50 protein-coding genes and 1 pseudogene are annotated in these 57,671 nt (G+C 34.6%); 28 read left to right on the top strand and 23 right to left on the bottom strand.

Annotated features, from left to right (window positions below; genetic code table 11):
• The first annotated feature begins 976 nt into the window (after positions 1–976).
• From TY19_RS03250 to TY19_RS03240, 3 genes are read left to right on the top strand one after another with little or no spacing between them, the layout of a single operon-like run.
• On the top strand, positions 977–1,660 hold the full coding sequence (locus TY19_RS03250) for a hypothetical protein (protein WP_042280130.1): 684 nt from the start codon (positions 977–979) through the stop codon (positions 1,658–1,660).
• Complete coding sequence (tadA, locus tag TY19_RS03245; RefSeq protein ID WP_042280128.1) at positions 1,660–2,190, top strand: tRNA adenosine(34) deaminase TadA; 531 nt, start codon at positions 1,660–1,662, stop codon at positions 2,188–2,190. Before TY19_RS03250 ends, tadA begins: the two co-directional genes overlap by 1 nt.
• 8 nt (positions 2,191–2,198) lie before the next feature.
• Entirely contained in the window at positions 2,199–2,456 is a 258-nt protein-coding gene (locus TY19_RS03240) for a hypothetical protein (protein ID WP_042280126.1), read from the top strand.
• On the opposite strand, the gene TY19_RS03235 is transcribed toward TY19_RS03240, so the two are convergent.
• Complete coding sequence (locus TY19_RS03235) at positions 2,440–3,621, bottom strand: OTU domain-containing protein (RefSeq protein ID WP_042280123.1); 1,182 nt, start codon at positions 3,619–3,621, stop codon at positions 2,440–2,442. The two genes, TY19_RS03240 and TY19_RS03235, sit on opposite strands and share 17 nt — an antisense overlap.
• 243 nt (positions 3,622–3,864) lie before the next feature.
• On the opposite strand from TY19_RS03235, the gene TY19_RS03230 reads away from it, so the two are divergent.
• The 14 genes from TY19_RS03230 to metG all read left to right on the top strand — a co-directional run bounded on the left by TY19_RS03230 (position 3,865) and on the right by metG (position 16,480).
• Entirely contained in the window at positions 3,865–4,218 is a 354-nt protein-coding gene (locus TY19_RS03230; protein ID WP_042280120.1) for a type B 50S ribosomal protein L31, read from the top strand.
• Positions 4,219–4,447: 229 nt separating this feature from the next.
• Positions 4,448–5,524 carry a peptide chain release factor 1 gene (prfA, locus tag TY19_RS03225; protein WP_042280118.1) on the top strand — a complete coding sequence of 359 codons (1,077 nt, stop codon included), beginning with the start codon at positions 4,448–4,450 and terminating at the stop codon, positions 5,522–5,524.
• The gene (gene prmC / locus TY19_RS03220) at positions 5,521–6,372 is read left to right on the top strand and encodes a peptide chain release factor N(5)-glutamine methyltransferase (RefSeq protein WP_042280116.1); all 852 of its coding nucleotides are present in this window, start codon (positions 5,521–5,523) and stop codon (positions 6,370–6,372) included. Before prfA ends, prmC begins: the two co-directional genes overlap by 4 nt.
• Positions 6,373–6,607: 235 nt before the next feature.
• Positions 6,608–7,936: a signal recognition particle protein gene (gene ffh / locus TY19_RS03215; protein WP_042280114.1), complete on the top strand. Its 1,329-nt coding sequence runs from the start codon at positions 6,608–6,610 to the stop codon at positions 7,934–7,936.
• The gene (gene rpsP, locus TY19_RS03210; RefSeq protein ID WP_011175205.1) at positions 7,927–8,247 is read left to right on the top strand and encodes a 30S ribosomal protein S16; all 321 of its coding nucleotides are present in this window, start codon (positions 7,927–7,929) and stop codon (positions 8,245–8,247) included. The genes ffh and rpsP overlap by 10 nt, the downstream gene beginning before the upstream one ends.
• A gap of 6 nt (positions 8,248–8,253) precedes the next feature.
• Positions 8,254–8,922 carry a tRNA (guanosine(37)-N1)-methyltransferase TrmD gene (gene trmD, locus TY19_RS03205; protein WP_011175206.1) on the top strand — a complete coding sequence of 223 codons (669 nt, stop codon included), beginning with the start codon at positions 8,254–8,256 and terminating at the stop codon, positions 8,920–8,922.
• A gap of 96 nt (positions 8,923–9,018) precedes the next feature.
• Positions 9,019–9,420, top strand: coding sequence for a 50S ribosomal protein L19 (rplS, locus tag TY19_RS03200; RefSeq protein WP_039357365.1), 402 nt, complete (start codon positions 9,019–9,021; stop codon positions 9,418–9,420).
• 114 nt (positions 9,421–9,534) lie between these two features.
• Positions 9,535–10,203: a ribonuclease HII gene (locus tag TY19_RS03195; RefSeq protein ID WP_042280110.1), complete on the top strand. Its 669-nt coding sequence runs from the start codon at positions 9,535–9,537 to the stop codon at positions 10,201–10,203.
• Positions 10,204–10,354: 151 nt separating this feature from the next.
• Positions 10,355–10,879, top strand: coding sequence for a hypothetical protein (locus TY19_RS03190; protein ID WP_042280108.1), 525 nt, complete (start codon positions 10,355–10,357; stop codon positions 10,877–10,879).
• 211 nt (positions 10,880–11,090) lie between these two features.
• Entirely contained in the window at positions 11,091–11,975 is an 885-nt protein-coding gene (locus TY19_RS03185) for a YicC/YloC family endoribonuclease (RefSeq protein ID WP_042280106.1), read from the top strand.
• Positions 11,976–12,853: 878 nt separating this feature from the next.
• Entirely contained in the window at positions 12,854–13,447 is a 594-nt protein-coding gene (gene gmk / locus TY19_RS03180; RefSeq protein WP_042280104.1) for a guanylate kinase, read from the top strand.
• A gap of 24 nt (positions 13,448–13,471) precedes the next feature.
• Positions 13,472–13,795 (top strand): DNA-directed RNA polymerase subunit omega, encoded by a 324-nt coding sequence (locus TY19_RS03175; protein ID WP_042280102.1) that lies wholly within the window; start codon positions 13,472–13,474, stop codon positions 13,793–13,795.
• Positions 13,796–13,809: 14 nt separating this feature from the next.
• Entirely contained in the window at positions 13,810–14,403 is a 594-nt protein-coding gene (locus TY19_RS03170) for a hypothetical protein (RefSeq protein ID WP_042280100.1), read from the top strand.
• A gap of 4 nt (positions 14,404–14,407) precedes the next feature.
• On the top strand, positions 14,408–16,480 hold the full coding sequence (gene metG / locus TY19_RS03165; protein WP_042280098.1) for a methionine--tRNA ligase: 2,073 nt from the start codon (positions 14,408–14,410) through the stop codon (positions 16,478–16,480).
• 228 nt (positions 16,481–16,708) lie between these two features.
• On the opposite strand, the gene rpmB is transcribed toward metG, so the two are convergent.
• The 5 genes from rpmB to gatC all read right to left on the bottom strand — a co-directional run bounded on the left by rpmB (position 16,709) and on the right by gatC (position 21,115).
• Complete coding sequence (gene rpmB / locus TY19_RS03160) at positions 16,709–16,984, bottom strand: 50S ribosomal protein L28 (protein WP_039357406.1); 276 nt, start codon at positions 16,982–16,984, stop codon at positions 16,709–16,711.
• 192 nt (positions 16,985–17,176) lie between these two features.
• Positions 17,177–17,620, bottom strand: a complete 444-nt coding sequence (locus tag TY19_RS03155) for a hypothetical protein (RefSeq protein ID WP_042280096.1) — start codon at positions 17,618–17,620, stop codon at positions 17,177–17,179.
• A 228-nt stretch (positions 17,621–17,848) separates the two neighbouring features.
• Entirely contained in the window at positions 17,849–19,333 is a 1,485-nt protein-coding gene (gene gatB / locus TY19_RS03150; protein ID WP_042280094.1) for an Asp-tRNA(Asn)/Glu-tRNA(Gln) amidotransferase subunit GatB, read from the bottom strand.
• Positions 19,330–20,799, bottom strand: a complete 1,470-nt coding sequence (gene gatA / locus TY19_RS03145; protein WP_011175220.1) for an Asp-tRNA(Asn)/Glu-tRNA(Gln) amidotransferase subunit GatA — start codon at positions 20,797–20,799, stop codon at positions 19,330–19,332. The genes gatB and gatA overlap by 4 nt, the downstream gene beginning before the upstream one ends.
• A 16-nt stretch (positions 20,800–20,815) precedes the next feature.
• A complete protein-coding gene (gene gatC / locus TY19_RS03140; RefSeq protein ID WP_011175221.1) occupies positions 20,816–21,115 on the bottom strand; it encodes an Asp-tRNA(Asn)/Glu-tRNA(Gln) amidotransferase subunit GatC in 300 nt (99 codons plus the stop codon).
• 917 nt (positions 21,116–22,032) lie between these two features.
• Here gatC and TY19_RS03135 point away from each other — a divergent pair.
• The gene (locus TY19_RS03135) at positions 22,033–23,448 is read left to right on the top strand and encodes a cryptochrome/photolyase family protein (protein ID WP_042280092.1); all 1,416 of its coding nucleotides are present in this window, start codon (positions 22,033–22,035) and stop codon (positions 23,446–23,448) included.
• Between the two features lie 79 nt (positions 23,449–23,527).
• Positions 23,528–24,424 (top strand): TIGR01777 family oxidoreductase, encoded by an 897-nt coding sequence (locus TY19_RS03130; protein WP_042280091.1) that lies wholly within the window; start codon positions 23,528–23,530, stop codon positions 24,422–24,424.
• Between the two features lie 59 nt (positions 24,425–24,483).
• Here the strand turns inward: TY19_RS03130 and TY19_RS03125 are convergent, their stop codons facing one another.
• Both TY19_RS03125 and TY19_RS03120 read right to left on the bottom strand, forming a co-directional pair.
• Complete coding sequence (locus TY19_RS03125; protein ID WP_042280089.1) at positions 24,484–27,930, bottom strand: hypothetical protein; 3,447 nt, start codon at positions 27,928–27,930, stop codon at positions 24,484–24,486.
• Positions 27,931–28,248: 318 nt separating this feature from the next.
• On the bottom strand, positions 28,249–29,211 hold the full coding sequence (locus TY19_RS03120; protein WP_052354747.1) for a DUF6268 family outer membrane beta-barrel protein: 963 nt from the start codon (positions 29,209–29,211) through the stop codon (positions 28,249–28,251).
• Between the two features lie 375 nt (positions 29,212–29,586).
• On the opposite strand from TY19_RS03120, the gene TY19_RS03115 reads away from it, so the two are divergent.
• Positions 29,587–31,488, top strand: coding sequence for a hypothetical protein (locus TY19_RS03115; RefSeq protein WP_042280088.1), 1,902 nt, complete (start codon positions 29,587–29,589; stop codon positions 31,486–31,488).
• 12 nt (positions 31,489–31,500) lie between these two features.
• On the opposite strand, the gene recN is transcribed toward TY19_RS03115, so the two are convergent.
• The 3 genes from recN to rnhC all read right to left on the bottom strand — a co-directional run bounded on the left by recN (position 31,501) and on the right by rnhC (position 34,572).
• Complete coding sequence (gene recN / locus TY19_RS03110; protein ID WP_042280086.1) at positions 31,501–33,126, bottom strand: DNA repair protein RecN; 1,626 nt, start codon at positions 33,124–33,126, stop codon at positions 31,501–31,503.
• 5 nt (positions 33,127–33,131) lie between these two features.
• Positions 33,132–33,572, bottom strand: a complete 441-nt coding sequence (locus tag TY19_RS03105; RefSeq protein WP_039357436.1) for a hypothetical protein — start codon at positions 33,570–33,572, stop codon at positions 33,132–33,134.
• A 94-nt stretch (positions 33,573–33,666) separates the two neighbouring features.
• Entirely contained in the window at positions 33,667–34,572 is a 906-nt protein-coding gene (gene rnhC / locus TY19_RS03100) for a ribonuclease HIII (protein WP_042280213.1), read from the bottom strand.
• A gap of 235 nt (positions 34,573–34,807) precedes the next feature.
• Between rnhC and TY19_RS03095 the strand changes: the two genes are divergently transcribed.
• Positions 34,808–35,251 carry a helix-turn-helix domain-containing protein gene (locus TY19_RS03095; RefSeq protein WP_226988475.1) on the top strand — a complete coding sequence of 148 codons (444 nt, stop codon included), beginning with the start codon at positions 34,808–34,810 and terminating at the stop codon, positions 35,249–35,251.
• Positions 35,251–36,417: a DUF368 domain-containing protein gene (locus TY19_RS03090; protein WP_042280084.1), complete on the top strand. Its 1,167-nt coding sequence runs from the start codon at positions 35,251–35,253 to the stop codon at positions 36,415–36,417. Before TY19_RS03095 ends, TY19_RS03090 begins: the two co-directional genes overlap by 1 nt.
• Before the next feature lie 39 nt (positions 36,418–36,456).
• On the opposite strand, the gene truA is transcribed toward TY19_RS03090, so the two are convergent.
• From truA to recD2, 9 genes are all read right to left on the bottom strand, one after another.
• Positions 36,457–37,203, bottom strand: a complete 747-nt coding sequence (gene truA / locus TY19_RS03085) for a tRNA pseudouridine(38-40) synthase TruA (protein WP_042280210.1) — start codon at positions 37,201–37,203, stop codon at positions 36,457–36,459.
• A 14-nt stretch (positions 37,204–37,217) separates the two neighbouring features.
• Positions 37,218–37,817, bottom strand: coding sequence for a MarC family protein (locus TY19_RS03080; protein ID WP_052236322.1), 600 nt, complete (start codon positions 37,815–37,817; stop codon positions 37,218–37,220).
• 31 nt (positions 37,818–37,848) lie between these two features.
• Complete coding sequence (locus tag TY19_RS03075; protein ID WP_052354746.1) at positions 37,849–38,445, bottom strand: MarC family protein; 597 nt, start codon at positions 38,443–38,445, stop codon at positions 37,849–37,851.
• 160 nt (positions 38,446–38,605) lie between these two features.
• The gene (locus tag TY19_RS17795) at positions 38,606–38,764 is read right to left on the bottom strand and encodes a hypothetical protein (protein WP_162831833.1); all 159 of its coding nucleotides are present in this window, start codon (positions 38,762–38,764) and stop codon (positions 38,606–38,608) included.
• A gap of 684 nt (positions 38,765–39,448) precedes the next feature.
• Positions 39,449–40,684, bottom strand: a complete 1,236-nt coding sequence (locus TY19_RS03070; RefSeq protein WP_042280080.1) for an LL-diaminopimelate aminotransferase — start codon at positions 40,682–40,684, stop codon at positions 39,449–39,451.
• A complete protein-coding gene (gene dapA / locus TY19_RS03065; protein ID WP_042280078.1) occupies positions 40,677–41,579 on the bottom strand; it encodes a 4-hydroxy-tetrahydrodipicolinate synthase in 903 nt (300 codons plus the stop codon). The genes TY19_RS03070 and dapA overlap by 8 nt, the downstream gene beginning before the upstream one ends.
• Positions 41,580–41,600: 21 nt before the next feature.
• A complete protein-coding gene (locus TY19_RS03060) occupies positions 41,601–42,272 on the bottom strand; it encodes a 4-hydroxy-tetrahydrodipicolinate reductase (RefSeq protein WP_042280076.1) in 672 nt (223 codons plus the stop codon).
• Positions 42,269–43,393, bottom strand: a complete 1,125-nt coding sequence (locus tag TY19_RS03055) for a phospholipase D-like domain-containing protein (protein WP_052354745.1) — start codon at positions 43,391–43,393, stop codon at positions 42,269–42,271. The genes TY19_RS03060 and TY19_RS03055 overlap by 4 nt, the downstream gene beginning before the upstream one ends.
• Positions 43,393–45,558 carry an SF1B family DNA helicase RecD2 gene (gene recD2, locus TY19_RS03050; protein ID WP_042280073.1) on the bottom strand — a complete coding sequence of 722 codons (2,166 nt, stop codon included), beginning with the start codon at positions 45,556–45,558 and terminating at the stop codon, positions 43,393–43,395. Before recD2 ends, TY19_RS03055 begins: the two co-directional genes overlap by 1 nt.
• Before the next feature lie 315 nt (positions 45,559–45,873).
• Here recD2 and dnaG point away from each other — a divergent pair, with 315 nt between their 5' ends.
• The 3 genes from dnaG (at position 45,874) to TY19_RS03035 (ending at position 49,373) form a co-directional block, all read left to right on the top strand.
• Positions 45,874–47,652: a DNA primase gene (dnaG, locus tag TY19_RS03045; protein WP_042280072.1), complete on the top strand. Its 1,779-nt coding sequence runs from the start codon at positions 45,874–45,876 to the stop codon at positions 47,650–47,652.
• Complete coding sequence (locus TY19_RS03040) at positions 47,649–48,065, top strand: thiol-disulfide oxidoreductase DCC family protein (protein ID WP_042280070.1); 417 nt, start codon at positions 47,649–47,651, stop codon at positions 48,063–48,065. The genes dnaG and TY19_RS03040 overlap by 4 nt, the downstream gene beginning before the upstream one ends.
• 213 nt (positions 48,066–48,278) lie before the next feature.
• Positions 48,279–49,373 carry a hypothetical protein gene (locus TY19_RS03035; protein ID WP_042280068.1) on the top strand — a complete coding sequence of 365 codons (1,095 nt, stop codon included), beginning with the start codon at positions 48,279–48,281 and terminating at the stop codon, positions 49,371–49,373.
• 33 nt (positions 49,374–49,406) lie between these two features.
• On the opposite strand, the gene TY19_RS03030 is transcribed toward TY19_RS03035, so the two are convergent.
• Both TY19_RS03030 and TY19_RS03025 read right to left on the bottom strand, forming a co-directional pair.
• Positions 49,407–52,466: a glycine--tRNA ligase gene (locus TY19_RS03030; RefSeq protein WP_042280065.1), complete on the bottom strand. Its 3,060-nt coding sequence runs from the start codon at positions 52,464–52,466 to the stop codon at positions 49,407–49,409.
• 286 nt (positions 52,467–52,752) lie between these two features.
• Positions 52,753–52,980 carry a hypothetical protein gene (locus TY19_RS03025; RefSeq protein ID WP_042280062.1) on the bottom strand — a complete coding sequence of 76 codons (228 nt, stop codon included), beginning with the start codon at positions 52,978–52,980 and terminating at the stop codon, positions 52,753–52,755.
• A 243-nt stretch (positions 52,981–53,223) separates the two neighbouring features.
• Here TY19_RS03025 and rlmN point away from each other — a divergent pair, with 243 nt between their 5' ends.
• The 3 genes from rlmN to uvrC all read left to right on the top strand — a co-directional run bounded on the left by rlmN (position 53,224) and on the right by uvrC (position 56,748).
• Entirely contained in the window at positions 53,224–54,300 is a 1,077-nt protein-coding gene (gene rlmN / locus TY19_RS03020) for a 23S rRNA (adenine(2503)-C(2))-methyltransferase RlmN (protein WP_042280060.1), read from the top strand.
• Between the two features lie 220 nt (positions 54,301–54,520).
• Positions 54,521–54,904: a hypothetical protein gene (locus tag TY19_RS03015; RefSeq protein ID WP_042280056.1), complete on the top strand. Its 384-nt coding sequence runs from the start codon at positions 54,521–54,523 to the stop codon at positions 54,902–54,904.
• A gap of 11 nt (positions 54,905–54,915) precedes the next feature.
• The gene (gene uvrC / locus TY19_RS03010; protein WP_039357490.1) at positions 54,916–56,748 is read left to right on the top strand and encodes an excinuclease ABC subunit UvrC; all 1,833 of its coding nucleotides are present in this window, start codon (positions 54,916–54,918) and stop codon (positions 56,746–56,748) included.
• A 402-nt stretch (positions 56,749–57,150) separates the two neighbouring features.
• Here uvrC and TY19_RS03005 read toward each other — a convergent pair.
• Positions 57,151–57,671: pseudogene (locus tag TY19_RS03005) on the bottom strand (IS5 family transposase); the annotation flags it as partial.

Genomic DNA, 57,671 nt, shown 5'->3' with positions numbered 1-57,671 from the left:
TTATAAAAAGAATGTTTAGTTTCAGTATGTTGGTTCATAATTAATATTCGTAAATTTAAAACTTAACTTTACTTTATTCACTTAATAATTTTATTTCACACTCTCATTTAACTAAAATTTTTATTATGGATAATAAAAAATTTTTAATAATATGTATAACTAAATGCTAAGATTGGTTTGCTTTATTTATTATTATTTTAATAACTAAAACTGAATAAATTAATGTTTGTTAATTTTTTTTATTTAACAAAAATATTCTAAAATGGATTTTTAAAAGCAATGGTTTTCGTCTTTGTTAATCGGATATACAACTTTAGTAGCTTGTCTTTTAGAAGGTTTAAACCCTTAAATCGGAGATTTGTATTAAAGCTTTTTCAGTGTATTCGATTTTAATACTATCTATCCTCGATTTTGCATAAAAAAACTAATTTCAATAGCTATCCAAGTAAAATATAGCGTAATCTTAATGATCTACTAAACCTAATTTAAAAAGATGAGATAAACATTTCTAAATATTCCCCACAGATTAACAAGAACGATATTTTACGTTTTCCATTTCCCTAGCTCAAACTTCCCAATTTTTAATTATTGACCTAGAAATAGCGATGCTGATGAATTTCAATGTGATAAATAAGTGGTAATCATTTATTTACCACTTGTTTTTCCTTTTGCAAATATTCAATTAAATATCTCCTACGAAAAAAACGAAAGTCTCCCTCTAAAGTCTCCCTCTATTAATCCAATTGAATGATTTTGAAGCAATGATTTCTAAATCTGCACACTGTTTAAAACTCCGATTTTTATTATGCAATTTTGAATTTCAGATTTAAAAATATCACTTCATTATCTATGATCTGACTTGCATTTTACCAAATGGCCATGCTAGAGTTTTTTTTCTACATGCCAATCCAAATTTCCAATAACGAAAATCTAATTGTTATGAAGGGAATAAGAAAAACTTAACAATAGGTTAATTATGTACAAAAATACGACGTATAAAGAAAAATTTACCCTTCTAAAAGAGTTGCTGCCAAACGTGATTGACTCAGTAAAAAAAGATTTGAAAAATGAACATTTAAAAAAAGACTTTTATTTTGTCAAAAAGTTTTTAGGGACAAAAAACCTTAATAAGTTGACCACAGAAGAGTTAACAGAGGCTTATCAAAAAGCCATTGATGATGAGGAAAAAGGAGAAGAATTGGCAGAATTTGTGACTTCACGTTGGCTGCTTAAAAATAGTGAGCTGTATGAATTCTTTGAGAGTCATTTAACTGAAATTAGTCCAAATTTCACTGATTTGGAAGAATTATCTATTTCTCAAGCTCAGCCTTTAGTAGATAATGCTGTCAGTCAATTTGGAGCACTTAAAACGTACTTATTCGCTGTTTTAAACTCAGTTGTATTTCCGAAAGAAATTTTTCAAAAACTTGAGCAATTATCTCAAAAGCAAGATGTACAAGAAAAAGAACAAGCTCAATTAAATTTAGAGAAATTGAACGCAGATACAATGAGAAAAACTTTTACTGCTGAAATGGCTCGAGTCACAGATAAGTATGAAAAAAAATTAGCTGGAATGCAAAAAAAATATATTGTTGATATGGAAAGTTTAAAAAAACAAATTTCACAGCTTCAAAGGAAACTGCAAGGGAAAGAAGCTTAATGAGTTTTCCTTGGACAATTCTCACGCAAAACGATGACGAACGTTTTATGTTGGAAGCCTTAAAAGAAGCGTGGAAGGCATTTAAAGCAGATGAAGTTCCTGTGGGAGCAGTTCTTGTTAAAGATAAACACATTATTGCTCGTGGTTTTAATCAAGTTGAAATGTTGAAAGATGCGACTGCCCATGCAGAAATGCTTTGTTTGACTGCAGGAGAATCGGCGCTTGACAATTGGAGGCTTTCTGAAACCATCCTTTATTGTACAGTGGAGCCGTGTAGCATGTGTGCAGGAGCGATGTTTCTGACTCGAATAAAAACTTTAGTTTGGGGGGCTCCAGATTTAAGACATGGCGCAAATGGCAGTTGGGTCAATCTCTTTGATGAAATCCATCCTACCCATGCGATCGAGATACGAAAACATGTCTTACAAAACCCCTGTGCACAAATTCTGAAAGATTTTTTTCAATTACAAAGAGAGAAAAAAGTAGAGAAAAAAAGTAAGGATAAAACTTCTTTACATAAAATTAAGTGATATAAAAAATGAGTTTGTGGAAGGAAATAGAAAAAATTTTGCAGGAAATGGTGGAAGGACAGCGAAAAACTCTTTTGAATTGTGGTCAAAGGATCATTCCATTTTTGACAACGGACGATATTTTGCAGCCTAATGATTTTGCTGAATTAGAAAATAATCCCTGCTTTCGCTATGAAGAAGGGATTTTAGCTGGGATTCTTAGTGTTCAAATAGCATTGAGGGCTAAACAAGCAGAAATTTCAGAGAATATTAATGGAAAAATTTGAAATGGTTACCATTGACATAAGCGAGAGTAAGAATAGGGCGACTTGATTCGGAGGGGTTAAGAATTTGTCTCATTTCGTCAGCTGTATTAAAATTAAAAATAATTTCGATTGGAATTTTATAAATCATTGCTAAAGCATGCACATGTGCAGTTCCACAATAAAATTGATCTTTAGAGGATTTGTTAATATATTCTTCCGGATCATATCCTCCTATTTTTTGATCATTCAATTCTTGTATCGAGCTGTACAAACTTTTTAAATGTTCTCTTTTCTCTTTTAACTCCTGAGTTCGATCTCCAGCGGATTTTTCTAATTTAGCGATATCCTCTTTAATAATTGCAATAACACTTTGAGTATCAATAATTTTCTTTTCAATAATTTCATTGTGATCAGTCATGCTTCCCAGCAGAGGTAACATGGCTTCTTCAGTGTTCTCATGCAAATAAATAGCAGCTTGAGCTCTTAAATGAGCGCTTGGTTCTTTTAGTAAAGCTTCTTCTTTTCCTAAATCTTTGGTTAATTGACGAGGGTCAACACTCCAATTTAATTGATTTAAAATTTCAGGTTCTTCGTATGTGAGCTTTATTCCTATGGCGATAGCACTGAATAGACAATTACCATTATCTGGAACGTCAATTGTTGAGGAATGGGCAAAAGGCCCTTCTGTCTTCGGACTATATGATGGGTTTACTTCCTGAGATGCACCTAATCCGATTAGCCTATTTTCGCCACTAATTGGCGATTTTGTGTCTATCAGTTTTTTTGAAGGTGGTGTGCCATCCAATGAAGTATCCTTTAGTCGATTAATTCCATTTTCTAAAGTATTAAAATCGTCTAGTTTTGCAAAATCTTCTTTTACTAAAGGAGGAGGCATTAAAGTTTGCTTAGGAATAGCGGGTTGTTCTAAATGAGTACGTTGTAAGATTTCAGCTACTTTTTCAGTTGGATTGTTTAGCGGAATGGAAGTTAAAGCAAAGGTTTGAGAAGTACTTTCTGGTTTAGTATTTTCTTTTTTAAAAACACGTTGTAAAATAGCTAAAATCCTTTGGGATGTGCTCAAGATTCTAGTCCATATTCTTCCTAGCCAGCTAGAGATTTTTTCTTTAAAAGATAATAAAGGAAGTTGTCGAAGAGAATGATTAATTGAATCAATAATATTCTTCATAATTTTTACTTTTTTTAATTTTATTATAATAATTATTTAATTAAATAAATTAAACTTTTTGTAAAGATTTGGTAAAGAGCTTATACGATTAGAACATTATTTTTAAGAGAAAAAAAGATTGTCATTTTTAGAAGGAATCTTTATTCTTATGGATTTCCATTGGTCAAAAAGGAATTTATGAGGGCTTGTTTTTTATCCAATGAACACTAATTTTATTAACGTTTCTCTTTGAGGAGTCTTATAATGAAAAAGAATACCCATCCACAGTATCAAAAAGTTTTGTTTATTGATTCAGCTTCTGGACATCGCTTTGTATGTGGGTCAACTTTAAAACCTGATGCAACTGAAAAGTTTGAAGGTGTAGAATATCCGGTTAGCTATTTATCAATTTCTTCTTCGTCTCACCCATTTTTTACAGGCAGTAAGCAATTGGTTGACTCTGAAGGACGTGTTGAGAAATTTAAGAAGCGTTTTGAACGTAAAAAAGAAGCTTCTCCAGCTGATACGTTACCTGAATCTGATTCAACAACTGAAAATGCATCGGTTGAGAAAAAAGCAGAGAAGAAACATATTATAGCAAAAGGCTCGAAAAAATAAATTTTTCGAAAAATCTGGTGTCAAAATAATTATTTACTAGTCAATTAAATTGTTTATTAAAGTTATGCCTAAATTCAAACTTATTTCTAATAGCAGTGTTTGATTACCAGATTTTTTTAATTCTAATTTTGATGTTTCCGCTTCAGTTTAAATCTAAGAGAGAGGTTTTTTGATCAGATAATTTCTAAGAAAACATTCTCAGCTTCATAAGGAATAAAAAGTAATTTTGATGGAAAAAAAAGTTCATAAACTTTTGGAACGTTTAGCCGAAGTTGAAGAAGTTCTTGGAAATCCTCATGTTTATGATGATCAAAAAAAATATCGAGCTTTAACACAAGAACATGCCTATTTAAATAATTTGAAAAAATCTTGGGATGAGAAAAAAGGTTTAGAAAAGCAATTAGAAGATAATCAAGAATTGCTTAAAATTGAAAAAGATTTAGAATTTGCGGAAGTGTTAAAAGATGACATTCGTCAACTTCAATCTCGTGTGCAAGAATTACAACTTCTTATTGAAAATTTACTTGTTCCACCCGATCCTTTAGATAACCGTCCCTCAATTATTGAGCTCAGAGCAGGAACAGGCGGTGATGAAGCTGCTTTATTTGTGGGTGACTGTGTAAGGATGTACAAGCTCTTTGCGGATTGTAAAGGGTGGCGTTATGAGTTACTCTCTTGTACTCCTTCTGAAATGGGAGGATTTAAAGAGTATGTAATGGTTTTATCTGGCGAGAATGTTTATCGTTTTATGCAATATGAAGCTGGAACTCATCGTGTACAAAGAGTTCCTGCAACTGAAGCTCAAGGACGTGTGCATACTTCAGCCATTACGATTGCCGTTTTACCTGAACCAGATGAAAATGAAGAGATTGATTTGGATGAGAAAGATTTAAGAATTGATACTTACCGATCTTCGGGTGCAGGAGGTCAGCATGTCAATACAACAGACAGCGCTGTCCGCATTACCCACGTTCCATCTGGTATTGTTGTTTATTGTCAAGAAGAACGTAGCCAGCATAAGAATAAAGACAAGGCGATGCGCCTTTTGAAGGCTAAAATGGCCGAAATCGAGCAACAAAAAAAACAACAAGAACTCGCCAGTACTAGAGCCCAACAAGTGGGATCGGGTGATCGCTCCGAACGAATTCGTACCTATAATTTTCCTCAAAATCGAATTACAGATCATCGAATCAATTTAACAAAATACAATTTAGATTATGTAATAAATGGAGATCTTGAAGAAATCACTTCAGCTCTTGTGGCTTATTTTCATCAAGAAAAGCTAAAAACAAGTAGAGAAGAATGACCTCTATTTTGGAGGGGCTAACATTTTTAACGCACGAATTAGCAAAAAAAGATAAAAGCCTAGCTAAGCGAGAAGCTCAAGATTTACTTGGCTCTATTCTCAAATGCGATCGTTCAACTCTTTATACTCGGCATTCTCAAGACTTGAGTTTAGAGGAATGGCAGACTTGTCAAAATTATTTAAAAAGACGCATGAAGGGAGAGCCTTTAGCTTATATCCACGGAAGCATTGATTTTTATGGCTGTTCTATCCAAGTTAACCCTTTCGTTTTAATTCCTCGGCAAGAAACAGAAATTTTAGTAGATAAAATTTCTACTTATCTATCTCATCAAAAAAAATTAAGCGGAAAAATTCTTTGGGACTTGTGTTCGGGATCTGGCTGTGTAGGGATTGCTTTAAAAAAGAAATTTCCTCAATTACGTGTCGTTTTGAGTGATTTATCTTCTGCCGCATTATCATTAGCGCGTTCGAATGCACAGGATAATCAGGTGGAAGTAGAATTTTTACAAGGCGATTTACTCGAGCCGTTTGAAGGGCGTAGAGCGCATTTTATTATTTGTAATCCTCCTTACATTTCTGAAGCAGAGTTTAAAGATTTAGATTTAGAGGTGAAAGAGTTTGAACCTAAAATGGCGCTTGTAGGTGGAGAAACTGGTTTAGAAATTTACCAACGACTTGCAGAGGTACTTCCTGATTATCTTTATCCTCATGCCAAAATTTGGTTTGAAATTGGCTATAAGCAAGGGGATTCTTTAAAGAAAATTTTCAAAAGCTCATATTGGAAAAGAGTCTTTCTTGAAAATGATTGGGCCGGCCATCATCGCTTCTTTTTCCTTGAAAATGAATGATTTTTTGAGTATCTTATTTACCTTTGAGAATTAAGCCCTAAAGTGGCGATTGAATTAATGAGAATTTTTGTTTTAAATTCGTATGAGAACAAGTCTTGAACGGTGTGGAAGGTTTGCAAAGGACTGTCTCTACCTTTAAAAGTTGCTCATTAAGCAAAAATGTTGCTTTAGAAGATTTTTGTTTTGATTTTTAAGAGTCTTGTTCAATGTCGATAAAAGTTGCATAGAGGATTTCATGCTAGGATCGTTAACAACACAATTACAAAATGTTTTTTCAAAGTTGAGCGGGAAAAAGCGCTTGACTGAAGAAAATATTTCTGATGCTGTTAACGAAGTTCGATTAGCGTTATTAGAAGCAGATGTTAACTATGGAGTCACTAAAAAGCTGGTCAAGAGACTCAAAGAACAGTCTTTGGGAGAGCAAGTTATCAAATCCGTCACACCTGGGCAACAGTTTATTAAAATTGTGCATGATGAGCTAGTGGCTTTAATGGGTGGTGAAGAAGCGACGCTCCATTTAGAAGGAAAACCTGCTGTCATTATGTTATGTGGTTTACAAGGAGCAGGTAAAACGACTCATTGTGCTAAATTAGCGAAATATCTGAAAAAGAAGGGATTATGTAAAAATCCTCTCTTGGCAGCTTGTGACTTACAAAGGCCTGCAGCTGTTGAACAGTTAAAAACTTTAGGGCAACAAATTCATGTCCCTGTTTTTACAATTGTAGGCGAAAAAGATCCTGTCCGCATTGCAAAAGATGCTTTAAAGCATGCACAAGAAGCACAGCATGATCTTCTGATTGTGGATACGGCTGGTCGGCTGCATGTCGACAATGAGTTGATGACACAATTAGAAAAAATAAAAGAAGTTTTAAATCCAGGTGAGATACTTTTCGTTGCTAATGCGACAACTGGGCAAGATGCTGTTAATGTTGCAACAGAGTTTAGTAAACGAATAGAAGTATCTGGAACAATTTTGACTATGTTAGATGGTAATGCCCGAGGAGGAGCAGCGATATCCATTCGAGAAGTAACGGGAAAACCGTTAAAATTCGAAGGGATTGGCGAGAAAGTTGATGATCTTCAATTATTCAATCCTAATTCGATGGCTGATCGTATTTTAGGAATGGGTGATACCATTAATTTAGTCAAAAAAGCTCAAGAACATATTAACGAAGAAGAAGCTCAAAAGCTCGAACAAAAAATTCGTTCGGCAACTTTTACTTATGATGATTATTTGAAACAAATTCAAACAGTCAAAAAGATGGGCTCTATTAAAAGTTTATTGGGTATGCTACCTGGGATGAATCAATTTCCTGCAATGGATTTTGATGAGAAAGAATTTTTTAAAGTTGAAGCGATGATCTTGTCCATGACTCGTGAAGAGCGGACGGAAAAAAGTGAATTAACAACCTCGAGACGTAAGCGCCTTGCTCAAGGAAGTGGAACTAAAATTGAAGATGTTAATAAACTAGTTAAATCGTTTAAACAAGCGAAGCAATTTTTTAAAAATATGCCAAATATGAAACAATTAGAAAAGATGATGGGAGGATCCCTATGGCGTTAAAAATTAGACTGCGACAGCATGGTCGCACAAATCGTTCATTCTTTCGTTTAGTTGTGACCGATGCTCGTTCACCAAGAGATGGAAAGTATGTCGAAGCCCTCGGTTGGTACAATCCAGTCGAAGCTGAAGATGATAAGAAATTATTTTTTAAAGCTGATCGTATTCAGCACTGGCTTAATTTAGGAGCTGAATTAACAGAAAGTGCTGCTTCTTTGATTAAGAAAACTTCTCCAGAAATTATTCGTGCTCAAACAGAGAAAAAATTAAACTCTCTTGCAAAGGCAGCAACAAAACGAAAAAAAAAGGACTAAATTTAGGTGATCGTTGATATTTTGTCTCTTTTCCCTGGGTATTTTAAAGGGCCTTTCGATGAAAGTATCCTTAAACGGGCCCAAGAAAAGGGACTATTAACGATTCGCTTAACTGATATACGGGATTTTGCTGATAATCGCTTTCATCGCGTAGACGATAGACCTTATGGAGGTGGGCCTGGAATGGTCATGATGCCGCAGCCAGTTACAATGGCCATTCAACATGTGAAAACTCCAGAAGCGAAAGTCATTTATTTGTCCCCCCAAGGGAGAACATTAAATGCAGTTAAATGTCGACAACTAGCCTTGGAAAAGCATCTTATTCTTTTATGTGGTCACTATGAAGGAATAGATCAGCGTGTTTTAGATGAAGAAGTAGACGAAGAAATTAGTATTGGAGATTACGTCTTGACTAACGGTTGTTTAGCAGCTATTGTTCTTCTAGATGCTTTTTCCCGCTTTATTCCAGGTGTATTAGGCCATCCTTCAGCAGCAGCAGAAGATTCTTTTGAAGGAGGGTTATTAGATTATCCTCACTACACAAGACCCGAAGTTTTTCAAGGGTGTTCTGTACCAAATGTTTTGTTAAGTGGGAATCATCAAGAAATTGCCAAGTGGCGTCATGAGCAAGCGCTAAAAAAGACGCAAGAGATAAGACCAGATTTGCTTGCTTAATTGAGTCAAAAACTTAAAAATGGTTTGCATAACATCGGTTGAAAAAATAAACCTTTTCAAACGAAGTAAAAGAGTGAAATTTAGGAGAAATTGATCATGAGTCGATCTGCTATCATAGAAAAATTGCAAAACGAACAAATGAAAAAGGATATTACTCCTTTCCGCATTGGCGATACAGTTCGTGTGCACATTCGCATTATTGAAGGCGATAAAGAAAGAACACAGGTTTTTGCTGGAACAGTCATTGCTCGCAAAGGACAAGGCCTTTCTGAAACATTTTCTGTTCACCGTGTTGCTTACGGCGAAGGAATGGAACGGGTGTTTATGTTACATAGCCCTCGTATTGCAAAAATTGAAGTTATTAAAGAAGGTGATGTTCGTCGTAGCAAACTTTATTATTTGCGCGGAACATCTGGTAAAGCCTCTAAAGTTAAGGCTCGGCTTGGAGCTCGTCGTTCAAGCAACGCTGTGACTAAACAAATCGTAAGTGCAGAATAACTATTCAGTGATTTACAAATATAATCAGAGAGTTGAATTTTGCTTCGGCAAAAGCATCTTTCTGATTTGAAAAAAATATTTTATCAATTCACTGCCTTTTACAATTGACTTCTTATGCCTGATTTAATTTCAACAGAAGAGTTAACCCGCTTAGAACACATGAGTGTGTATGAAAAGCGAGCTTTTTCGCAAGGGTATCAACTGATTGCAGGAATTGATGAAGCGGGAAGAGGGCCTTTAGCTGGTCCTGTCGTTGCCGCTGCTTGTATTCTCCCTAAAGGACTTCTGGTGCCTCAGATAAATGATAGTAAAAAATTATCTCCAAAGGTTAGAGAACGTCTATTTGAACGTTTAACAACCGATTCTGCAGTTCGATATGGAATAGGCATTATTGGTCAAGCGGAGATAGATCGAGTAAATATTTATCAAGCCACTATTCTAGCTATGTTAATGGCTATTCAACAGCTTCCTGTTACACCTGATTATGTATTAGTAGATGGAATGAATTTGCCCCATCCGGATTTACCCTGCCTCAAAATTATCAAAGGAGATCAACTCTCTCAATCGATTGCGGCGGCTTCAATCATTGCCAAAGAAACCAGAGATCGATTGATGTGTCAATATCATCGAGAATGGCCCGGCTATGGATTTAACCAACATAAAGGATATGCCACTGAGCTTCATTTAGAAGCTTTATTTAAACAAGGCCCCTGCCCCATCCATCGTCGTTCCTTTGATCCCATTAAATCCATGCTTGAAGTCGAAATAGCTGATGATTTTTAAGTTGCTATTTTATAGCTTACATTCAGTCGCTATTTTAAAAATTAATATGCAGGGAGCGTTATTTTTTCTTGTTAATATTACATAACTATTTAGTATTCAATGGTAAATGATTTAAAAAATTTAAAAACAAATAATAAAGGAAAAAAGGATTATGAAATTTTTAAAAACTATTTTATTAATTACCATTCTTGCAGTTGTGACAGCCCTACCTTTAACTGCACTATCTATGGGGCGATTGGGAGAGCCATTTGAAAGAGAGGGGAATACTTGGCAGAAAGTTTATTACGAAGATGAAAAAAGAAGCATTCAAGCAGACATTCCAGGTAGCCCAATAGCAGGATTTTCAAATGGATTATGCTATCTTTATAGTCAATATCAAAATGTTAATTATGAAGTACACTTGACTCCTTCTGAAAAATTCAAAGCACCAAAAAAAATAGATGAATTCATAGCGCTGTTTAAAAATATTCCTAACGCTACTATACATCCTTTGGTTTCCGATCAGCGAAAAGTTAGATATATGGTGCAGGTAGAACAATTTAACGAAACTAAAACCACCTGTTTAGCTGTCGCTCGTATTTATGCCACAGAGGACACTCTTTATTATGCCATTGTAGAAGGGAATAATTTTGATTTAGCCGACTCTTTCTTTAATTCAGTAAAAATTTTAAATTAAACTTATTTATTCGTTTATTCCTAAAATCCTTCAGGCATGTTTCTGAAGGATTTTATTTTTTGTGGAATTTTTATTGAGAACGATAGATTAAATTGAAGGGATAGATTATATATAAAACAATTCAAAAATAGGAATATACGTGATACTAACATTATTTTTGCATTTATTAATGGATAAACTAAAAATTAAGTTTGATTGAGAGAGATAATTTATGCTTAAAAGTATGACTGCCTTTGGGCGAGCCACATTTAATACGGAAATGGGGCATTTTACTGTTGAAATTCAATCCGTCAATCGGAAGTTTTTAGAAATTAATGTCTCTCTTCCTCCAGAATTAAGCTATTTTGATGTAGAAATAAAAAAATGGATACATCCTTTTATTACTAGAGGTCAGGTCTCTGTCAAAATTACTGCCTCATTTGAAGGAAAATCGCCTTTTATCATTGTCCCTAATTTAGCTTTGGCAAGGCAAATGAAAGCGGCTTGGGAAGAAATCGCTCGTGAGACAGGATTTGAGATGGATGAAATCAAACTTTCTCTTTTATCTAAAGCGGATGATATTCTTCTTTTTGAAGAAAATCGTTCAGAAGAAGATGCTTATCGGCGTATTTTAAGGCAGGTCCTGGATCAAGCCTTAACAAGTTTTATTCAAATGAAATCCCATGAAGGGGCTGTTTTACAAGGGGATATTTTAGCTAGGGCAGAAAAGATTCGGCGAGCAATCAAAATGATTGAAGAAAGAAGCCCTTTTGCAACTAAAAAATATCGCGAAAAGTTGCTAGCCCGTTTAGAAGAAATTTTGCCTGGTCAAATCGAAAATGAAGAACGCATTTTGAGAGAAATTGCTTTATTTGCTGAGAAAATTGACGTTATGGAGGAAATTGTTCGTTTTGACTGCCATCTCACAAGGTTTGAGGAGCGCGTTCAATCGGCTGATGCGAGTGTGGGAAAAACGCTGGAGTTTATTTTGCAAGAACTTGGACGTGAAGTTAATACCGTTGGGAGTAAGTCTTCTGACATAGAAATTGCTAAATTAGTCATTGATATCAAGAGTGAATTAGAAAGAATCCGTGAGCAAATTCAAAATGTCGAATAGTTTCAAGTTAATCTACTTATGCCTTAAGCTTTTAGATATAGCTTTTCGCTTAACGGATAAAGCTGCAAGGGAAATTTAAAATTGGAATACATTTTAATATTGTAAACTACCTTTTTTTAAAGGCTTCTTGTATTTTGGCTTGATCGTGTTAATAAGTTACTATTTCTTCAAAGGTAGAAATGATTACAGCAAATGCATATCCTCTATATTTGAATTCATCTTTTGTACTTTCGTTCCATCCCTTTGCCTGACTCTTAGTTAAAATAGAAAATTGTTTTTTCTATAGAAACAAGGGCTTTTATCACCCCAAATATCACACTTACTAAAGCGATAATTTGGTCGTTACAGGAAAACATCTTAATTCATTCACTTTTAAAGGGGCTGCTTGCTTGGCACAGAGGCAAGATTTATTAAAACTTGTTCTAATCCATCTACTCTTACCGAGACAACTGGCATAAATTGCATAATTTTCTCCTATGTTTAATTCTGATAATTGTACCTATATATTAAGAGTGGTTTGAATTTATTGAAAAATAATAAAATTTAATTTTAAAAAAATAACATCAAATTATTTTACAAAATTAATTCATAAATTTTAACGCGATTATAACTCATTGATAAGTCTTCTCTTACAAATTTTTCTCTCAAACTTAAAGTAACGATATACAGGAGGGGAATAGAACTAATTTTACAACGTTTCCAGCAAAAATTTGAATATCCTTGAAAGTGAATTTTCTGGTATAGAAATCGCTAAATTAGCCTTTATTATTAAACTTGCGAAGCAAAATAATCCATGGGCAAAGCATGGTTAGGTAAATTTTTTAATCTATTCTCTGATCGTAGATGTGCTAAAAAAATCCAAATTAGGTTTACTAACTATGTTGTTGGGTGGAAAAGACAAAAAAGGTTCTTTATTTGTTGTAAGCGCTCCAGCCGGAACGGGGAAAACAACTCTGGTAAATTTATTGGTTCACGAATTTTCAACGGTGATTGCAAGTATTTCTTACACGACAAGAGCTCCTCGTTTAGGCGAAGTCAACGGAAAAGATTATTACTTTATCACAGAATCTGAATTTGAAGCAAAAATAGCTGCCGCTGATTTCCTCGAATATGTTAAACTTTACGATACTTATTATGGTACGTCAAGAGAGTGGGTTGAAATTCAAAGGCAGCTAGGTTTGCATGTTATTTTAGTGATTGACACACAAGGGGCATTACAACTTCAAAAGCTGTGCGAGGCCACTTTTATCTTCATTCAACCACCTTCTTTGGATGAATTAAAAAATAGATTGATTAACCGCCAAACTGAATCGTTAGAGATGATAGAAAAGCGGCTGGCATGTGCAGAACGTGAATTGGAAGCTGCTCAGTATTATGATTATGAAATTATCAATGATGATCTCCAAGAAGCCTATCAGGTATTAAGAAGCATTCTAATTGCTGAATACCATCGTATATCTAAGAAGCTTTAAGAGTTAAAATAAAGGAATTAAATAATGGAAAAAAAAATTCGATTTACCAATGAAAGTTTGTCTAAAAATTTCACAAGTAATTTTGAGTTGGTTAATTATGCTATTCGACTTGCTGAAAATATGATTAAAAGTGGCCGTGACACAAGAGTCAAATCTGATATACAAAATAGAGCGATGTTAATCTTAGAAGAAATTTATGAAGGGAAAGACATTTTTGATGAAATCAAAGAAGTTAGTGGCAGATTGTCGCATAATAACGAAACTCATCCCCACGAATATATTCATGAAGAAAAAACAGAGCGTCGTAAGTATCGCACAGCTGGTGTTTCTTTTGACGATGAAATATAGGATGCGTACGACTTATGATGGAAGCAACAACAGGCTGGGTTTTATTTTTATCCTTGGTCATTGTTTTTACATTAGCTTTACTTGTTTTTTTATTCTGGTTCGGATGGTGGATGTCTGGCAAACAAATGGGTGTCAGTCCCTATACGGGACTGCCTCTTAGAAAAGCAACAGAGCTTTCTTATTTTGCCGCTGAAAAAACATTGCTTTTTCTCTATTATTTTAAACAATATGACAACCGCATTTTTAAATTAAGAAAAGCTGCGTTTTGTCGAGAAACAGGCCGTATCTTTACAGACTGTGTAACATGGTTAGATACTATTAAAATAGACTGGACGTTTATTCAAAAACGTTATCCAGGAATTTATGTTTCTTGGGGAAGCTTAAATAAAGAACAACAAAAAGCTGTTCGAGATGTACACGAATCATTAGAAGGGTTTCAAACAGATTTTTCTAGCCCAACTGCTGCTCCAAGAGCTATTGAACCTGAATATGTTTATTCAAAACCAGGCCCTTTATATGTAGATATTCAAACGAAAGTTTTACTCGGATGGAAAGTTGTTCCTGACACTGAATTAGAAGTTTTAATTGTTCAAAAACCTGTGCGATAAGATAATGACCCAAAAAATTTTGATTACTTCTGCTCTTCCCTATGCGAATGGACCTCTGCATTTTGGACATATTGCAGGGGCTTACCTCCCAGCTGACTGTTATGCACGTTTTCAAAGACTAATGAAAAAAGATGTTCTTTACATTTGTGGATCCGATGAATATGGCATTGCGATCACCTTAAGTGCTGATTTAGCTGGTAGAACACCTCAAGAACATGTTGATCTTTTTCATCACATTAATCAAAATTTTTTCGAGCAACTCCAAATTTCTTTTGATCATTATTCTCGTACGACATGGAAAGGACATGTAGAACCTACCCATCAGTTCTTTAATGACTTATTGCAGAATGGATATATTGAAGAACGCACGACCGACCAACTCTATTCTGAAAAAGATCAGAAATTTCTTGCAGATCGTTATGTCGTGGGAACGTGTCCTCGTTGTGGTTTTGAAAATGCAAGAGGGGATGAGTGTCCTCGTTGTGGTGCAAGCTATGAAGCTACAGAACTTAAAAACCCTCGTTCTAAACTCACAGATGCTTCCTTGATTTTGCGACCGACTAAACACTGGTTTTTACTCCTTGAAAAATTTAAAAAACCTTTAATGGAGTGGTTGGAAACTAAAAACTGGAAGCCAAATGTAATTAATTTTATTAGGGGATACATCGATCATCTCCATGCCAGAGCAATCACAAGAGATATGAAATGGGGAATTTCTGTTCCTCTTCCTGATTCAGAAGGAAAAGTTCTTTATGTCTGGTTTGATGCACCTATAGGCTATATTTCGGCGACTAAAGAGTGGGCTTTATTAAAAGGGGAAGAAAAGCTTTGGGAAAAATATTGGTTGGATCCAGAAACTAAGCTTGTCAATTTTATTGGAAAAGATAATATCCCTTTTCATGCCTCCATTTTCCCTGCTATGATCATGGGACAAAATCAGCCTTATAAACTAGTGGATGAACTGCCAGCCAATGAATTTTATAATTTAGAAGGGAAGCAATTTAGTAAATCAGATGGATGGTATATTGATTTAGAAGACTTTTTCAAGCATTATACCAGCGATCAGATTCGCTATGCTATTGCTTCCAACGCTCCTGAAACATCTGATAGTGAATTTACTTGGAAAGACTTTCAACTACGTTGCAACAGTGATTTGCTAGGGAAGTACGGAAATTTGGTTAATAGGGTTTTAGTGTTTATTCATAATCAGTGTCAGGGAAAAGTTCCAGAGTCTGGGGTTTTAGAAGAACAAGATCGAAAATTTTTAAAAAATATTCAAGATTTGGTTGATCAAGCAGCTGCCAATTATTCGACTTTTAAAGTTCGAAAAGCGAGCCAAATTATGATGGAGTTATCCCAATTAGGAAATGTTTATTTTGATAGTAAAAAGCCTTGGCAAGACGCTAAAAATGATTGTACAAAGGGCAGAATGCATACAACGCTGAATTGTTGTATGGAGTGTTTAAAGGCGCTTGCGCTGATTTCTTTTCCCATAATTCCCACGGCAGCTTCAAAAGTTTGGCAATTTCTTGGATTCCAAACATCGCTCGAACAAGAAGATTGGAATCGCGTTAAAATAGAAAAGATTCCGCTTAACCAAAAGATTTTAACTCCCGAAATCCTTTTTCAACGGGTTGAAAATGAGGCTGTCGAAAGAGAAATTCTTAAATTGCAACAGTTATCTCTTACAAAAGAAAAAAAATCTAAACCACAACCTACTCAGACATCTATTTCAGAAAATATTCTTCTTATTAAACCATTAGTAGATATTGAAGATTTTCGAAAATTAGATTTAAGAGTCGGCAAGATCATCCAGGCAAATCCTGTACCGAAAAGTAAAAAACTTTTTCAATTACTTGTAGACATTGGAATTGAGAAAAGAATAGTTGTAGCTGGAGTTGCTGAATTTTATAAAGTAGAAGATTTGATTGGGAAAAACGTTGTAGTTGTAGCGAATTTAAAGCCTGCTAATTTGATGGGAGTGGCTAGTCAAGGAATGCTACTTGCAGCTAAGGGAGAAGGGAATTTAAAACTTATTTCTATCGAGGATGTTGCTCCTGGAAGTCTTGTCAGTTAAATTTTGATATTGTGATTATCTAAGTCATTTTAGAGCATTTTTAGAAAAGGAAGTAGCGACTTTCTTTATAATTCATCACCTCTTATTTGATTAAAAAGATTCTGAAAATGATAAGTCGTCTTCAGCTAGAAAAAGTATAAGTGGAATGTAGGATGACTCCAAATAATTGAATAAAAAAAAGACTTAGAAAAGTTTATTTTCCTAAGTCTTTAACCTTAATCGAACTAATTAGATAGATTGACCATTTGCACGCATTTTACGAACAACAGCAAAGACTCCGAGACGATCAATAGTTCTTAAAGCAGCGGTAGAAAGCTTCAAAGTAATAAAGCGATTTTCTTCTGCGAACCAGATTCTTTTTTTAAAAAGATTCGGTTGAAAGCGACGTTTTGTTTTTCCTGTCACTTTAAGACCAATTCCTTTTTTCTTCTTTGCAATACCACGAATGGCATATTTATAGCCACGTGTAGGTTTTCTACCTGTAACTTGACATACTTTAGACATAATTTCTCCAATAGCGGTCGACGAATGAAAATAAGGAATATACCAAAAAAGTTCTTAATGGACAAGTTGAAAAATTAAAGAAATAAAAAAATTAAACAAAAACTAAAGGAATAAGACAAACATTCACATCAAAGAGAACTGTACCCTCTTGGATATTATGATTGAGTATAGTATCTTTTATTTGAAAAATTTTTAATGCAAAGGAAGCCATCCATCGCGAATTTTAAATCGTTTATAGATGTGGTTTTTACGAACACGGTTGATATGTTCTTCTAGCTTTTCATCCGGAAGCTCTTCACCTAAAAGCTCTTTCTTTAATTCTTCAATCTTTTCTTTCAAATGCTTAATACGTTGCCAATCGTTTTGTGTATAGCTGTTTATACTGATTTTAAATCGTTTTTCATCTTCCAAAGAAATGTCAAGTTTTACGTAAAGTTTAGGGTCTTTCTTTTTGATTTTATTTAGCTGTTTTTCAAAACTCGCAATCATTGTTTGAATAGATTGAGTGGAAATAGCCACTTTGTTTGGATCTTGAATCAATCCAGCAATCGCTGCAAGCTCAGAAAGATGATCAATATAAATCTTTTTGAGAGTATTTGACAGAATATTTTCAACTTTTACAAAGTCTATTTTCATAAATCCTCGAAGCTAAAAACTCTAATTATAATTATATAATTATTTTTATTAATCATCAATATAAGCTATAAAAATTAATCGAAAATAGAAGTTTAAGTTGTTAAATATCAAATGATTAGTTTTGACAAAACTAAGGCTGTATTAACAATATTAATACAGCCTTTTTAACAAATAATAAAGAGTCAATCCTTGATTACTCGTGAATTAAACCGCTATTTTTCGTATTAGTTAAGGGAGATTAGCGATTTTTTGCTTAAGAAGTTCATTAACAAGTGAAGGAGAAGCTTTACCTTTACAAAGCTTCATGACCTGGCCAACCAAGAAAGCAAAGGCTTTATCTCTTCCGGCACGATAATCGACAATGGATTGATTATTTTCGGCTAAAATTTGATCAACATATCGTTCGACTTCATATTGATCATTTAATGGCTGATAATCAGGATTTCCAGCAACTATCTCCGCAGGATCTTTGCCAGGTTGTGCTACCATCTCGTCAGCCACACTTTTTGCAATTTTCCCTGTAATAGTCCCTTTTTCAATCAAATTAATTAAAGAAGCGATATGAGATGGTGGGAGATTAATGGACTTCACATTTTGTCCACTCTCTTTGAGTCTGCCAGGAAATTCTACTAACAGCCAATTAGAAAGGCTTCTACTATTAGAACAAGTTTTAAGGGCTTCTTCAAAATAGTCGGCTAGAGCTTTATCGCTAGTTAATGCAAAAGCTTGATGAGCAGATAATCCCAGCTCTTTTGTATAGCGTCGCTCTCTTTGTAACGGAAGCTCGGGAAGACTTTGTCTAATTTCTTCGATATAGGAGTCTGTTAAGACGATGGGGACTAAATCGGGCTCGGGAAAATAACGGTAATCGTCAGCAGATTCTTTGCGACGCATTAAAACGGTTTCTTGTTTCTCAGGATCCCAACGATAAGTCGCTTGGGCGATGATTTGATCGTGGGGTTTTGTCGGATGGCTAAGATAAGCTTGAATTTGTCTATTAATTTCCGATTTAATTGCTAATTCCATGAAACTGAACGAATTCATATTTTTAATTTCGATTTTATTTCTTAAGCCTTGTTCTCTTTTTAATCGAACAGAAATATTTGTATCTATTCGTAGAGATCCTTCTTCCATGTTACAATCAGAAGCATCGATATATTGCAAAATAGCTTTAATAGCCATTGCATAGGCAACAGCTTCCTCGGGAGTATGGATGCAAGGTTCAGACACAATTTCTATTAAAGGAGATCCTGCTCGATTATAATCCACTCCTGCAAAAGTAGAAAAATGCTTAAGCATACCAGCATCATCTTCAAGATGAACACGGTTGACGGCAAATGATTTTTCCTTTCCATTTACTTCAGCAATGACTGTTCCCCCTTTAACAATTGGTTGATCATATTGGGTAATTTGAAAATTACGAGGACTGTCTGGATAAAAATAAGATTTACGATCAAATTTACTAAATTTGGCAACTTCGGCTTGAATTGCGCATCCAAATTGGACCGCTTTGCGAACAGCTTCTTTATTGAGAACAGGTAAAGAACCTGGCATTCCTGTACAGACTTCTGTAATATTTGTGTTAGGCTCGTCTCCAAAATGATTTGGGGCTACACTAAATAATTTAGATTTCGTATTTAATTCAACGTGGATCTCTAGTCCAATCACTGCTTCCCAGTCAGAATGAGAGGGATGTGAATATTTATGGCTCATGCAGATGTCTCCTCTTTAACTAATTCTGGAATAGCAGGATGAAAAGCTAGCGATTTTTCTAAGATATGGGCAGCATTTAAAACTTCTCTATCATGTTTTTGAGCCCCAATCAATTGGAGTCCCATCGGTTTTCCATCTTTGCTAAAACCATTGGGAATGCTCACAGCTGGTAGGCCTGCGAGATTGATACCAATTGTATAAATATCTTCTAAGTACATTTGTAATGGATCTTTAATCGCCCCTATTTCAAATGCGGCAAATGGAGAAACAGGAGAGGCGATTAAATCGCATTTAGCAAAAGCTTCTTTGTAACTTCTTAAAATCAACGTCCGGACTTTTTGCGCTTTTTTGTAATAAGCATCTTGATAGCCAGCCGAAAGAACATACGTTCCAAGTAAAATTCTTCTTTTTACTTCCGCGCCAAAACCTTCTTCTTTAGAAAAATCATAAACTTCTTCTAATGTTTTGGCTTTTGGAGACCGTTGTCCATAACGAATTCCATCAAATCTTGCTAAGTTCGTAGAAGCTTCAGCTGTGGCCAAAATATAATATACAGCTAAAGAATATTTTAAGATGCTCAAATCAATATCAACGATTTCAGCACCCAATTGTTTCATTAAATTGACAGATTGTTGAAAAATCTTTTTTGGTTCATCAGCTAAATTCTCTAAAAACTCCCAGGGAACTCCGATTTTCATGCCAGCGATGGAATCTTTAAACTGACTCAAGTAATCTTCGGGTCCTAAGGCAATACTTGTTGAATCTTTCGGGCAATGTCGCCCGATGACTTCCATTAATAAAGCGGTATCTGCTGTATTTGTAGCTAAAGGACCAATTTGATCGAGAGAGGAGCCATAGGCAACTAACCCAAAGCGGGACACTCTTCCGTAAGTTGGCTTAAAGCCAACAACTCCACAGAAAGATGCAGGAAGACGGACAGAACCTCCTGTATCACTCCCTAACGAAAGGGGGGATAAACGTCCAGCAACAGCAGCAGCAGATCCTCCAGATGATCCACCAGGCGTACATTTTAAATTCCAAGGATTACTAGTTTTTTGCAAAGCAGAATTTTCAGTGGAAGAACCCATAGCAAATTCATCCATATTTGTTTTTCCTATAATCACAGCCCCTTCTGCTAATAAATACTCAATCACGCTGGCTTGGTAAGGAGATTTGAAATTTGTCAAAAATTTAGAACCACAAGTGGATATTTCTCCTTTCACGAGAATATTGTCTTTTATTGCGATGGGAATTCCAGCTAATTTACCTAGAGGTTGATTAGCTAGCCTTTTTTGATCTAATTGTTTAGCTTGCATCATGGCTTGTTCTTCATAGACTGACAGAAAAGCTCCAATTTTTTGATCATATTTAGCAATGCGATTTAAATAATGCTGAGTAATAGCACTAGCAGAGACATCTCCTCGGATGAATTGGTCTCGAATTTCAATGGCAGAAAATTTATACATGAATCCTCGTAAAACGTTATGCTTGTTTAATCACAGGCGGAACGCGAATCATTCCTCCGATATGCGATGGTGAGTTTGCTAAGAAGACATCTCTTGCTAAAACAGGCCCAATTTCATCGTCTCGCATCACATTACACATTTCTTCCAATACATGATTACAAGGTAAAACGTGCTCTGTATCAATTTCTTGAAGCTGTTCAATATAGTTTAAGATATTTTTTAAATCTTTTAGAATAGCCTCTTGCTCAGCTTCTGTGCAATCAATTCTGCAAAGACGTGTTAAAGTGTGAATAGTTTCCTTATCTAATTCTGCCATGTGTCCCTCTGAAACGTAATAATAAGAATGTCGATTATTTTAATGAGGTAATATAAATTATGCAAGAGAGAGAGAGTCCAAGATGAAATCTGCTTAAAAAGTAAATATCAAACCTAAAAATTTTAGGAAAAAAAAGAGGGTTGAAAATCAATTTTTAAAGCGAGCCAATCGCATTGTGAAAAGTTTCTATTAAATTAAATTTTCCTTCTAATACTAGTAATTGTAATTCTTCCAACTTATTAATCAATATTTGAAGTGCAGTAACATTTATTGGATTGAGATTCAATGCTTTCATTTTTTCTTGAATGGATTTGTCGTAAAACATCTAAGATGGAAAAGCTTTGCTTTGAAACTTGGATTGTAAAGTTTTTGGAATTGATTTTTATAATTTTCTTTAAATTAAGACTTTAACTGTAAATTATGTTTAAAAAAACCTCGAGCGGAATCTTTCGTGTCATATGCTTGCCATATGAGGCTTTGCCCTAAAACTGGTTAAGAATTAAACCTGTCATAGTTAAATCCAAGCTTTCGTCAAACAAAATTTATGTGAATTGAGTTAAATAAACTCATGTTGGGTATATAATCAATCTAAATCCTGCTGATTAATTTGATCCGGTGAATGGTAAATACGGATGAAAAGAGTCAGTGATTTGATATAAATTTACGCTCTTTTTATTTATTTTTTATTAAAGTATTAAATATGTTTATTTTATTAATTAATATTTTTAAATTAAATAAATTTATTTATAGTTAAAATGGATTATAAATTATTGTTTTTTTTACTATTTTGAGTTTTATGATTTAATTGACACAAATTTGATTAAGATATTTTGACAAGTAATTTCTATATAAATTGTAGATTTTCTTTTTTTTATCGGATATACACAAAGGTAATAAAAATGTTTTTTAGGTAGTTTATGACAAATCCCTCCATTGTTTGGTTTCGACAAGATCTTCGTTTAGAAGATAATCCTGCTTTAAATGCTGCCGCTCAGAAAGGTGGGCCTGTCATTCCTGTATTTAATTGGGTTTTTAACCTAGAAAAAGAATGGCAATTAGGAGGTGCCAGTCAATGGTGGCTCTATTATTCTTTAATAAGTTTAAAAAATGATTTAAGTGAATTAGGTCTCTCTTTAATTATTCGAAAAGAAGATCCTTTAAAAAGTCTTTTAGAAATTGCTCACGAGACCGGAGCTGATACAGTTTATTGGAATCGTCGTTATGAGCCTATGTTAATACAAGATGACGCTAAAATAAAAACAGAATTGCAAAAGCAAGGGATAAAAGCGCATAGTTTTAATGGGAATTTATTGTTTGAACCTTGGACCATTGCGAATAAACAAGGAAAACCTTTTCAAGTATTCACTCCATTTTGGAATCAGTGTTTAAAATTAAATGATCCAGAAGTTCCTTTGCCTGTTCCACATCCGTTAAAAAAATTTGTAGGCCAACTTCAAACAGAGTCCATTGATTCTTTAAATCTATTACCTAAAATTAAATGGGATAAAGGACTTAAAGAAGTTTGGTCTCCCGGTGCTAAAAGTGCTAAAGCTTTATTAAAAAAAGGATTAACAGGAGTTATAGATCAATACTTGGACATTCGCGATTTACCAGATCATGATGGAACATCCTTACTTTCTCCTTATTTGCATTTTGGAGAGATTTCTCCGCGCATGATTTGGCAGGCTGTCAAAGAAAATTCAACTTCGAAAGGAGCAGAGGGATATTTAAGACAAATTGGCTGGAGAGAGTTTGCCCATCACTTACTTTATCATTTTCCAGAAACACCGCAAAAGCCATTAAGATCGCAGTTTAATTCCTTTTCTTGGAAAAGTGATAAGCAAAATTTGAAAGCTTGGCAAAAAGGTCAGACAGGGTATCCTATTATTGATGCTGGGATGAGGCAACTTTGGAAAATAGGTTGGATGCATAATCGTGTCCGATTGATTGTCGGTTCTTTTTTAGTTAAAGATTTGATGATTCATTGGATTGAAGGAGCTAAATGGTTTTGGGATACATTAGTCGATGCTGATTTAGCGAATAATACAATGGGATGGCAATGGATTGCAGGCTGTGGTGCAGATGCAGCGCCTTATTTTCGTATTTTCAATCCTATTACGCAAGGTGAGAAATTTGATCCCGAAGGAAATTATGTCAAGAAATGGGTTCCAGAATTAATTAATCTTCCCAAGAAGTGGCTACATCAACCTTGGGAAGCTCCTGAAGAAATATTGAGACAATCAGGGATTGAATTAGGAATAAACTATCCCAAACCTATAGTCAATCATGCGAAAGCTAGAGAAGAAGCTTTACAGGCTTACTCTCGCTTATAATTAAGATCTTTTAATAGTCTTTTGAGAGATTTATTAAAAATCGGAAAATAAACTTAATTTTGACTGGAAAAGAATTAAAATGAAAATATTAGTCACAGGTTCGTCTGGCCTTATAGGATCAGCTTTGATTCCTTTTTTAAAATTGGGCCAACATCAGATTGCCAAACTTGTCAGAAAAAAAACTGGTTTAAAATCAGGTGAAATAGCTTGGGATCTTGAAAAAGGAATTATCAATCCAGAGTTATTGGAAGGAGTAGAGGCTGTCATTCATTTAGCGGGCGAAAATATTGCTTCCATTTGGACAGAAAAGAAAAAAAAGCAAATCTTAGAAAGTCGTGTTAAGGGAACAAAACTTCTTTGCCAAAATCTAATCCGCTTAAAATCCCGCCCAGAAGTTTTAATTAGCTCTTCTGCCATTGGTTATTACGGAGATCACTCAGATCAGATTCTGACAGAGCATAGCCCTAAGGGGCAGGGATTTTTAGCAGACGTTTGTCAGCAGTGGGAAGCGGCTACTCAATCTGCGACGGAGGCAGGAATTCGAACAGTTTTCTTAAGAACTGGAATCGTTTTAAGTACTCAAGGAGGAGCTTTAAAAAGTATGCTAACTCCTTTTAAATTGGGTTTAGGTGGAGAGTTGGGATCAGGAAAACAATATATGAGTTGGATTTCAATAGATGATTTGATTGGGATTATTTATTATGTGATTAGACAAAAGGAGTTGCAAGGAGCGATTAATGCTGTCAGCCCTAATCCTGTAACAAATCGAGAATTTACAAAAATACTTGGAACCGTATTACATCGACCTACTTTTTTTAAAATTCCCACATTTGTTTTAAAATGGATAGTGGGAGAAATGGCTGAAGAGGTATTGTTGAAAAGTCGAAGAGTAATTCCAGAAATCTTAGAAGACAAGGGCTTTCGTTTCGATCACCCTAACTTAAAAGAAGCTTTACAGTCCATACTAACTTTCTAGTGAATAATCAATACCAAAACATAAAATACCGGATAATTTGGTATTGAAGAATGATTCGCCTATATGTCTTCTCTTGATAGTTGTATAGCTAAATCTAAATCTAAATCTAAGCCTAAATCTGCTGTTTCTATTAAGCTAAGAGTCTGCTGATTAAGAAATTTTTCTAGTTTTTGTAAACTATATGTTTGCGTTAATTGGCTTAAAATGCTGAGTTTAGTTTCCTCACATTGTTTTGCGATGGCAATTAATTTTTTCTCAAACAAATTTTTCCCTTTTTCATCATTTAATTTTTCAGCTAAGAAAAACATATCATTTGCATTATCTAAACTAAATTGCGAATGAATATGATTAATTAATTTATGAAAATAAAGAGCTGGAAAACCTAAACATTCTGGACGTATCAATTCAGCGACTTGTCCGGCAACCTTCCAATCCAGATCTTCTTTAAAAGAACGACACTTGAATAAATCGATTAAAACAGTTACTGCTTCTACCGTTGCGCATTGATGAATTAAGGTTGTTCCCTCATTCTCACCACGTAAAACTTTTCTAAAGTAACTAGATTGAGTTGTTAATAAATTTTTAGAGGTTTGAAAAGAAATACCCTCTGCTTGGTCATCAGTTTGAAATAATAGGGTAAAATTTTCAGTATTAATATTAGGCTGACTTGGATCAACTTGGATTGTGATAGAAGTAAATTCTGTTTGAAAAATCACTTTTGGATAAATAGTTCTCAATAAAGAACAATTTTCTAGTTTTGTTTTGCCAACAACGATTTGATTTAAAGAATTTAAAATTTTCGGTTCGATTTTACCGGCAAGGATTTCATCATCGAAAGCTTTTTCTGTAATTTGTGTACATCCTTTTAAATTGAGAATGGAAATATTTAACCGTTGAGGATTATCAACCAAACAATGATATTCATCCAATTGTTTTTGATCTACATTTAAACGGGCAAGCAGTTGACTTAAGTCCTTATCTGTTAAATTAGTGCAACCTTCTAAATCAATGCGATTGAGATGATGCAAGGGTTGGTTCTCATTTAAAATTTGTTCAAGTGTTTTATTTTTTAAATCTTCGTCCCTAATTTTTAATGAAAGTTTCTCAAAAATAAGATTTTTACTTAAAAATTGTGTGTATATCCAAACATCATCAGCAGAAATTCCTGTATCCGAAATATCTATAATTAACTGAGAGTTTGCAATAAGGTGGTGACTATTTTCCAAAAATTGGATATTGATTCCTAAGCATCCACACAAGTCTATTTTTTCTATTTGAGGGCATTCTGTTATTAATGCCCGAATTCCCGTACCGGTCAAACTTGGACAGTTACGCAAACTTAATTCTTTTACATTAGGAAATTTTTCAACAAAACTTACAAGGTTTGAATCGTTCAATTCTCCGACACTGTCCGCAATGATTGATTGAACACTGACTTGTGGTTGTAGATGCATATAATGATTGTCATGGAGCCATAAAGCAACACTTTCAGGATCTAAAATTAAGTGATTAGGAGCAAATACGTGAGATTCTCCTCCTTGAGCAAGCACAATTTGAAAAGTAGTGGCTGCCAAAGGAAGTCCTGTATAAAGAGCCATTGCGTAAGGTCTTGTCAGAGGTTGGTTTACATAGAAACGGATAATTGCTTGTGGATCTGTAAATGTTGGCAATTGACTAAGCGAATAATTTCCTAGTGAAAGAGGAGGAAGGCTTAAAATTTTTAAAGAATTGAGCTTGGTTAAGAAAAAAAGCGCGTCTGTTGAAAGCTTTCCGTTGTGAAGGACAAGTGTATGAAGAGAATTTAACAGTCCTTCATTATAAAGTTTTTCTAAGTCTAAAGTAGTAAAATCGTTCTGGTCCAGTGTTAATTGTTCTAAATAGATAAATTGAGGAAGTAGATGCTGTACAAGCTCGAGAGGATAGCCTGATAAATCCACGTAAGATTGAGAAAGGATAGTACAAGGGATATCAATGTCTTTAGGTTGTTGAGAAGCAAATAAGCATTGCCGCATGACATCTAACGTCGGGCACAGCTGGAGCAATTGAGAAAAATACTTTGCTTCAATAGAGGCTTTTTTATGCAATTTTAAAGTTAACGATTTAAGATGAGGGAGTGAAAATTGGGAAAGATTTTCAATTACATATTTTTCCTGTTCTTCTGATAAATTCATTTTGTTAAAATCTAAAATTTCTAAATCTATTAAAGAAATAGAAGGAATTCTTTCTTTTAGCGTAAGTAAATCTTTAAATGTGTCAAAAGTAAAGCATTCAAACTCGCATCGAATTTCCAAGGAAAGAGGCGTATAGTCAGCATGAGACTCTAAAAATTGTTTAAAATAGTTTAGTTGCTTATTGTCAAATTTAATGTGTTGTGGTTTTTGAAAGACTTGTCGTTCAGGAATTTTGCGATCAGATGTATCTGTAAAGACAAAATTCTGAATGTTACCAAGTTTTTGTAAACCAAATTTTAAAAACTCGCTTGAAGCTTTCCAATCGTCTGCTAGAACTGTTCCTGTTAAATCAATCGTTGAACCTTGAAAAAACAGTGTTTTAAGTTTTAGAATTAATTCAAAAACTTCAAGGCTGATACCTGTTTCAGTTATAAAAGAATCTTTGTAAGGTTTCAATTCTTTGAAAAATGTCAAACGGACAAAATCTTTACAAATCTTTTTTAATGACTGCATAAACTGACTATGATTCGCATCCTTTAAAGATTCCAAAGACTCTTTAGTTTCTAAACTTAATTTCGATAAATAAGTTTTAATGCGTTCAATAGATTTTTGTGATTGGTCCACGTCGAGGCACTTTTCACCCTTAACTTTTGCATCGTGGGCTAATTTTTTTGTTTTTTTTCTTAATTCATTAATTTCTGAGCTAGGTATTCTAGTTGTTTCTTGGGGTAAATGTTCAGTTTCCAGCTCGTTATTTGGTGAAGTTTTTGTGTGGAAAAGAGTAGAAGTTTGAGGAAGCATTGAAGAGGAAGTAGGAGAAATGGGATTTGGCCTAAATGATGTAACCTGTGTTGGAGAATCTGTGAGACGACTTGAGGGTGGAGGAATTTGTGTCGGAGCTGGAGAGGGATGAGGTAAAGTTTTCAAAATAGAAATGCGGTTATTTAATTCGCTATGATATTTTTCATGCGCTTGTTGAGTTTTTTTTTCAGCGGCTTCAATTCCATTTGCAAATAAGCAAGGAAGAATAAATTTAAAAATGGCAGGGGAATAATGCTCCAATTTTTTTAGAAACCACCGTTTCCAAGTATTTGTGTGACTGCAATATCTGGCATAAAATTTTTCTCCGTCGCAAAGGAGTAATTGTAAATCTTTAATATTTTCCAAATTTGTTGCATGAATACAAATTTGAGCAGAAGCTATCGCGTAAATTTGCGAAAGAGGAATTTCTTTTTTGTTTGTCTTAGTAATTTTATTCTCTTTTATACCAATATAGAGATTAGAGTTAAGGGCTTCATTAAATTGTTGATGGATAATTTTCAGTGAAATACTCATAAAGACCTTCTATAGTAAAATTCATATTAAAATGAATAAAAGGTTTATTGAAACATAAATTTATTAATATTTTATAAAGGAATATAGGTTTTTATTTATAATAGAATTTAATGATAATAAAATGAAAATAATTTGAAGAAAGTTAAAATCTGTTCCTAGATTAAAAATTCCTTGGAGATAGAGGGACTGCGATTTTTAATAGATTTATAGAAGGTCAACACAAGGTCAACTTGATTTTAATTTATGAAAATAAATTTTTAGTGGAAATTAGGTCTATAAAACTTTGTCATTCAAGTTTGAATGACAAAGTTTTTTTCTTTAGAATTTAATGTCTACTTCGCCGCCAAAATAACCACTTGGGCGTAAATTGTAATGATGAGGATGATGGTTATTATGATTAGAAATTCGGCACTTACCGCCGAGTGTTGTTCCAGCATGGAGATTCGCAGTTAAAAAATCAGTATTGTATTTTACTGCAAATTCTGCTCCTATATTTTGGTAACGAATTAATGATTTACCGTAACTTTCATCTTTTTTTACTCTGTGTCTAATATCAAAATTTCGACCTGCAATTGCTAAAGACCACTGATTATTTAAGTTGTATTCTAAAGATACATTAACAGGAAATACTAAATTCAATTTCCAGTTTCTAGACATTTGCCAATCAGCTCCCAAAATGGGGTAAACTTTATCTAGACCCATGCCTGTCTGGCCAATAAAACCGATATGAAATCCAAAATTTTGGCTATATTCATAACGACCCCATAAGAGAAGATCATAATATAAATATTGAGAGTTTACCGAGCTTCCTGTTGTATCGTAGTTGATGTCTAATTGACTTCTCCAAAACCAATTTCTAAGTCTTTTAGTCACTCCGCCCACACTAAAAGAAAGTGTGTGAAAACGATCTTGGTCAAACCATGGATTTTCCGACCAGTGTAAATATGTCTCTGTATAGCTGATTGCCACATTAGCGGCTTCCGAATAGGTAGGGCGATTATAGAAAACCATTCCTAATTCTGCTTCTACAGCCTTGTAACGAACCTTATCACCTTTGTAATATCCTCGATCAATTTTGGCATCGCTAATGCTATCAAAGTAAACATTAAAATTATAAGGATATGATTTTTGTTCCTCTGGTTGATGATAAAAGGTTTCACTATTGGAATCTCTAACTAGAGATTCTGTTCCATAATCACTAAAATCTAAAGCGATATCGGTTGCTAAAAGAGAAAAAGTGCAGTTTAATGTTAAACATGCATAAAGCCAAAATTTTTTCACGTTCTTGTCCTACCCAAATTTACAAATATCTAACAAGTTTTTATTTTTTCTAGAGGCAAGCAACTTAAAATTTAATTTTCGACTAACCATTATTGAAAAAACAATAACTGTTAGTTGTAGCCTAATTTTAGTCAACTTGTCATAAATAAAATTTGGTTCTCTTGTAGCGATTTTTTTGAATTTCGTCAAATTAAAAATATTTTTTCGTTAAATTTTGATTAGTTGAAACTAATCTATATTTGGAGTTTATGAGTAAGAAAAAACAAATTTAAATTAGTAATTATAAAATTATAAATAGTGGTAATATTGTTGATCAATTTTAATTTATATGCTAAGATAATTTGTTTAAAATTTTTTAATTATTGAGATGATGAAATGGGAATTTTACAAAGAATCGAATACCCTGATAAAACAATTACACCACAATTTTCTGACACGCATATCCCAGAAGTTTCTAGAAAAAATGATGTTTCTTATATTGTTACTACCCTTACAAAATTAATTTATTCAATCTGGGATCGTTCAATTCGGCAAAGGGAATTTATTTGGAATAGTCATTATTTGATTAAAGAAATTTGTGATCGAAAAATTTATGTTTTACGAGAAGCGTTTTTGGGATTAGCTTTTTCTCCCTCAGTTGACGTCCGTAGCGACTCTTTCACAAAACTTTTAAACTCTTTTGATTTAAAGAGAGCTAAATTTGATAGTCAATTTTTCCTTTTATCTTGTCAATTCAAACAAAAAAATCTTCTGAGAAGAGATTTAAATGCATTCTACAACTTATTTAAAGAATTTACAGGTATCTATGAGCAATTAAAAAACTATAGTGATATCACTGGCAGAAGACAGCCTCCTCTTCCTATTCATTATGATATTAAGGCTTTAAAAGAAAAATATGACGACTTAAATAATCAATTAGCAAGTTATTTAGATTGTGAAGCTCCAGCTATTCTTAAAGCGTTTTCTGAAATTTTTAATCTTTTATTACCAGCTGGTTCCATCATCCCTCCTGAAATTATGAAAGAGCTTTATGAAGACTCAAAAAAAATTGAAGAAGCCATTATTCCTTACACTTCAATGATACCTCATGAATATCAAGATTGCATTTGGTTATTATTTGAAAAGCTTGGTTATCAAGCTTCAAGTATACAAAAACCCCCTCATTTTAAAAATATAGGAAACAGTTGTTACCTAGATAGCTCTTTGCAGGCCCTGATTGCTTTGCCAATTGTAAAAGATAGATTGCAAAAAGATTATTTAGAAGAAACAATAGCTAAGCTAGAATTTGAAATAGCAAATGGGCAATTGAATGAGCAAGATTTAAATAACAAACAATTCGAATTGATAAATAAAAAATCAAGTCTAGAAAGAAGGAAAATATTAAAAAATGAATTGAGCTTGCTACTGAATAGCTATCAACCAGTTTCGGAAAATCAAATTAGTTATGTAGATTATTTTTTGGCTACTCGTTTTAGTGAACCAAGCTCATCTGTTTTTAAATTGCGTAATTTATTATTTAAATCTCAATTGCATCCAGAATTAGAAATGGAAAACCTAAAAAGACAATTAGATGCCTCTAGTGTATTTGAGGTATTGATGACTGAAATTTTAGAATATACATATTCTTTTCAAAAATTTGCCGAAACAGTCGATTTGCCTGGGAGACAATTTATAAGTCGTGAAGAAACCCTTTCTATCCTCCAAATTCCTTTTGTTACAAATATATCAAGTTTGGAAGAATTAATTCGTTGTTCATTTGAAAAAGAAGAATGTGTACATGCGGCTGTAGAAGATAGACGAGCTTTTATTCCATCAGAAGGAATAATTGTCAATGAGCAAGCTTTAACACAAGTCGAGAATGAAATAGATCCTATTCGACCTGAGAGATATCAAACCTGGATGCGTTTGAAATCACTTCCTGATGTTTTACCTATTCAACTAAAAAGATTTGCAGGCAATGCTGAACAACGAGTAAAAATAACAGATCCTGTTGATTTTCCTGAAAATTTAGAAATTGATTTATCTCTTTATTTTGATCCGTCACCAAATGATCATTCAAGTGCTCGCTACGAAATAGCTAGTTATGTTGTTCATCAAGGAGGCTTAAATTGTGGGCATTATATTTCTTACGTAAAACAAGGTGATGAATATTGGGTTTGCAATGATACTGCGTCAACAATTGAAAGAATCTCTCGAGAAGAATTCTGTCAAAATAGAAATGCATACATAGTAGTATTAAAGCGCATTCCTAATGAGTTACAATTGATTGAAAATTAGGTGATTAATGAGTTATTGTGAGAAAGCAAGAAACCTTTGACCTGCCATACGCGCTAATTCTTGTTGACAAGAAATTTTGTCGAGTTTCTGGACTTGAGTGAGAGTTCGGCCATCTTTTTCTACTTTGGAAATTTGCAAGTGATGGTCGGCTAGACTTGCCACTTGAGGGAAATGTGTAATACAGATGACTTGATGTTGCTTTCCAATTTCTTTTAATTTGTCACCTACAATAGAAGCTGTCTCACCTCCAATATTCGCATCGACTTCATCGAAAATCAAAGTTAGAATTTTTTCTTTTCCAGCTAAAATCGTTTGTAATGCTAATAACACCCGAGAAATTTCTCCCCCACTCGCGCCATCTTTTAAAGCAATTCGATGTTCTCCTACGTTTGGTTGAAGAAAAAATTCAATCTTATCATCTCCGATCGATGTCCTTTTCTGAGGTTCAATTATGACTTTGAATTCTGCTTTGGGCATATTTAAAGAATGTAATTGTGTGCTAAGAGCAGTTTGAAGCTGACAAGCAAGTAGCACTCTTTTTTCGGACAAGATTCTAGCTAAATCATTCGTATCTGTCTGAGCTTGTTGTAATTCAATTTTAAGTTCTTCTATTTCGATATCGGTATTTTCTAATCGAAAAAGTTTTTGTTTAATCTCTTGTTGATAATGAATTACTTCATCAATTGTTCCCCCATATTTACGTTTTAAGCGATTTAGAAGACTTAAGCGCTCATTGACAATTTGTAGACGTTCTGGATTATGATTAAGTTTGTTTTGATAATGACGTAAAGTATGGGAAATTTCTTGAAGCTCTAAAAAAACACTTTGAAAAGATTGTTCAACTTCTTTTAAAATGGGATCAAAATGACTAAGAGATTCTAAATTTTGTTTTTGGCGATTTAAGATCGCTAAAATAGAAACTTTTTCTCCTGATAAAGCTTGGTTAATTTCTCGGGTTTTTTCAGATAATTCTTCACTATTAAATAGTATCGTATATTCAGTAAACAATTCCTCGTCTTCGCCAGATTTTAATTGAGCTTCTTCTAGCTCTTCCCATTCACTTTTACAAATATCTATTTCACGCATTCGATGAGCATCTTGCTGAATCAACAAGTCTAAACGTTTTTTTAATTCATTTTCATAAATATAACTTTCTTTATAACGCTGTAAAAAAGGACTTAAACCTCCATAAATATCTAACACCTCTCGATGATAATCAAGATTGAATAGATTTTGATTGGCTCGTTGGCCGACAATTTGAACAATTTGTGATCCTAATTTTCGCAAAAATGAGGCTTGAGCTGATTGATTATTAATAAAGATACGATTCTTACCCGTAATCGCGATTTCTCGTCTAATAATGAGATCTTGGTGAGATTCGTGATCAATTCCTCCTTCCTCAAGAAGATTGTTCAAATCTAGACGGTCAATGTCGAATATGGCTTCAACAATACCTTTATCGCATCCTTTGCGAATCAGTGAGGTATCGACTCTTTCACCAATTGCCAGACTTAATCCATGCATAATAGCGGATTTACCAGATCCTGTTTCACCCGTTAGAATGTTCAAGCCAGAGCTAAATGAAATATCGGCATTTTCGACTAAAATGATATTTTGAATACGGAGTTGTTTTAGCATGAATTTTAAGGATCAAAAGTTTGAGAAATTAATTGCAGTAATCGGCCATCACTAATTTCCATTAAGTAAGTATCTTTATTCCAGCTGGGTGCAGAAAAAACAAGATTATTATCAACATAAGCAATAGGAGTGATCACAATATCTGGCTGGTCTTTGAACTGATAAATAATGATTTGATCAATGTTAGGTCGTTGTCTTTTACCAGGCTTAACTCCAACAACACGAACTGCACGGTTCAATATCTCAATTAAATCATTTTGTTGTTTAAAATTAAGTGTGTAAAGCTTTTTATTGTGAGAAACAGCTATGCCTCTCACTTGATTGTATTTTAAATATGTTTGATTATCGGGTTGACCACTTAATAATGAGGTCATGTTTAAAGCAAATAAAATAGCCATTCCAATTAAAACAAGAAAAGTTAAATAAACTAAGGTTTTATTTGTCATGCACGACCTGCAATTTAATCATTATTTGGTTAGTGAAAGGCTAACGAAATGTTAACTTTTCAACTTATTTTGTTAGAAGGTCTAATTCTTGCCACTATTTTCCGACTTTACCTAAAATTGCGTCAAGAGTTTTAAAATGTTGCTTACAGATGCTTCTTAATCTTTCTTCACCCCATTTTCTTAATACTTCTTTTCCAGCCTTTTGTGTGGCAGAAGAGCTTCCTTTAGGAAGTGGAATTTGGATTTCTTTACTTAGTTGTTCAAGTCCATCAATAAAGGCTTGTCTAGCTAAAATGGATGCGGCAGCGACGGCTAAATCATCTTCTGCTCGATGCCTTTGAGTGAGGTTCACATCTAATTTTTTTCGCTTTAAAGCCAGTAAAACTACTTTTTCATCGGCAAACTGGTCAACAATCACTGTTTGACAGCCGGATTGAAGAATCAATTGCTCAATAGTCGTGGCATGCCCCCAGGCCAACAAACGATTTAAATTTTTGAAATCTTGATAAATTTCATTATATTTTGCCGGATTAATTTTGACGATGTGATAAAGGCAAAGATTTTTAATCTGAGAAGCTAATTGTCTAATTGTTTTATCACTTAATGTTTTGGAATCTTTGACTCCCAAAGCTTGTAATTTAGAAAATTGATTAGCCTGAATGTAGACACCTGCAATACACAAAGGGCCAAAAAAATCTCCTTTTCCAGATTCGTCAATTCCAATATGTGGGGTTAAATCTATTTTAGTTGTGGGATGGCTAAATCCAAAGGACTCTAAAATTTCTGGTTCAAGATAAAACTCAATAAAATGAGCTTGCTCTTTGCCCTGGACGACTAACTTCCCTGATGTATAAAGAGTACATGTTAATCCTTTTTTACTGGCAGAAAAGCGAGTATAGGCGGGTATAGTGATGGAAAAACCTTGTTGTTGAAGATCGTTCAGCAATTTTTCTGCTAATTTTAAGTCAAGTGTTGTAACGAAAGGAGGCAAACTGCTCATGAGGTATAAATTAATCATCTAAAAAAGGAATTTCACTAGCTGCGAATACGCATTTGCAAAACGCAGACGAAATTAAATATTAATTGCAAAAAACTTTATCACATTTAAATTCTACTTGCTATCTAAATCCCATTTGAACTCATCCATTTTTTAATTTTAATGGATTTAGCAGGAAGTCTAATGTAAAATCATGTATAAATTTATGCTTGAGTTTAGTCCAAATGAGGAGAAAAGAGTGGAACGTAAAAAAAATAGCTTGGAATTAGACCCAGTTCTCCAAAAAGAGATCAAAGAAATTGGGGAGCAATTAAGGCAAAAACGGAAACAATTAAAGATTTCTTTAAAAGAAGCTGAGAATGCAACTTCAATCAGAATGGTCTATTTACAAGCTTTAGAAGAAGGGGAGATGGAAAAATTAATTTCGCCCGTATATGCCCAAGGTTTTTTTAAACAATATGCTTCTTTTTTAGGAATTGATGGGGAATCTATTATCAGGGAAAAACCCTATATTTTTAATAGACCAGAAGCACAGGAATTTGCTTATGGAATTGGAACTTTAGAGGTCAGAAGTAACCCTGGTGCGAGTGTCAAATGGGTTCCTAATGTCATGTGGGTTTTGGCTTTTATGGGTGTTTTATTTGCTGCGTGGTATGTAGCTAAGATCTTGGGAGTTCTTTGATGCCTTTTAAGGGAGTCTATCTCTTTTTTTGCGGATTATGCATGGGAATGGCAGACTTGATTCCAGGAATTTCAGGTGGTACGATTGCTTTTATTATGGGATTTTATCAAGCTCTTTTAGAAAGCTTAAAAAGTTTTAATACCGATACTTTAAAACTTTTATTTGCTTTTCAATGGAGTCAATTTCTGAAAAAAACACAGTGGAAATTTTTATTGACACTCGTCTCAGGGATTGCTTGCTCAATGATATTCTTTTCCAGCTTTCTGCATTGGATTCTTTCAAACGAAACTTACCGTATTTATCTTTATTCTCTTTTTCTTGGATTGATTTTAGCTTCTTTTGTTTTTTGTATTCGCCAGGTCAAAAAATGGTCTTGGTTCAAAGTGATCGCTCTGATTATTGGCTTGAGCACAGCTTACTTTTTAACAGATTTCACTCTTTCAAATAGCAGAGAAGGGAAATATGCTGTCAGATTAGATTTAGGAAGTTTTCCCGTTGAACTTGTTAATTACGATGGAAAACTGCTTAAAAATTTATCAGCTTCGGATTTAAGTGTACTAACAGCGAAAAAAAACATCACTCCTACTTCTCTTGTTTTTGATAAGCAAGGCCAAGTTCTCGGAGAAAGCCGGCAATTTGCTAAAGTTCATCATGTTGGTTTTTTTGATGGTTGGTTAATTATCTGTGGAGCGATTGCTGTGTGTGCTTTGCTTTTACCGGGAGTGTCGGGAAGTTATTTGTTAGTGCTTCTGGGAGTGTATCCATTAATTATCGCCTCATTAGCAGATTTAGTGACCGGTTTGAAATATTTACATATAGATCAAGAAGCTGTTTTGGTGCTTTTCAATCTTTTGCTTGGGATTGTGATAGGAGGGTTTTGTTTTGCAAGAATAGCAAGCGCACTTTTAAAAAATTATCCAGATATCAGTATCGCTGTTCTTTCAGGTTTCATGATTGGAGCCTTGCGCTCGGTTTGGCCTTTTTGGACTTATAAGTATCTATTAGCTCCTTTAAAGCTTCATAAAGGGCCTCAACTGTTTTTAGAAACTCCTTATTTCCCTTCCTTGTCTTCATTTATTTTGATAAAGTCTATTGTTTGTATAGCCATAGGATTTGGAGTCGTTCTTTTTGTAGAATACCTTTCCACTTTTTCGACTAAAGCTTAAATGGCAAAAAACGAGACACAAGCAAATAAACCTAAAATTTTAATAAAGAACTGTTTGAAGAAAAAGTCCGTGTGCGGGGGCTGTCACNCCAGCCATTTTTCGATCTTGAGACTGAAGGATTGAAGGGATATCTTCTACCATTAGCTTTCCCTTTCCTACATAAATTAAAGTACCCACAATATTTCGCACCATTTTATATAAAAAATGATTGCCTTTAATACGAATGCAAAGACGTTTATGATTCAGGACTTCCAGGTGAATTGCTTGGACACGTCGAATATAATCTGTATAATTAACATTTTTTTTTAAATTACAAAAAGCAGAAAAGTCATGTTCGCCAATAAGTACAGAAATAGCTTGTGCCATTTTTCCTAACATAAGAGGGAAAGGGCAATGCCAAGAATAGGGACGGTATTCAGGAAGTTGAACAAAATCATAACAAATATAATAACAATACTCCTTGGCGATACAATTTAAAGTGGGATGAAAAGTCGAAGGCATCTTTTCTGCCGATAAGATACGTAAATCTGTAGGAAGCAAACTATTTAAACTGAGAATAAATTTTTGTAGATCTGTAATAGACTTTGTTGTTAAAAAATTGACTATTTGCCCTCGTGCATGTACACCTTTGTCTGTACGGCTTGCTGCCTGCAAAGAAATTGTATGTTGCAGTATTTGTTCCAAATTTTTTTGAAGCGTTTTTTCAACGCTTGGGCCGGCAGGAGTTTTTTGCCAGCCAAAGTACGCCTGTCCATCATAAGCAATCTTCAATTTAATATTTTGCATACTTTTAGAGAGACTCAAGTCGGATTGGGTTGTGTAGTCCAAAAAAGTAAAATGCCTTCTAAAAATCTTTGAACTGCAATCAAAACAAGCACCATTCCAATCATTCTCTCACTGGCCATCAACCCACTTTCTCCTAAGAAAGATTTGATTTTCTTTGAAAAATACAGAATGATTACGGACAAAATCCAAGCGATCAAGATTGATGCTAGCATAATGGATTGGTAAGGTTCAAGATGAGCATATAACATAATGGTTGCCATTAAACCAGGCCCAGCAATCAGTGGAATGGCTAAAGGAAAAATGAATGGCTCCCCTTGAGGAAGGTTGGCTCGTGGGCTATCATTTGCAGTAAAAAGAATCTTGATAGCAATCAGAAATAAAATAATCCCTGAAGAAAGACGCACGGTTGTTTCTGATAAATCGAGAAAATCAAAAATAAATTCTCCTATATAATTAAAAAAAATCATTGCGACAAGAGCTATGAGCATTTCTCTAAAAATAATTTTAGATTGATGTCTACGATCGAGCTCTTTGACCATGGTTTGATAAGAAGAGATATTTCCAATAGGGTCCATGATAAAAAAAAGAACAAGTGCAATGTTAAAGATATTCATTTTCATACTCCTGGAAAGGGCTTCTCAAAGTTTAAACAGCGAATAGAAGAGTTAAAAACAGACCAGATCCTTGAACGATCATTTGAATGGCGATCATGGCAAGTAACATCCCCGTTAATTGTTCTAAGGCTGCTAGACCACGTTTACCGAGAAATATTTGTAAATAAGGGGCTGTGACTAAGACGATAGTAATTCCAACCCATGCTAGCAAAATGGCACATAACATTTTTAAGTCGTTAGCTTCTTCTTTGGAATAAAGCATGATCATTGTGAGGAGTCCAGCACCTGATAAAAGAGGGGTGGCGATAGGAACAATAAATGGGGCTTGTTTGGGTGTATCCGTTTTCGTTTTCAATCGATCAGAAAAAATCATTTTAAGGGCGACAATGAAAAGAAGAATGCCTCCGCTAATTGTCAAAGCATAGTTTTGAATTTGAAAACTTGTAAGGAATATCTCGCCTAAAAACAGAAAAAGAATCGCTAAAATCATCGAAAATATCGATTCACGAAATAAGATCTTTTGCTGTTGCTTAATTGAATAGTCTTTAATAAGGGTAATAATGGTAGGACAATTGCCGATAGGATTAGTGACAATAAAAAAAATCATCGCAAGTTGAATAACAGACACGATTAACCTTCACCTGAGAATCATATTGGAAAAATATGATAACATTGGTGGGGTTTTAGAGCAAGGATTATTACCCAGAGCGACAGGGTGTAAGTGAGAGCTTATACACTCAGTATTTAAATAATGAATAAATATTTTATGTATAAGCTTAAATTTGGGTTTAACGTCTCATCAGAATGAAAATTCCTGACAAAAGAGCTAAAATTCCCATTAATAAAGGAGGCAAAACTAACCCTCCAACGATCGAGACTAATCCAACTAAAATCAGATAAATAGCAAGTAAAAAGAAACCAATATTGAACGAGCGATTAAATAACATAGATTACTCCTTTTGTTTAAATAAATATTTTTTATAGAAATAAATTTAAAAAATAGCAATCTATTTCGCATTTGTGCTTCATTTTATTTGTTATGCTATCATTTATAATGTATGTTAATTATTTGTTGCGATTGATAGTTATAAATAATTTTATGTCTAATATTTAATTGTTTATTATTCGATTATTATCGATTTATAAAAACTATTGAATATATTTTGCTTTTTATAAAAAATGCAATCGTTGGAGAAAGTTCATTTAATGTAAAATCTTTGCTAGATGAATTTTTTATTATAGAAATCAACGTTATAGCGTTACTCATGACAATAATCCCAACGTCAAGCTAAAAGAAGATTTTAAGCCCTAATCTTTCAAAAAATAGCTTTAAAAAATAGCTATTCTTATCATCGTCGCTCAAGTCTGTCATTGCAGCTGTTTATTTTATAATTTTTTCAACTTCAAAGCTGAATCAAAAAACTTCAAGGAATTTAGAGATTGTTTCATTGAAGAGGAAATCAAAATTCTTGCATGGGTAACAAATTATTTTATAGTTGAAAACCTTCAAATTAGATCTAGGTTTAAAGATTTTATTCAACTTAAGTGATTCTAATTACGACAGAAAATGACTAGATCTATTTGAGATGCTTGTCAAAGATTTTTAAGTGAACAAGCTTAAATTCCTTCAATCAGTAAACTGTAGGCTTAATCTTCAATAAAGCATGTTTGATTCTGGGCAAAGCGACAGTAATGTCAGATTGTTTACCAAAAGCACTAAAGCGCAAAAACCCTTCTCCAGCCGATCCAAATCCACTACCTGGGACGCTGACAAGTTGCGATTGTTTAAGTAGGATTTCAAAAGCTTCCCAAGACGTTAGTTGTGGGAAATGAACCCATAGATAAGGAACATTTTCTCCTCCATACACCTTATATCCACACTCTTCAAAAGCTTTTTTAAGGATATTGCTATTCTTCATATAATAGCTGGAAAGTTCGTCAATGGCTTGCAATCCCTCTTTTTGCAGGGCGGCTAATCCTCCTGCTTGGGCAATATTTGAGGCGCCATTAAAAAAAGTGCAGACAATTCGCTCCCAATCTTGTTGAACTGAATGGCCATCTTCAAAACGCAGTTGTTTTGGAACAACACTCCAACCCAAGCGAACACCTGTGAACCCAATCATTTTAGAAAAAGAGCCTACTTCAATGGCCACTTCTTTCGCCCCTTCAATTTCATAGATTGAACGAGGGATATGTGAACTTCTGACGAAGCTTGCATAAGCAGCATCGAAAATAATGATAGATTGGCGCTTTTTGGCAAATTGAACTAATTCCCTTAATTGTTCGTGTGTTGCAGCACTGCCCGTTGGATTATTAGGAGAACAAAAATAAATCAAATCTGTTTTTGGTAAATTTGCTAAGTCAGGAAAAAAATTATTTTCAGGTAAACAACTCATATAAGTTATTCTCTGATATTGTTTAGTAGCTGTGTGAAAGAAGGATGTTTGCCCATTAATCACACCGGTATCTACATAAGCAGGATAAGTAGGATTTTGTACGGCGATAGTTGCATCTGATCCAAAAAGGATTTGCAAACGACCCACATCACATTTTGATCCGTCTGAAACAAAAACTTCTTGAGAATCAATTTTGCCTTGGTAATACTGCTCAGCAATCGCTTCTCTAAGAAGTATCGAACCCTGTTCTGTTCCATAACCCCTGTAAGTTTTTTCTGAGGCTAATTGTTTGGCAAAATTTTGCATCGCTTCAGAAATATAAAGAGGGATGGGTTGTGTAGTGTCACCGATGCCTAAATTAATTAATTGAGCGGAAGGATGTTTTTTTAAAAATTCATTTTTCCTTCGATTGATTTCTGGAAATAAATATCCTGATTGGAGTTTTGTCAAATGCACATTACGCTTAACCATGAGAGACCCACTCTTGAGGAAGTTCATTAAGAATTTGAGCTAGCTTTTGGGAATGATTCTGACTGAGATCACATAAAGGGAGACGGCAGGAACCTGCTGGCAGTTTACTTAAAGATAAGGCCGCTTTAATCGGAATCGGATTGGTTTCGATAAAAGCAGCTTTGATGAAAGAATAAAGTTGGTTATGTATTATTCGTGCTTTTTTGAAATTTCCATTTAGCGCCGCATTCACTAGAGATTTCATTGCGGCAGGAACTAAATTGCTGACAACAGAAATAATGCCATGCCCTCCCAAAGCAATCATAGGAAGAGTTAAAGCATCATCACCAGATAAAATAGCAAAGTTAGGATGAGATTGGCGAAACGCTTCGATGACATCCATGATTTGATTGATATCTCCGGATGTTTCTTTTACGCCAATAATCGAAGAAAGAGTGCTGATTCGTTTAAGCGTATGCGTTTGAATATTTTGTCCCGTTCGACCTTGAATGTTATAGAGACAAATCGGAAAAGAGACTGCTTGATTAATCGCTTCAAAGTGTTTGAATATTCCTTCTTGAGTTGGTTTATTATAATAAGGGGTGACAATCAACGCAGCATCAGCACCCATTTGTTTGGCTTGAAGAGTTTGTTCAATTGCTTGTTGCGTTGAATAGCTTCCAGTGCCAACAATCACTTTTATTCGGCCTTGAATTTCTTCTAATGCTATTTCAATAATCCGTCTTTTTTCAATTTGTGTTAACGTAGGGGATTCCCCAGTTGTTCCTAAGACGACAACCCCATCTACTTGATGGTGAAGTTGAATCTGAATAAGCTTTTTTAACCCTTCTTCATCTAATTGACCAGTTGGGGTAAAAGGGGTAATTAAGGCTGTATAAAGACCTTTTAAATACATATTTTGCTTCGGTTAAACTGTCTAAAATACTAAATCTTCAATGGTAAAAAAACCTTGTTTATCTTTCAACCATTCAGCTGCTTTGATAGCTCCCATAGCAAAACCTTCGCGATTTCTTGCTTCATGAGTGAGGATAATTGTATCCGTTGGGCTATCAAAATAAAGGGTATGCGTACCAGGCATATGTCCGCATCGAATGCTACTAAATTTCAATGAATAGTGGGGTAAAACTTCTTGGATGTTTTTAATTAAGGCTTTTGCGGTTCCTGACGGTGTGTCTAATTTTTTGTTATGATGAAGCTCGACTCCAGCAATATCAAATTCTTCAAAAGGACGGATTAATTGAGCTGCATAAGAGACTATTTGTTTAAATAATTGAACACCAATTAAGAAATTAGGCGAATACAAGCAGCCGGTCGTACTTTTTTGAATTTGTTCGCGCGCTTGCTCTAATTGATCTTCCCATCCTGTCGTTCCAATGACAATAGGTTTATTTAAGATAATACTCCAATTGATATGATCCAAAACAACCTCGGGATGACTAAAGTCAATTAATACGTCTACCTGCTCTAATTTTTTTTGAAAATCGTTATCCTCACGTGTGATAATAGCAATGATTTCATGTCCTTTTTCCAAAGCTATTTTTTCAATTAATTTCCCGATCTTTCCATATCCCAATAAACCAATTTTCATTTTTGGCCCTTTTTTTTATTTATTGAGACTTTTTCTGATTTTTTATTAATAGCACTCCACAATTGATTCATTTTCATTTTATGCTGAGGTAACAAGGAAGTTAAAACAACAAAACAATCATCATTGACTTTAAAAGCCGATTGCGTCCAATTAGCGGAGCCATTAATTAAAGTATCCTCATCTATATAAGCAAATTTATGATGTAATAGACCTTGGCCTGTGCTCAATCGAATGGGAATTCCTGCATTGGCTAGCGAATTTACAACTTTTGCGCTAGCTCCTTTTCCCGAATAACGATCAATCACGACTTCCACTTTGACGCCACGTTTTGCTGCCTGGATAAGCTCTTGAGTTAAGTCAGATCTTGTCCAGGTAAACATTGCGACTTTAATAGTTTTTTTTGCAGATTGAATTAACTGCAAAATGCGATTAACAGCTTGTTGATCATCTGGAAGGATCCAAAGCTCTAGGTTTTGTTGACCTAGCTGCGCTTGGCAATGCATGAGTTTTTTACTATTTCCCTCTTCATCCATACTCAATGTTTTTTCGAACAAAGCCTGGCCAAGAAAAGGATGTTCAAAAGCAAAAACTAAGTTTCCATGAACATTCAAGGAATCGGTTGTCATGTTAGCAGAACCCAATAAAATTTTTTCTTTATCTACGATTAAGATTTTTTGATGCATTAATCCAGCAGAAATTCTTTTCACAATAGAGGCTTTGGGGATTTTTCGAGAAATTCCAACAGAAGCTTTGGCGTCACAAACAATATGAACGGAAATTCCTTCATCTACTTTTTGATTAAGAGCTTGAATCACTTCGGGATTCATCAATGAATAAATCGAAAAGGTAATTGACTGTTTAGCATTTTGAATAGTAGAAAGATAAAGTTGTGTTAAGTCATCTTCCGTTTGGTTGGAATAAAACTGAATGGTATCAGAAGTAACAGGAATAGAAGCTGGAGTAGTATAAGCAATTTCTTGGTTGCGAGAAGGGGAAGTTACTTGCTTTTCATCGGACAAAAATTGATAGATAGCAAATACAAGTAAGGCAAGTAAGCTACTGATTGAAGATTTCTTTAATTTGGATAATTTAAAAATAGGTGTAGTTTGTTTTTTGGACATTAAATAATTTCCATTAAAGCATTTTGAAGGCTAGTATATCTTTTTTGAACATCATCTTTTTTGACAGCAATTGCTAAAGCTTTTTTAGTGCCAACCAAAACAACAAGTTTTTTTCCACGTGTAATGCCTGTATAAAGTAAATTGCGATGAAGTAACATAAAATGACTTGTATGAACTGGCATGACAACGCAAGGACACTCGCTTCCTTGGAATTTATGAATGGAAATAGCGTAAGCTAAAATCAATTCATCTAAATCAGTATAATCGTAAACAACTTCTTTATCTTCAAATTGAATTAAAACTTGCTGTTCTTCTGAATCAATGTTGAGAATATAACCAATATCTCCATTAAAAACTTCTTTTTGATAGTCATTGCGAATTTGCATGACTTTATCACCCACTTGAAATTTTTGTCCTCCTCTAAAAAGAGCGTGTTCTTTTGGATTAAGAATCATTTGTAGGGATTGATTGAGGTGTTCTGTGCCAATTAACCCTTTTTTCATAGGGGCCAATACTTGAATATCTTGATTAGGATTAAATCCATAGCGATTAGGAAGTCTTTGGGAGACCAATTTGAGTATAGTATTTAAAACTTCTTCATTTTCCTGACATTCGATAAAGAAAAAGTCACTGTTTTGTCCATTATAAAGGCTGGGAAACATTCCTTTATTGACTCGATGGGCATTTGTAATAATGTGAGAACCTGCCGCTTGTCTAAAAATTTCTTTCAATGTCGTTACAGAGATGGTAAGAGACGTAATCATGTCACTTAAGACGTTACCCGGTCCTACGCTCGGCAATTGGTGAATATCCCCAACAAAAATCACTCGCGTGTGGTCGGGTAGCGCTTTTAAAAGGCTGTACATTAAAAACGTATCAATCATACTGGCTTCATCGATAATGATTAAGTCGCAATCTAAAGGATTTTCTCGATTTCGTTTAAAACCTCCTGTTGATTTGAAATCATATTCCAGAAGGCTGTGAATCGTAGAGGCTTTTCGTTTGGTAATTTCGCTCATTCGTTTAGCTGCTCTTCCTGTTGGAGCTGCTAACAAAATTTTTTGAGTTAGAATCGCAGTGATCTGTAAAATTGCATTTGTAATTGTGCTTTTCCCTGTTCCTGGGCCACCTGTAATAATATGTAATTTTGTCGAAATTGCTTTGGCAACGGCTTCTTTTTGGTTAGGAGCTAATTCAATTTTTAACTGTGCCTGTACCCATTCCACAGCTTTTTCTTTATTAATTGAACGAAAGGTACTGACTCCATTTTTGAGTCTTTTAAGCTCTCGTGCAATTCCTGTTTCGGCAATAAATAATGGCTTGATCCAAATAAAGTCCCGTTTTTTTCCTTCATGAATTAATTGAGCGAGTATAATTCTTTCTTCACTTTGAAGCCCTTCGAGTCTTTTTTCAATCAAATCTGCCTTTACTTCTAAATGAGTTTCAGCCTCTTTTAAAAACTCATCGACCGGATAGCAAACATGCCCATCTCCCGATAATTGAGATAAAACATACTCAATTCCTGCTCCAATTCTTTGCTCTGAATCTTTAGAAATGCCCATTTTTTGAGCAACTGTATCAGCAGTTTTAAAGCCCACTCCAAAAATATCTCGAGCCAAGCAATAAGGATTATCTTTAAGTTTTAAAATGCTTTGCGAACCATATTTTTTGAAAATTTTTTGAGCAAACGCTGGACTAACGCCATGCCCTTGAAGAAAAATCATGACATCTCGAATTGATTTTTGTTCGATCCAACAGGCTTGAATTTTTTCAACTCGTTTGGCTCCCAGTCCTTCAATTTCTAATAGCCTTTGGGGAGACTCTTCAATAATTTTTAGAGTGTCTATTCCAAAAATATCTACAATGCGAGTGGCGTATTTCGGTCCAATTCCTTTAATCAAGCCAGACCCTAAATATTTCTTGATCCCTAAAATATCGGCGGGCGCTTCGATTCGAAAACTAGATATTTCAAATTGTCTTCCATGAATGAGATGCGTTTTCCAGTTTCCGTTACAGCGAATCGTTTCTCCTGGCTGAATACCTGGCATACACCCAACAATACAAGTTAATTCACTTTGTTTTGGTTGCTGGAGCTGTGCAACGGTATATCCATTTTCTGAATTATGAAATGTCAATCTTTCAACGTAACCGCAGATTTGTTCCATCGTTGCCTTTTATTCTGCCCGGTATTGATAACGAACACTTTGAATATAACGAAAAGTTTTATTCTTTATTCAAATACTTTATCGAATTAAAAACTTGACTTATTATTATAACGTAATTTTAGTTTTTTTGCTATTAGTGCTTGCTTTAAGGTAATTTAAAAATGAAACTTACCAAAAATAAATGTTTGTTATCGATTTTTTTAATCGTTAAAAAATTAAATTTGTTTGTTAAAAAAAATAGATTTCTCAAACCTTCTTCGATGCAAATTTAAGTTAAAATCCTTATAATAATGGCTCGACTAAGGAGAATGAAGGATGCCTATTTTTAATAAAGAAAGTTTAGAAAATCTGAGACAACGAGTCGATTTAGTCGAAGTATTATCTTCTCATATCGAACTTAAGCGCAGTGGAGCTTCTTATAAAGGTCTCTGTCCGTTTCATGATGAAAAATCTCCTTCTTTTATCGTTCAAAAAGGAGATTCTCATTATCATTGTTTCGGTTGTGGAGCCCATGGAGATGCAATTCAATTTTTGATGTCCCATCAAAAGCTCAGTTTTGCCGAATCAGTTGAAAGTTTAGCCCAACGCTTTCAGGTTCATTTAGAACTAGTGGAAGATCGAGAAGAAAAAAAAGGGGTGACCAAAGCTTTTTTAAAGTTAGCATTAGAGACTGCTTCTCAGTTTTTTCATTATTGTCTGCTCTATTCAGAAGAGGGGCATGAAGCATTAAATTATCTTTATAATCGAGGCATTGATTTAGATTTTATTTGCCATTTTCAAGTGGGATTGGCTCCGAAAACGGCAGGGATTTTTCGTAAATTTATGCATGCAAAAGGAATCAAAAATGACTCGTTATTAGAAGCTGGTTTGTTGAGTGTAAATAAAGATGGTCAAGTCAGAGAGTTTTTTAATGATCGCATTCTTTTCCCCATTCACCACCATTCTCAGGGAGTGATTGGTTTTTCAGGAAGGAAATATAAGGAAGAAACATTTGGAGGAAAGTATATCAATACTCCAGAAACTTCCTTATTTAAAAAATCTCGGGTTTTATTTGGATTGAATTATTCTCGTCGCAGAATAGCAAAAGAGCGCAAAGCCATTATTGTAGAAGGACAAATTGATGCCCTTCGTCTCATTCAAATGGGATTTAATTTAACAGTGGCAGGGCAAGGAACAGCATTTGGTGAAGGGCATGTTCAAGAACTGATCAATTTAGGTGTGAATCAAGTTTTTTTAGCTCTCGACTCTGATCTTGCTGGGCAAGAAGCAACAAGCAAAATAGGCCATCTTTTTCAAAAAGAGGGGATTGAAGTTCGCATTGTGCAATTGCCAGTTGGGGGAGATCCCGATAGTTTTTTGAGAGAGCAAGGACCTGAAGCTTTTTTAGAATTGCTCAAAAATAGCTCTGATTATTTGAATTTTTTAATTAAACATCTCTCCCAAGACTTAAATTTAGATTCTCCTGCCGCTAAAAATGAGCTAGTTCAAAAAGCAACTAAGCTTATTCGTGAATGGGATCATCCTCTCATGGTTCATGAAACTCTTCGGAAATTAGCCCATCTCATGAAAGTACCAGAAGAAATTATCGGTGTGGGCAAAAACCATTTACCCAATATATATATCAAAAAATCTGCAAGCGTTGGGGCGCAAACGATTGACCCTGACCGAATTTTAGAAACAGATCTTCTAAGATGGCTTTTATTACTGGGTCAAGAGCAGACAAAGCTGGTTGAAATAGTCAGAACAAATTTAGTAAAAGAAGATTTTCGTGTCGCCATTTGTCAAAAAATTTATGATATCTATCGTAATAATTATGAGAATCAACGCTCCTGTGATTTATTATCGCTAGCGATTGACTTAGATGATGCAGAGGGACAGTTGGTTTTATCAGACCTATTGCAAAAAAAGGTGAACAAAGAAAAAGCTGAGCAATTGCTAATTGAAACAGTCAAAAAAATATTAGATCGAAATTGGATGCACAAAAGAGAGGAAATTAAAATTAAAGTGCAAAGTGGTCATTGCTCAGACGATGAGGTGATGGAGTTGATTAAACAGTTTGATGAGTTAAAACGAAATCCTCCTATTGTCAAATGAATGAATGCAATCATTTAGTTTTTTATGATGGAGAATGTGGACTTTGTGATTCACTTGTTCAGTTTTTGATTAAAATCGATCATAATAGACAATTTGCCTTTGCTCCCTTACAAGGTGAAACTGCCAAGCAGCGCCTTTCTCACTTACCTTTTACCGCTAGAAATATTGACACCCTCGTTTTCATTGAAAATTTTAAGAATCCTCATTTCAAAATTTGTATTAGCAGTCAGGCCGTTTTTAGGATTTGTTGGTTAATTGGAAAAGGATGGACCTTTCTAGGGGTGCTATATTTTCTTCCTTCTTTTTTATTTGATTGGATCTATCGTTTAGTGGCCCGTTATCGCTATCGATTCAAGTCTAAAGCAGAGTGTCCTTTGCCTTTATCAGATCAAAAAGATCGTTTCTTTCCCTAAAAAAGCTGTCTCTAAATAATATTTAAATAAGTTTACACGACTAATGGAATAATTAAACTTCTGCTCGGTTCTAAAAATCTACACTAGGTAAAGTTGGTTCAAAAATTACCTATCGCATAAATTTCAAATTTATATACTTAATTTGAAAAGGTTTTATTTTTTTAAGTTAAAATCTTATATTTTAAATTTAAAATGAAGTAGGAGTTGTTTAAAATGTTGGGTGCATATAACAGCGATAGCACAGTTGGGGCGCCTATTGGCGATAATTGTGGACAAAAATCAGAATATACTCTTGACGCGTATTGGTCTGCCAGTTGTGGTGAGATAAAACAAACTGTTAATTCTCTTTATCAAGCAACCCTACCAATCTATAATGAAACAAATCGTTTTATGGGAAATGGGGTTGCAATTGCAACAGATCTTTTGCTTACCTCTGGGCACTGTGTTGAAGGAAAATATGCGCACGTCCACTCTGGTACAAGAGGCATCTTTAAAGCTGAGGTCATTTTTGATGGATCTAACGGTGAATTGAGTAACTTGGATTTTAAAATTCTGCATGTTGCGCATGCTAATTTTAAATTCATAACTTTGGATATTCAACCGGGATTTGGAAAATCAATACAAATGTATTTCAAAGAGAAAGAAGGAACACTAAATCCACATGTTAGGTCCTTCGAATCGATGGGTGGAAGCTATGCAACTCGATCTGATCAGAGTTCATCAGGAACAAATCGAGGAGAAAGTGGAGCACCTAGAATGTCATTGTATAACGGCCGTGTGCACGCCATCCATCAAGGGGAAAGTGAAGGATTAAAAGTTATTGATATTTACTCAGCTCTTGACCGGGCATCAAAAAATAAACAATCTTCTCAGCAAGTAGTTGCTCAAGGAATTCTTAGAAGTGTCACATTTGCCAATCGAGACATGGTGGGAATAAATACGTCTACAGTCGTACTAGAACTGGGAGGTGTAGTCGGAGAAAAACCAGGAGTTAAGGGCTCTGTGCCATGCACGGTAAACAGAGATAACGAAGAAATTAGTGGTCTATTTAATTATAGAGAAATTACAAAAACTGGTCCTGGCCCAAGAGATATTACCATTCACAGGAATGGGGTAAGAAATTCCGAAGTAACTTATCGTATTTCTCCAAATCCTCATCAGAATCCAGCGTACAATAAAAATCAAGATAAGTTTTATAAGAGTTTAGCAAAATCTATAGGGGAATATTATCTACTAAATAATGGTACTTATCCTAATAATCATTCAGTGTTTACATTAGGAGTAAATTATACTTTAACTTTTCTATAAATGATCAATCATAGCTCTATCATTTTGATAGAGCTAATTTAATAGTGAGTTTTTTTCTTGAATTTTGCTGAAATCTAACATTTCCTCAAAAAAGTTAAATACTTGTTTGAGTAAAGCTAAGCGATTATCTCGAATTTGCGGTTCATCAGCCAAAATTTTGACCTGCTCAAATAAGTCAGCTAAAGCGGGTTGCATTGTTGCAATCAAAGCATAAGCTTGATTGTAATCTTTTTTCTTAATAGCTTCTGCAAAAGCTTTTTGTTGCCTATCGAGCAAGGAGTAGAGATTTTGTTCAGCAGGCTCTTTTAATAATTCAGCAGATATATTTGACGTTTGGTAACCGTTTAACTGACCTTTTGCTCGTTTATAAACCTCATAAAGCGAATGAAATTGGCTAGCAGAACCCTGCCGAAAATTATGAAGCGCTTTCACTCGACAAAAAGTATCATAAATATCTTGACAACCATTTGCTAAGCTAGCTTCAATTTCATCTTTATGAAATCCATAATCTTGAAAAACGGTTTTAATACGATTTGTAATGAAACTTAAGATATCTTGAGTCATTTGCTTTTTGTCTTTCACAATGTGAGTCGGAAAATGGCTAATACATTTCTCTAAACATTCTTCTAAATGCAGGGAATATTGGCCTTTAATTAACATTTTAATGACTCCCAATACCTGTCTTCGGAGGGCATAAGGATCACTTGAAGACGTTGGTTTAAGACCAATGCTAAAGCAGCCAATTAAGTTATCCAATTTATCTGCTAAACTAATAATGGTTCCCGTTTCTGTTTCAGGAAGAGGGGCATTTTCTCCTCTTGGCATCCAGTGTTCATCAATAGCTTGTGCAATTTCAGCCTCTTCTCGATTGGCAAGAGCATAGTAACGACCAATTGTTCCTTGCAATTCAGGAAATTCATAAACCATATTAGAAGCTAAATCAGCTTTACTTAATAAAGCTGCACGTTCGACTAAAATAGGAGTGCTAATGCCGAGAAGTGTTTGTAAAACTTTAGCATGTTGGATAATTCGCTCTACTTTTTGATAAACAGTGCCTAATTCTTTTTGAAATGTGACTTTTTTCAGTTTTTCATTAAAAGAGGCTAAAGGGACTTTTAAATCTTCTTCATACAAAAAAACACCATCGGATAAACGAGCAGAGAGTACTTTTTGATTCCCTTGCTTGATTTGTTCTGTAGGAATAATATTCGCCGTAATCACAAAAAGATTCTTTAGCGTTCCATTTGAATCAGTGACAGGGAAATATTTTTGATGCTCAACCATTTCAGAAATTAAAACTTCTTTAGGCACTTTTAAAAATTCTTCACGAAAAGTAGAAATTGTTAAATAGGGCCATTCTACTAAATTAAGAACTTGAGGAATCACACGATTTTTTTCAATAATCTGGATTTGCTCTTGTTTTTCTAAATTTGACAATTGCTCAAGAATCGATTCTTCGCGTTCGTTGGGATCGGCCATCACAGAATGTTGATGAAGACTTTTTAGATAGTTTTTTGCATGGTCAAGATGAATTGCTTGAGGAGATAGTTGTCTGTGTCCATAAGTTATTCTGTCCGAAAAAAGATTTCCAATGGCAAAAGGAATGATGTCTTTTCCAAATAAAGCTAAAACCCATTCTAAGGGCCTTGCGTAAGTTATTTCTAAATCTGCCCAGCGCATTTTCTTGGGAAAGTCTAAACTACCAATTAAGAAAGGAAGTTTTTCTGCTAAAATAGAGGCTGTTGCTTTCCCTTCTTGTTTAACTGAACCAAACAAGTAGTTAACCCCTTTAATGGGGCGAATTTCAATCCCACTAATTTCATGTTTTTGGATTGCGGCTAGTGTTGGAGCAGTCATTCCTAGCGAGCGGAAAAAACCTTCTCCAGCGACTTTGATCGTTCCATCAACTTGATACGCTTGCTCAACAGGCGGCCCTTTTTTTTCAATTGTTTGAGAAGGTTTACCCTTAGAAAGTTGGTAAATGTAAACAGCAATTCTTCGAGGAGTGCCATAAACGACAATACGTTCAAAGGAAATGCCTTCTTTTTCGAGTAAAGAACGAATTGCACGTTCTAAATTTTGACCTCCTATCGAGACAAACGAAGCTGGTAATTCCTGAGAACCAATTTCAATAACAAAATCATCCGTATCGTCAGGATGAACATTAATTAAATCTTCAGCTATTTTAGAGCAGGGTTGAGAAATTGAAGACGGGGGGTTAACATGTTTAAGTAAGGGAAAGCCCTGCTCTTCGCGACTTTTTATGTAACTTTCTGCCACTTGTTTCGCCAATTCTCTAATCCTGCCAATATAACCTGTTCGCTCCGTCACAGAAATGACTCCACGTGCATCAAGTAAATTGAATGCGTGAGACGCCTTCATGACAAAGTCATAAGCAGGGATAGGGAGGTTATTCGCAATCAATTGTTTCGCTTCGTTTTCATAGTCATCAAAATGTCTGAACCACATTGAAGTAGACGCTTTTTCGAAATTGTAATGGCTCCATTCTACTTCGTTACGTTGATAAACATCTCCATAGGTCAGTTCATCATTCCATTTTAAATCAAAGATGCTATCGACTTTTTGAAGATACATCGCCAATCGCTCTATTCCATAAGTGATTTCACCTGTAATAGGTCTTAGCTCAATACCTCCTATTGCCTGAAAGTAGGTAAATTGTGTGATTTCCATCCCATCCATCCAGACTTCCCATCCAAGCCCCCAAGCGCCCTGAGTTGGAGCTTCCCAATCGTCATGCACAAAGCGGATATCATGTTCTTGAAGATTAAATCCTAAAGCTTCTAATGATTGTAAATACAATTCCTGCATATTCAAAGGCGATGGTTTTAAAATGACTTGATATTGGAAATAATGTTGTAAACGATTCGGATTTGTTCCATAACGTCCATCAGCAGGTCTTCGGCAAGGCTCAATATAAGCTGCGCGATACGGCTCTGGTCCTAAACTTCGTAAAAATGTCGCTGGGTTAAAAGTTCCCGCTCCAACTTCTAAGTCATATCCTTGATGGATGATGCATCCTTGTTTTTCCCAGAAGGTTGATAATGTACGTAAGAACTCTTGAAATGTTAACATAAAAATCCTGCAGGCTAAAGTTGAGCCATTTAAATCGAATGCGGTTTTAATTGAGTTTGTTATGGGAAGAGCTTAATTAACCAGTGATTTTATCACAATAGTCGAAGTATCCTTTCTTTTTTGAAAAGGTATCTGTTTTATCCCTTTAAATTTAAAATTTTTTGATCAAAAGCACTACTGAAATTTACTCATCATTTTAATTTCTTGATTAAAAGTGGGCAGGCTAAGAGAAGGCAAAGTTGAAAAATTTAGGCTGTATATTTGACACAGCCTAAATAAATGAAAGTTAATTGCAGTTTTTGCAAGCTAATAAAATTCCAGAAAATTGAGTTTCGCCGTCGAAATTGAGAACAACGGATGTGCCAGCAGAATCGCTATATTTTTCGCGCTTATTTTTACATCTGCAATTAGCAAATGCATTATTTGTTGTCTCTTTTGGTTCAGTGCTACTTGCATGAGCACAAACTAAATTAAAAGCAACTAATGTCATCAAGCATAAAATTTTCTTTAACATCGTTTACTCCGATTTTATTATTCAGCTAAATTTATAAAACTAATTAAGTATAAGTCAATTTAAACAAATATTAACAATAGTTTAAAGTAGCCTTTACAATCAATAAAATAAGCAAACCTCTAGATTTATATTTTTAATTGAGCTATAAATATTGAATAAAACTTTTTAAAAAATCGATTTTTTCAAGTTTAGACTAATAAAATACCCAGGTTGTTCTTTAAAACCTGACTAATATGGCTTATTATGGATTACGCAGATTTTGATCATCAAAAACTAGTTGAATGGCTTAAAGCACATGGAGAGAAAGAGTTTCATGCTAAGCAAATTTTAAGTTGGATTTATCAAAAAGGGGTTTTGTCTTGGGATAAAATGTCTAATTTAAGCCAAACTTTACGAGAAAAACTAGTGAAGCATATTAGATTACCTGTTTTAGAATTAGTGCGTTATACTGAATCAATTGATCAAGAAACTATTAAATTCTTATGGCGTTTACGAGATGGAAATTTAGTAGAGTCTGTTTTAATTTTATCCGGAATTCGTCGAACTGTTTGCGTGTCTTCTCAGGTAGGCTGCCCAGCTAAATGCGCCTTTTGTGCTTCTGGCCAGCAAGGTTTTTTTAGAAATCTTAGACCGACTGAAATTATTGAACAAATTTTGCAAATTAATGCTTGGCTTTCTAGTAAAGGAGAAAAAGTTTCGCATGTTGTTTATATGGGAATGGGGGAGCCGCTTAAAAATTATGAATCTGTTGTTGCCTCCATTAGGGTATTAAGTCACCCTGACTTTTGTAATATTTCTCAAAGAAGAATCACAGTTTCTACAGTTGGAGTCGTGGAAGGTATCAAACGTTTATCTAAAGAGGGATTAAAGGTTAATTTAGTCCTATCCCTGCATGCTCCTAATCAACATATTCGTAAAAAAATCATCCCCTATGCTCGAAAATATCCTTTAGAAGAAATATTAGAGTCAATGGATGAGTATGCTCAAAAAACTAAACGAGACATTACCTTCGAATACACTTTACTAGCGGGTATTAATGATCATCCCGATCATGCTCATGAATTGGCACACTTATTGAAAGGGAAACAATGTACAGTTAATCTGATTCCTTATAACCCGATTCCAGGATTGCGGTTAAAGAGACCAGAAAAAAAAGCGATTAAACAGTTTCGAAGTGTCCTTTATGGGTCGCATATTGTCAATACATGCCGTTATACGAAAGGAGACGATATTGGAGCGGCTTGCGGTCAGCTTGCCTTACAAGAACGAGAGGGGCAAACAGGGCTTCCTATGTTAAAAGAAGTTGCATTTGGATCTTAAATGAACATGCTATGCGGGAATATACATTTATATTTTCTAATTTGATATAATAAATATATATGCTAAAATAATATTGATGTATAATTGGTATTAAGTTGGTTTTAAAAACTAACTAAAAAACAAAGTTTACAATCTCGGTTTGTCTATTTATGACTGAATTAAACAGCATTAGATAAAGCGAGAGGTTAATTTGATTTTTAAAATCTAATAAGTGGTTAAAATGGATACTGGATTTGTTACACCAGATTGGTCAAACGCTCTTCCATCTTATGCACAAGATGAATATCTTCCTGCCATTAAAAAAGCTGGGGGAGAAGCTTTTGCTGAGCCAGCTTCTGACATTGATCAACCGTTAACATGCAAAGACAGTGTGTCAGCGTTTGCAGCAGAATCTTTATTCAATCACCTAGAAGAAAATGTTTCTCCTCTAAAAGAACACTATTTTACTGTTGGAGTGAATTCAAAAGTAAATAATGTTCAGAAACAAGTCATTCATTCTATGGAAGATGAGGCTAAAATCCAAAAAAAATTAACTGAAAGTCTCAATTCTCTTCAAAGTAGTTTTCAACAACTCGTTCAACAGATTAGGCAACAACAATTTTAAGGCCTTTTTGAATGTCCTACGATCCCAAAAAAATTGACCTCTTTCCGACCCTGCCTGGCGTTTATTTAATGAAAAATGAAGAGGGAGAAGTTTTATATGTCGGAAAAGCTAAGAATTTACGTCAAAGAGTAAAACAATATTTTGTTCCCGGTCGAGATGGGCGACTCATGATTCCCTATTTAGTGGCTAAAATTAACTACATTGAAACGATTGTTGTCACATCGGAAAAAGAAGCTTTATTGCTTGAAAATAACCTTATTAAGCAGCATAAGCCTCGCTATAACGCTTTGTTAAAAGACGATAAAAGCTATATTGCTCTCAAAATTAGCCAAAATGATGCATGGGCCACTGTTCGTTTAGTGCGTTACAAAGGTACACCGGAGCCAGATGGTCTTTATTTCGGCCCTTATACTAGTGCACAAGCAGCTCGCCAAACATTAGATCTGTTAAACAAATTATTTCCTCTTAGACAGTGCTCTGATCAAGAATTTGCAAGGCGCACACGTCCTTGTTTACTCTATCAAATGAAGCGTTGTGTAGGCCCTTGTACACAAAAATGCACTAAAGGGGAGTATCAACAACATCTTGATCGAACAATTAAGTTTCTAAGAGGACAAAATAAAGATGTTTTAAAAGATCTTTATGAAGAAATGCGTCTCTTATCAGAACAGTTAGAATTTGAAAAAGCCAACCATCTCTTACGAACCATTCGATATATTGAGAAAACAATTGAAAGTCAATATGTAGATCGCCCTTTAGGACATGATGCGGATGCGATAGGCTTATTTCGTTATGGAGAGCATGTGGTTGTGGTCCTCATGATATTTAGAGGAGGGAAACTTGTAGGATCTCGTCATTTTGAATTTGATAATATTATTGAAGAAGATCATGAGTTGCTAACTTCTTTTCTTCTACAACATTATGAAGGCGCAACTGAAATTCCTTCAGAAATTTTATTGCCAAGTAAAATTTCTGATGAACATCCTGTGGAAGAAATTTTGTCGGCAAGGCGGGAGCAAAAAGTTAATTTACAAATTCCTCAAAGAGGAGAAAAAAAAGCATTAATTGAGATTGCTCAAAAAAACGCTGAGGCGTTATTTAAAACGCAAAAAGATGAAGCCACGCTACGTGAAAAAACATTGTTAGAAATGCAAGAGTTGTTATTTCTCACCAATTATCCGACACGAATCGAGTGTTTTGATAATTCTAATATTGCTGGATCAGAACCCGTTTCTTCGATGGTTGCTTTTACAGATGGGCTTAAAGATAGTAAAAGATATCGCACCTATCGTTTAAAAATTGGTTCTAAGCCTGATGACTATGCGGCAATGTATGAAGTATTAACAAGGCGTTACAAGCGGGCAAAAGAAGAAAACGACATGCCAGATTTAGTGGTCGTGGATGGGGGAAAGGGGCAATTAAACATTGCGGTTAAAGTTTTTGAAGAACTTAATATTACCGGAGTAGATCTCCTTGGGCTGGCGAAAGAAGCTGGTAGACACGATAAAGGGATGACGGCCGAACAAGTCTTTACCTGTTATCAAAAAGAGCCAATTCTTTTGAAGGCAAATTCTCCTATTTTATTTCTCCTCCAAAAAATTCGAGACGAAGCGCATCGCGTGGCCATTTCTTTTCACCGTAAAAGAAGATCAAAAAAAACACTCAAAAGTGCTTTAGACGATATCCCCGGTATTGGACCTGCCAAAAGAAAAACTTTATTAACACATTTTGGCAGTTTAAAAAAAATTGAATTAGCCGCGGATGCAGAACTGCGTGAAGTAAAGGGAATTTCTGCCGCCAACATTGAAGCAATCCGCACATTCTTTCAAGGAAGAAAAGAGTGATTCATTAAAAGAGCGCGGTAAGCGTATTTATTTTAAAACCAATCTTTTTAAATAGATTTTTTAGCTCACTTTAGGCGTATTTGCATAAAAAATCTCAATTTTATCTAAATGGATTAATTGGAAAAATTTTTTATTTTTTAAAAAAGTATAACTCACTAACTAGGCTTAAAAAGTAAATATTTTTAACAAATAAAATTTATTTTTGAATTAGAGTGTAATGAAATAATAAAATTATTCAAGCGTTTTACATTTTGACTATGGTTCGCCTAGTTTTATAGATTCAAGAACGCTGTGAATTTCAGACAAATTTACCTATGAATACAGATAAAAAAGGCCATGAATTTCAGACAAAATAATTGTAGCTCTTAGCAAAATTTTGCTCTAACTCTCTAGATCGTGTAGTCACGAGACTTCTGCCCATATAGCAATACATCTAATATGGACTGCAGCCAAGAATGAGGCTGTGTTCTTTGCATAACGGGTCGCTATTCCTCTCCAGCGCTTCAAATGTAAAAATGCATTTTCCACCAAATGCCTTAACTTATAGAGATCTTTATCGTATTCTCGACCAGTTATGCGATTCTTTCGTGGAGGAATCACTACTTGCATTCCCTGACTTATAGCTTGCTCAACGATTGCGTCGCTATCATATCCTTTGTCTGCCAGTAACCACTCAGCTGTAAGACCAGCGATCAAATTGCTTGCTTGAGTACAATCTGCTGTTGTGCCTTCTGTAATAATGACCCTGATCGGCAGATCATGCGCATCCACGGCAAGATGCAATTTTGTATTGAGCCCCCTTTTGTACGACTCATGCTCTGATTACCACCTTTAGCTCCCGCTGCATGAGGATGCACTTTACAATGCGAAGCATCTATCACAAGCCATTCATAATCTGGATCGTCAATCAGCACCTCAAGCAA

Source organism: Candidatus Protochlamydia sp. R18 (genome assembly GCF_000648255.1).
In the GTDB taxonomy this organism is placed as follows: Bacteria; Chlamydiota; Chlamydiia; order Chlamydiales; family Parachlamydiaceae; genus Protochlamydia; species Protochlamydia amoebophila.
Note: the sequence above shows the minus strand (reverse complement) of the source record. Positions and strands in the feature narration are given on the sequence as shown.

What these genes read in the sequence shown, in the direction of transcription:
- TY19_RS03250 (WP_042280130.1), top strand. Translation starts at nt 977, where the DNA reads ATGTACAAAAATACGACGTATAAAGAAAAATTTACCCTTCTAAAAGAG.
- tadA (WP_042280128.1), top strand. Translation starts at nt 1,660, where the DNA reads ATGAGTTTTCCTTGGACAATTCTCACGCAAAACGATGACGAACGTTTT.
- TY19_RS03240 (WP_042280126.1), top strand. Translation starts at nt 2,199, where the DNA reads ATGAGTTTGTGGAAGGAAATAGAAAAAATTTTGCAGGAAATGGTGGAA.
- TY19_RS03235 (WP_042280123.1), bottom strand. Translation starts at nt 3,621, where the DNA reads ATGAAGAATATTATTGATTCAATTAATCATTCTCTTCGACAACTTCCT.
- TY19_RS03230 (WP_042280120.1), top strand. Translation starts at nt 3,865, where the DNA reads ATGAAAAAGAATACCCATCCACAGTATCAAAAAGTTTTGTTTATTGAT.
- prfA (WP_042280118.1), top strand. Translation starts at nt 4,448, where the DNA reads ATGGAAAAAAAAGTTCATAAACTTTTGGAACGTTTAGCCGAAGTTGAA.
- prmC (WP_042280116.1), top strand. Translation starts at nt 5,521, where the DNA reads ATGACCTCTATTTTGGAGGGGCTAACATTTTTAACGCACGAATTAGCA.
- ffh (WP_042280114.1), top strand. Translation starts at nt 6,608, where the DNA reads ATGCTAGGATCGTTAACAACACAATTACAAAATGTTTTTTCAAAGTTG.
- rpsP (WP_011175205.1), top strand. Translation starts at nt 7,927, where the DNA reads ATGGCGTTAAAAATTAGACTGCGACAGCATGGTCGCACAAATCGTTCA.
- rplS (WP_039357365.1), top strand. Translation starts at nt 9,019, where the DNA reads ATGAGTCGATCTGCTATCATAGAAAAATTGCAAAACGAACAAATGAAA.
- TY19_RS03195 (WP_042280110.1), top strand. Translation starts at nt 9,535, where the DNA reads ATGCCTGATTTAATTTCAACAGAAGAGTTAACCCGCTTAGAACACATG.
- TY19_RS03190 (WP_042280108.1), top strand. Translation starts at nt 10,355, where the DNA reads ATGAAATTTTTAAAAACTATTTTATTAATTACCATTCTTGCAGTTGTG.
- TY19_RS03185 (WP_042280106.1), top strand. Translation starts at nt 11,091, where the DNA reads ATGCTTAAAAGTATGACTGCCTTTGGGCGAGCCACATTTAATACGGAA.
- gmk (WP_042280104.1), top strand. Translation starts at nt 12,854, where the DNA reads ATGTTGTTGGGTGGAAAAGACAAAAAAGGTTCTTTATTTGTTGTAAGC.
- TY19_RS03175 (WP_042280102.1), top strand. Translation starts at nt 13,472, where the DNA reads ATGGAAAAAAAAATTCGATTTACCAATGAAAGTTTGTCTAAAAATTTC.
- TY19_RS03170 (WP_042280100.1), top strand. Translation starts at nt 13,810, where the DNA reads ATGATGGAAGCAACAACAGGCTGGGTTTTATTTTTATCCTTGGTCATT.
- metG (WP_042280098.1), top strand. Translation starts at nt 14,408, where the DNA reads ATGACCCAAAAAATTTTGATTACTTCTGCTCTTCCCTATGCGAATGGA.
- rpmB (WP_039357406.1), bottom strand. Translation starts at nt 16,984, where the DNA reads ATGTCTAAAGTATGTCAAGTTACAGGTAGAAAACCTACACGTGGCTAT.
- TY19_RS03155 (WP_042280096.1), bottom strand. Translation starts at nt 17,620, where the DNA reads ATGAAAATAGACTTTGTAAAAGTTGAAAATATTCTGTCAAATACTCTC.
- gatB (WP_042280094.1), bottom strand. Translation starts at nt 19,333, where the DNA reads ATGAGCCATAAATATTCACATCCCTCTCATTCTGACTGGGAAGCAGTG.
- gatA (WP_011175220.1), bottom strand. Translation starts at nt 20,799, where the DNA reads ATGTATAAATTTTCTGCCATTGAAATTCGAGACCAATTCATCCGAGGA.
- gatC (WP_011175221.1), bottom strand. Translation starts at nt 21,115, where the DNA reads ATGGCAGAATTAGATAAGGAAACTATTCACACTTTAACACGTCTTTGC.
- TY19_RS03135 (WP_042280092.1), top strand. Translation starts at nt 22,033, where the DNA reads ATGACAAATCCCTCCATTGTTTGGTTTCGACAAGATCTTCGTTTAGAA.
- TY19_RS03130 (WP_042280091.1), top strand. Translation starts at nt 23,528, where the DNA reads ATGAAAATATTAGTCACAGGTTCGTCTGGCCTTATAGGATCAGCTTTG.
- TY19_RS03125 (WP_042280089.1), bottom strand. Translation starts at nt 27,930, where the DNA reads ATGAGTATTTCACTGAAAATTATCCATCAACAATTTAATGAAGCCCTT.
- TY19_RS03115 (WP_042280088.1), top strand. Translation starts at nt 29,587, where the DNA reads ATGGGAATTTTACAAAGAATCGAATACCCTGATAAAACAATTACACCA.
- recN (WP_042280086.1), bottom strand. Translation starts at nt 33,126, where the DNA reads ATGCTAAAACAACTCCGTATTCAAAATATCATTTTAGTCGAAAATGCC.
- TY19_RS03105 (WP_039357436.1), bottom strand. Translation starts at nt 33,572, where the DNA reads ATGACAAATAAAACCTTAGTTTATTTAACTTTTCTTGTTTTAATTGGA.
- rnhC (WP_042280213.1), bottom strand. Translation starts at nt 34,572, where the DNA reads ATGAGCAGTTTGCCTCCTTTCGTTACAACACTTGACTTAAAATTAGCA.
- TY19_RS03090 (WP_042280084.1), top strand. Translation starts at nt 35,251, where the DNA reads ATGCCTTTTAAGGGAGTCTATCTCTTTTTTTGCGGATTATGCATGGGA.
- TY19_RS03080 (WP_052236322.1), bottom strand. Translation starts at nt 37,817, where the DNA reads ATGAATATCTTTAACATTGCACTTGTTCTTTTTTTTATCATGGACCCT.
- TY19_RS17795 (WP_162831833.1), bottom strand. Translation starts at nt 38,764, where the DNA reads ATGTTATTTAATCGCTCGTTCAATATTGGTTTCTTTTTACTTGCTATT.
- TY19_RS03070 (WP_042280080.1), bottom strand. Translation starts at nt 40,684, where the DNA reads ATGGTTAAGCGTAATGTGCATTTGACAAAACTCCAATCAGGATATTTA.
- dapA (WP_042280078.1), bottom strand. Translation starts at nt 41,579, where the DNA reads ATGTATTTAAAAGGTCTTTATACAGCCTTAATTACCCCTTTTACCCCA.
- TY19_RS03060 (WP_042280076.1), bottom strand. Translation starts at nt 42,272, where the DNA reads ATGAAAATTGGTTTATTGGGATATGGAAAGATCGGGAAATTAATTGAA.
- TY19_RS03055 (WP_052354745.1), bottom strand. Translation starts at nt 43,393, where the DNA reads ATGTCCAAAAAACAAACTACACCTATTTTTAAATTATCCAAATTAAAG.
- recD2 (WP_042280073.1), bottom strand. Translation starts at nt 45,558, where the DNA reads ATGGAACAAATCTGCGGTTACGTTGAAAGATTGACATTTCATAATTCA.
- dnaG (WP_042280072.1), top strand. Translation starts at nt 45,874, where the DNA reads ATGCCTATTTTTAATAAAGAAAGTTTAGAAAATCTGAGACAACGAGTC.
- TY19_RS03040 (WP_042280070.1), top strand. Translation starts at nt 47,649, where the DNA reads ATGAATGAATGCAATCATTTAGTTTTTTATGATGGAGAATGTGGACTT.
- TY19_RS03035 (WP_042280068.1), top strand. Translation starts at nt 48,279, where the DNA reads ATGTTGGGTGCATATAACAGCGATAGCACAGTTGGGGCGCCTATTGGC.
- TY19_RS03030 (WP_042280065.1), bottom strand. Translation starts at nt 52,466, where the DNA reads ATGTTAACATTTCAAGAGTTCTTACGTACATTATCAACCTTCTGGGAA.
- TY19_RS03025 (WP_042280062.1), bottom strand. Translation starts at nt 52,980, where the DNA reads ATGTTAAAGAAAATTTTATGCTTGATGACATTAGTTGCTTTTAATTTA.
- rlmN (WP_042280060.1), top strand. Translation starts at nt 53,224, where the DNA reads ATGGATTACGCAGATTTTGATCATCAAAAACTAGTTGAATGGCTTAAA.
- TY19_RS03015 (WP_042280056.1), top strand. Translation starts at nt 54,521, where the DNA reads ATGGATACTGGATTTGTTACACCAGATTGGTCAAACGCTCTTCCATCT.
- uvrC (WP_039357490.1), top strand. Translation starts at nt 54,916, where the DNA reads ATGTCCTACGATCCCAAAAAAATTGACCTCTTTCCGACCCTGCCTGGC.